This window comes from Mesorhizobium australafricanum (assembly GCF_033977265.1).
Classification (GTDB): domain Bacteria; phylum Pseudomonadota; class Alphaproteobacteria; order Rhizobiales; family Rhizobiaceae; genus Mesorhizobium; species Mesorhizobium australafricanum.
In genome coordinates this window covers 57,672-113,266 of the sequence record NZ_JAVIIT010000016.1, presented here as the reverse complement: position 1 = coordinate 113,266, position 55,595 = coordinate 57,672, and the positions used below count along the sequence as shown (strand labels likewise).

Annotated in this window: 56 protein-coding genes and 1 tRNA gene (2 of these 57 cut by a window edge); 32 read left to right on the top strand and 25 right to left on the bottom strand. The window is 62.1% G+C overall.

Annotation, left to right across the window (positions count from 1 at the left end):
* The 3 genes from gor to rpiA form a co-directional block, all read right to left on the bottom strand.
* Positions 1–970, bottom strand: the 5' portion of a protein-coding gene (gene gor / locus RFM98_RS25380; RefSeq protein WP_320311359.1) for a glutathione-disulfide reductase. 419 nt of this gene lie to the left of the window's left edge; 970 of the gene's 1,389 nt are visible here — the first part of the coding sequence; it begins with the start codon at positions 968–970; its stop codon lies beyond the left edge, outside the window.
* Positions 971–1,087: 117 nt separating this feature from the next.
* The gene (locus RFM98_RS25375) at positions 1,088–1,687 is read right to left on the bottom strand and encodes a DUF2059 domain-containing protein (protein WP_320311358.1); all 600 of its coding nucleotides are present in this window, start codon (positions 1,685–1,687) and stop codon (positions 1,088–1,090) included.
* Positions 1,674–2,405, bottom strand: a complete 732-nt coding sequence (gene rpiA, locus RFM98_RS25370) for a ribose-5-phosphate isomerase RpiA (RefSeq protein ID WP_320311357.1) — start codon at positions 2,403–2,405, stop codon at positions 1,674–1,676. The genes RFM98_RS25375 and rpiA overlap by 14 nt, the downstream gene beginning before the upstream one ends.
* 154 nt (positions 2,406–2,559) lie before the next feature.
* Between rpiA and RFM98_RS25365 the strand changes: the two genes are divergently transcribed.
* From RFM98_RS25365 to RFM98_RS25355, 3 genes are all read left to right on the top strand, one after another.
* The gene (locus RFM98_RS25365; RefSeq protein WP_320311356.1) at positions 2,560–3,240 is read left to right on the top strand and encodes a phosphoglycolate phosphatase; all 681 of its coding nucleotides are present in this window, start codon (positions 2,560–2,562) and stop codon (positions 3,238–3,240) included.
* 128 nt (positions 3,241–3,368) lie between these two features.
* Positions 3,369–3,443: transfer RNA gene (locus tag RFM98_RS25360), tRNA-Val, on the top strand.
* A 125-nt stretch (positions 3,444–3,568) separates the two neighbouring features.
* Positions 3,569–4,240: a hypothetical protein gene (locus tag RFM98_RS25355; RefSeq protein ID WP_320311355.1), complete on the top strand. Its 672-nt coding sequence runs from the start codon at positions 3,569–3,571 to the stop codon at positions 4,238–4,240.
* Between the two features lie 146 nt (positions 4,241–4,386).
* On the opposite strand, the gene RFM98_RS25350 is transcribed toward RFM98_RS25355, so the two are convergent.
* Positions 4,387–5,373: a DUF4062 domain-containing protein gene (locus RFM98_RS25350; RefSeq protein WP_320311354.1), complete on the bottom strand. Its 987-nt coding sequence runs from the start codon at positions 5,371–5,373 to the stop codon at positions 4,387–4,389.
* A 92-nt stretch (positions 5,374–5,465) separates the two neighbouring features.
* On the opposite strand from RFM98_RS25350, the gene RFM98_RS25345 reads away from it, so the two are divergent.
* The gene (locus RFM98_RS25345) at positions 5,466–5,627 is read left to right on the top strand and encodes a hypothetical protein (protein ID WP_320311353.1); all 162 of its coding nucleotides are present in this window, start codon (positions 5,466–5,468) and stop codon (positions 5,625–5,627) included.
* Between the two features lie 31 nt (positions 5,628–5,658).
* Here the strand turns inward: RFM98_RS25345 and RFM98_RS25340 are convergent, their stop codons facing one another.
* The 3 genes from RFM98_RS25340 to RFM98_RS25330 all read right to left on the bottom strand — a co-directional run bounded on the left by RFM98_RS25340 (position 5,659) and on the right by RFM98_RS25330 (position 11,129).
* Complete coding sequence (locus RFM98_RS25340) at positions 5,659–5,829, bottom strand: hypothetical protein (RefSeq protein ID WP_320311352.1); 171 nt, start codon at positions 5,827–5,829, stop codon at positions 5,659–5,661.
* Between the two features lie 109 nt (positions 5,830–5,938).
* Complete coding sequence (locus RFM98_RS25335; RefSeq protein ID WP_320311351.1) at positions 5,939–7,462, bottom strand: MBL fold metallo-hydrolase; 1,524 nt, start codon at positions 7,460–7,462, stop codon at positions 5,939–5,941.
* Positions 7,455–11,129 (bottom strand): S8 family serine peptidase, encoded by a 3,675-nt coding sequence (locus RFM98_RS25330; protein WP_320311350.1) that lies wholly within the window; start codon positions 11,127–11,129, stop codon positions 7,455–7,457. Before RFM98_RS25330 ends, RFM98_RS25335 begins: the two co-directional genes overlap by 8 nt.
* A 594-nt stretch (positions 11,130–11,723) precedes the next feature.
* On the opposite strand from RFM98_RS25330, the gene RFM98_RS25325 reads away from it, so the two are divergent.
* Positions 11,724–12,407 carry a Crp/Fnr family transcriptional regulator gene (locus tag RFM98_RS25325; protein ID WP_320311373.1) on the top strand — a complete coding sequence of 228 codons (684 nt, stop codon included), beginning with the start codon at positions 11,724–11,726 and terminating at the stop codon, positions 12,405–12,407.
* A gap of 123 nt (positions 12,408–12,530) precedes the next feature.
* Here RFM98_RS25325 and RFM98_RS25320 read toward each other — a convergent pair whose 3' ends face one another.
* Together RFM98_RS25320 and RFM98_RS25315 are read right to left on the bottom strand one after the other, a co-directional pair.
* Positions 12,531–16,826: a cytochrome P450 gene (locus RFM98_RS25320; RefSeq protein WP_320311349.1), complete on the bottom strand. Its 4,296-nt coding sequence runs from the start codon at positions 16,824–16,826 to the stop codon at positions 12,531–12,533.
* 119 nt (positions 16,827–16,945) lie between these two features.
* Positions 16,946–18,727 carry an adenylate/guanylate cyclase domain-containing protein gene (locus tag RFM98_RS25315; RefSeq protein ID WP_320311348.1) on the bottom strand — a complete coding sequence of 594 codons (1,782 nt, stop codon included), beginning with the start codon at positions 18,725–18,727 and terminating at the stop codon, positions 16,946–16,948.
* A gap of 430 nt (positions 18,728–19,157) precedes the next feature.
* On the opposite strand from RFM98_RS25315, the gene RFM98_RS25310 reads away from it, so the two are divergent.
* Positions 19,158–19,415, top strand: coding sequence for a PepSY domain-containing protein (locus RFM98_RS25310; RefSeq protein WP_320311347.1), 258 nt, complete (start codon positions 19,158–19,160; stop codon positions 19,413–19,415).
* Positions 19,416–19,578: 163 nt separating this feature from the next.
* Positions 19,579–20,049 (top strand): hypothetical protein, encoded by a 471-nt coding sequence (locus RFM98_RS25305; RefSeq protein ID WP_320311346.1) that lies wholly within the window; start codon positions 19,579–19,581, stop codon positions 20,047–20,049.
* On the opposite strand, the gene RFM98_RS25300 is transcribed toward RFM98_RS25305, so the two are convergent.
* Positions 20,041–21,927 (bottom strand): L,D-transpeptidase family protein, encoded by a 1,887-nt coding sequence (locus tag RFM98_RS25300; RefSeq protein ID WP_320311345.1) that lies wholly within the window; start codon positions 21,925–21,927, stop codon positions 20,041–20,043. The genes RFM98_RS25305 and RFM98_RS25300 overlap by 9 nt on opposite strands.
* A gap of 306 nt (positions 21,928–22,233) precedes the next feature.
* On the opposite strand from RFM98_RS25300, the gene RFM98_RS25295 reads away from it, so the two are divergent.
* Entirely contained in the window at positions 22,234–22,635 is a 402-nt protein-coding gene (locus RFM98_RS25295; RefSeq protein WP_140672925.1) for a rhodanese-like domain-containing protein, read from the top strand.
* A gap of 7 nt (positions 22,636–22,642) precedes the next feature.
* Here RFM98_RS25295 and RFM98_RS25290 read toward each other — a convergent pair whose 3' ends face one another.
* Entirely contained in the window at positions 22,643–23,551 is a 909-nt protein-coding gene (locus RFM98_RS25290; RefSeq protein ID WP_320311344.1) for an alpha/beta hydrolase, read from the bottom strand.
* 47 nt (positions 23,552–23,598) lie between these two features.
* Here RFM98_RS25290 and RFM98_RS25285 point away from each other — a divergent pair, with 47 nt between their 5' ends.
* Complete coding sequence (locus tag RFM98_RS25285) at positions 23,599–24,051, top strand: MarR family winged helix-turn-helix transcriptional regulator (RefSeq protein ID WP_027169363.1); 453 nt, start codon at positions 23,599–23,601, stop codon at positions 24,049–24,051.
* Between the two features lie 62 nt (positions 24,052–24,113).
* Here the strand turns inward: RFM98_RS25285 and RFM98_RS25280 are convergent, their stop codons facing one another.
* Positions 24,114–24,725 (bottom strand): pyridoxamine 5'-phosphate oxidase family protein, encoded by a 612-nt coding sequence (locus RFM98_RS25280; protein WP_320311343.1) that lies wholly within the window; start codon positions 24,723–24,725, stop codon positions 24,114–24,116.
* Positions 24,726–24,818: 93 nt separating this feature from the next.
* Positions 24,819–25,172, bottom strand: coding sequence for a gamma-butyrobetaine hydroxylase family protein (locus RFM98_RS25275; protein WP_320311342.1), 354 nt, complete (start codon positions 25,170–25,172; stop codon positions 24,819–24,821).
* A gap of 198 nt (positions 25,173–25,370) precedes the next feature.
* On the opposite strand from RFM98_RS25275, the gene moaA reads away from it, so the two are divergent.
* From moaA to RFM98_RS25215, 12 genes are all read left to right on the top strand, one after another.
* Positions 25,371–26,384, top strand: a complete 1,014-nt coding sequence (gene moaA / locus RFM98_RS25270) for a GTP 3',8-cyclase MoaA (RefSeq protein WP_320311372.1) — start codon at positions 25,371–25,373, stop codon at positions 26,382–26,384.
* Between the two features lie 53 nt (positions 26,385–26,437).
* Positions 26,438–26,932: a hypothetical protein gene (locus RFM98_RS25265; protein ID WP_320311341.1), complete on the top strand. Its 495-nt coding sequence runs from the start codon at positions 26,438–26,440 to the stop codon at positions 26,930–26,932.
* 112 nt (positions 26,933–27,044) lie between these two features.
* Positions 27,045–27,401 carry a hypothetical protein gene (locus RFM98_RS25260; RefSeq protein WP_320311340.1) on the top strand — a complete coding sequence of 119 codons (357 nt, stop codon included), beginning with the start codon at positions 27,045–27,047 and terminating at the stop codon, positions 27,399–27,401.
* Between the two features lie 124 nt (positions 27,402–27,525).
* Positions 27,526–28,446, top strand: a complete 921-nt coding sequence (locus tag RFM98_RS25255) for a DMT family transporter (RefSeq protein WP_320311339.1) — start codon at positions 27,526–27,528, stop codon at positions 28,444–28,446.
* 5 nt (positions 28,447–28,451) lie between these two features.
* Positions 28,452–29,084 (top strand): molybdenum cofactor guanylyltransferase MobA, encoded by a 633-nt coding sequence (mobA, locus tag RFM98_RS25250; RefSeq protein WP_320311338.1) that lies wholly within the window; start codon positions 28,452–28,454, stop codon positions 29,082–29,084.
* The gene (mobB, locus tag RFM98_RS25245) at positions 29,081–29,596 is read left to right on the top strand and encodes a molybdopterin-guanine dinucleotide biosynthesis protein B (protein ID WP_320311337.1); all 516 of its coding nucleotides are present in this window, start codon (positions 29,081–29,083) and stop codon (positions 29,594–29,596) included. The genes mobA and mobB overlap by 4 nt, the downstream gene beginning before the upstream one ends.
* Before the next feature lie 152 nt (positions 29,597–29,748).
* Positions 29,749–30,534, top strand: coding sequence for an ABC transporter substrate-binding protein (locus RFM98_RS25240; RefSeq protein ID WP_217570844.1), 786 nt, complete (start codon positions 29,749–29,751; stop codon positions 30,532–30,534).
* Between the two features lie 77 nt (positions 30,535–30,611).
* Positions 30,612–31,328 carry an ABC transporter permease gene (locus RFM98_RS25235; protein ID WP_320311336.1) on the top strand — a complete coding sequence of 239 codons (717 nt, stop codon included), beginning with the start codon at positions 30,612–30,614 and terminating at the stop codon, positions 31,326–31,328.
* Positions 31,325–32,149, top strand: coding sequence for an ABC transporter permease (locus RFM98_RS25230; RefSeq protein ID WP_320311335.1), 825 nt, complete (start codon positions 31,325–31,327; stop codon positions 32,147–32,149). Before RFM98_RS25235 ends, RFM98_RS25230 begins: the two co-directional genes overlap by 4 nt.
* Before the next feature lie 113 nt (positions 32,150–32,262).
* Positions 32,263–33,132 (top strand): NAD(P)-dependent oxidoreductase, encoded by an 870-nt coding sequence (locus RFM98_RS25225; protein WP_320311334.1) that lies wholly within the window; start codon positions 32,263–32,265, stop codon positions 33,130–33,132.
* Between the two features lie 6 nt (positions 33,133–33,138).
* Complete coding sequence (locus tag RFM98_RS25220; protein WP_320311333.1) at positions 33,139–33,843, top strand: DNA alkylation repair protein; 705 nt, start codon at positions 33,139–33,141, stop codon at positions 33,841–33,843.
* Complete coding sequence (locus tag RFM98_RS25215) at positions 33,803–34,381, top strand: GNAT family N-acetyltransferase (RefSeq protein ID WP_320311332.1); 579 nt, start codon at positions 33,803–33,805, stop codon at positions 34,379–34,381. The genes RFM98_RS25220 and RFM98_RS25215 overlap by 41 nt, the downstream gene beginning before the upstream one ends.
* 65 nt (positions 34,382–34,446) lie before the next feature.
* Here RFM98_RS25215 and RFM98_RS25210 read toward each other — a convergent pair whose 3' ends face one another.
* Complete coding sequence (locus RFM98_RS25210; RefSeq protein ID WP_320311331.1) at positions 34,447–35,799, bottom strand: DUF7986 domain-containing protein; 1,353 nt, start codon at positions 35,797–35,799, stop codon at positions 34,447–34,449.
* Between the two features lie 249 nt (positions 35,800–36,048).
* On the opposite strand from RFM98_RS25210, the gene RFM98_RS25205 reads away from it, so the two are divergent.
* The gene (locus RFM98_RS25205) at positions 36,049–36,615 is read left to right on the top strand and encodes a DUF3299 domain-containing protein (protein WP_320311330.1); all 567 of its coding nucleotides are present in this window, start codon (positions 36,049–36,051) and stop codon (positions 36,613–36,615) included.
* A gap of 43 nt (positions 36,616–36,658) precedes the next feature.
* Here RFM98_RS25205 and RFM98_RS25200 read toward each other — a convergent pair whose 3' ends face one another.
* From RFM98_RS25200 to RFM98_RS25185, 4 genes are all read right to left on the bottom strand, one after another.
* Positions 36,659–37,150: an Lrp/AsnC family transcriptional regulator gene (locus tag RFM98_RS25200; RefSeq protein ID WP_006205209.1), complete on the bottom strand. Its 492-nt coding sequence runs from the start codon at positions 37,148–37,150 to the stop codon at positions 36,659–36,661.
* 107 nt (positions 37,151–37,257) lie between these two features.
* Entirely contained in the window at positions 37,258–37,875 is a 618-nt protein-coding gene (locus RFM98_RS25195; protein WP_320311329.1) for a uracil-DNA glycosylase family protein, read from the bottom strand.
* A 28-nt stretch (positions 37,876–37,903) separates the two neighbouring features.
* Positions 37,904–38,515 (bottom strand): glutathione S-transferase, encoded by a 612-nt coding sequence (locus RFM98_RS25190; protein WP_320311328.1) that lies wholly within the window; start codon positions 38,513–38,515, stop codon positions 37,904–37,906.
* 63 nt (positions 38,516–38,578) lie between these two features.
* Complete coding sequence (locus RFM98_RS25185; RefSeq protein WP_320311327.1) at positions 38,579–39,202, bottom strand: thermonuclease family protein; 624 nt, start codon at positions 39,200–39,202, stop codon at positions 38,579–38,581.
* 76 nt (positions 39,203–39,278) lie between these two features.
* Here RFM98_RS25185 and RFM98_RS25180 point away from each other — a divergent pair, with 76 nt between their 5' ends.
* Positions 39,279–40,802 (top strand): sensor histidine kinase, encoded by a 1,524-nt coding sequence (locus RFM98_RS25180; protein ID WP_320311326.1) that lies wholly within the window; start codon positions 39,279–39,281, stop codon positions 40,800–40,802.
* A 17-nt stretch (positions 40,803–40,819) separates the two neighbouring features.
* Here RFM98_RS25180 and RFM98_RS25175 read toward each other — a convergent pair whose 3' ends face one another.
* Complete coding sequence (locus tag RFM98_RS25175) at positions 40,820–41,815, bottom strand: nicotinate-nucleotide--dimethylbenzimidazole phosphoribosyltransferase (RefSeq protein WP_320311325.1); 996 nt, start codon at positions 41,813–41,815, stop codon at positions 40,820–40,822.
* A gap of 165 nt (positions 41,816–41,980) precedes the next feature.
* Here RFM98_RS25175 and RFM98_RS25170 point away from each other — a divergent pair, with 165 nt between their 5' ends.
* Together RFM98_RS25170 and RFM98_RS25165 are read left to right on the top strand one after the other, a co-directional pair.
* A complete protein-coding gene (locus RFM98_RS25170) occupies positions 41,981–42,211 on the top strand; it encodes a DUF1289 domain-containing protein (protein ID WP_320216018.1) in 231 nt (76 codons plus the stop codon).
* Between the two features lie 10 nt (positions 42,212–42,221).
* The gene (locus RFM98_RS25165; protein ID WP_320311324.1) at positions 42,222–42,926 is read left to right on the top strand and encodes a TIGR02281 family clan AA aspartic protease; all 705 of its coding nucleotides are present in this window, start codon (positions 42,222–42,224) and stop codon (positions 42,924–42,926) included.
* Between the two features lie 21 nt (positions 42,927–42,947).
* Here the strand turns inward: RFM98_RS25165 and dusA are convergent, their stop codons facing one another.
* Positions 42,948–43,946, bottom strand: a complete 999-nt coding sequence (gene dusA / locus RFM98_RS25160; RefSeq protein ID WP_320311323.1) for a tRNA dihydrouridine(20/20a) synthase DusA — start codon at positions 43,944–43,946, stop codon at positions 42,948–42,950.
* 115 nt (positions 43,947–44,061) lie between these two features.
* Between dusA and RFM98_RS25155 the strand changes: the two genes are divergently transcribed.
* Positions 44,062–45,123 (top strand): tyrosine-type recombinase/integrase, encoded by a 1,062-nt coding sequence (locus tag RFM98_RS25155; protein ID WP_320311322.1) that lies wholly within the window; start codon positions 44,062–44,064, stop codon positions 45,121–45,123.
* Between the two features lie 160 nt (positions 45,124–45,283).
* Here the strand turns inward: RFM98_RS25155 and RFM98_RS25150 are convergent, their stop codons facing one another.
* Complete coding sequence (locus tag RFM98_RS25150) at positions 45,284–46,759, bottom strand: DUF8370 family protein (RefSeq protein ID WP_320311321.1); 1,476 nt, start codon at positions 46,757–46,759, stop codon at positions 45,284–45,286.
* An 83-nt stretch (positions 46,760–46,842) separates the two neighbouring features.
* On the bottom strand, positions 46,843–47,175 hold the full coding sequence (locus RFM98_RS31435) for a DUF4113 domain-containing protein (RefSeq protein ID WP_430682346.1): 333 nt from the start codon (positions 47,173–47,175) through the stop codon (positions 46,843–46,845).
* Positions 47,176–47,250: 75 nt separating this feature from the next.
* On the opposite strand from RFM98_RS31435, the gene RFM98_RS25145 reads away from it, so the two are divergent.
* The 4 genes from RFM98_RS25145 to hxsA are packed head-to-tail and all read left to right on the top strand — an operon-like array spanning position 47,251 to position 50,535.
* Positions 47,251–47,514: a hypothetical protein gene (locus RFM98_RS25145; protein WP_320311320.1), complete on the top strand. Its 264-nt coding sequence runs from the start codon at positions 47,251–47,253 to the stop codon at positions 47,512–47,514.
* Positions 47,511–48,920 (top strand): His-Xaa-Ser system radical SAM maturase HxsB, encoded by a 1,410-nt coding sequence (gene hxsB, locus RFM98_RS25140; RefSeq protein ID WP_320311319.1) that lies wholly within the window; start codon positions 47,511–47,513, stop codon positions 48,918–48,920. Before RFM98_RS25145 ends, hxsB begins: the two co-directional genes overlap by 4 nt.
* Entirely contained in the window at positions 48,917–50,017 is a 1,101-nt protein-coding gene (hxsC, locus tag RFM98_RS25135; RefSeq protein WP_320311318.1) for a His-Xaa-Ser system radical SAM maturase HxsC, read from the top strand. Before hxsB ends, hxsC begins: the two co-directional genes overlap by 4 nt.
* Complete coding sequence (gene hxsA / locus RFM98_RS25130) at positions 50,014–50,535, top strand: His-Xaa-Ser repeat protein HxsA (RefSeq protein WP_320311317.1); 522 nt, start codon at positions 50,014–50,016, stop codon at positions 50,533–50,535. Before hxsC ends, hxsA begins: the two co-directional genes overlap by 4 nt.
* Positions 50,536–50,700: 165 nt before the next feature.
* Here hxsA and RFM98_RS25125 read toward each other — a convergent pair whose 3' ends face one another.
* The 3 genes from RFM98_RS25125 to traA form a co-directional block, all read right to left on the bottom strand.
* Positions 50,701–51,261 (bottom strand): hypothetical protein, encoded by a 561-nt coding sequence (locus tag RFM98_RS25125; RefSeq protein ID WP_320311316.1) that lies wholly within the window; start codon positions 51,259–51,261, stop codon positions 50,701–50,703.
* Positions 51,262–51,617: 356 nt separating this feature from the next.
* Positions 51,618–51,821 carry a helix-turn-helix transcriptional regulator gene (locus RFM98_RS25115; protein ID WP_320311371.1) on the bottom strand — a complete coding sequence of 68 codons (204 nt, stop codon included), beginning with the start codon at positions 51,819–51,821 and terminating at the stop codon, positions 51,618–51,620.
* Positions 51,822–51,938: 117 nt separating this feature from the next.
* Positions 51,939–54,986, bottom strand: a complete 3,048-nt coding sequence (gene traA, locus RFM98_RS25110; protein WP_320311314.1) for a Ti-type conjugative transfer relaxase TraA — start codon at positions 54,984–54,986, stop codon at positions 51,939–51,941.
* A gap of 172 nt (positions 54,987–55,158) precedes the next feature.
* On the opposite strand from traA, the gene RFM98_RS25105 reads away from it, so the two are divergent.
* Both RFM98_RS25105 and RFM98_RS25100 read left to right on the top strand, forming a co-directional pair.
* Complete coding sequence (locus RFM98_RS25105) at positions 55,159–55,485, top strand: conjugal transfer protein TraD (protein WP_320311313.1); 327 nt, start codon at positions 55,159–55,161, stop codon at positions 55,483–55,485.
* Position 55,486: 1 nt separating this feature from the next.
* A protein-coding gene (locus RFM98_RS25100; RefSeq protein ID WP_320311370.1) for a conjugal transfer protein TraD crosses the window boundary here: on the top strand, positions 55,487–55,595 show its 5' end (the start). The gene runs 140 nt beyond the window's last position; 109 of the gene's 249 nt are visible here — the first part of the coding sequence; the start codon lies at positions 55,487–55,489; the stop codon falls past the right edge of the window.

Sequence of the window (55,595 nt, the reverse complement as noted above, 5' to 3'; positions counted from 1 at the left end):
AGCACATCGCCTCGTGGATGGCGACCGGCGTCAGCTGCACGCGATGGGTGACGTCGCCGATCGCCCAGATATTGTCGAGGTTGGTGCGCGAATATTGGTCGACCACGATCGCGCCCGTCTTGCCGAGTTCCACGCCGACGCCTTCGAGCCCCATATTCTCCGTGTTGGGGATGCGACCGATCGCGAGCATGACCTGGTCTACCGTCAGCGTCTGGCCGGAGGACAACAGCACATCCAGCCTGCCTTCCGGGTTCTTGCGCACCCACTCGGAAACCGCCGGACAAAGGATCCTGATCCCCTTCTTCTCCATCGTCTCGTGCAGCGAGCGGCGCAGGTCCATGTCGAAGCGGCTGAGGATCTCCTGGCCGCGGTAAACAAGTGTGGTCTCCACGCCCAAGCCATGGAAAATGTTGGCGAATTCGACGGCGATGTACCCGCCACCCTCGATCATGATCGCCTTTGGCAATTCCTTGAGATCGAAAGCCTCATTGGAGAAGATGCAATATTCATGGCCGCTCAGCGCCGGATGAGCCGCCGGCCGACCACCGGTGGCGATCAGGATCTGGTCGGCGCTGACAGTGCGATCCTCGGCAACCAGATAAACGGAATGCCGGTCGACCAGCACGGCGCGCGAGTGAAACGTCTCGCCGCCGGAGCCCTCGACATTCCTCTTGTAGATCGCTTCGAGCCGCGCGATTTCCTTGTCCTTGTTGGCGACCAGCGTCTGCCAGTCGAAGCTCGCTTCGGGCACCGTCCAACCATAGCCGGCGGCGTCGGCGAAATGCTCGGGAAATTGCGAGGCATAGACATAGAGCTTCTTCGGCACGCAGCCGCGGATGACACAGGTGCCGCCGAAGCGGTACTCCTCCGCAACAGCGACGCGCTTGCCGAGAGCCGCCGCCACCCGGGCGGCTCTTACGCCACCGGAGCCGCCACCGATGACGAACAGATCATAGTCATAACCGGCCATCGCGATAGGCTCCTGCGGATGAAAAAGATGGGTCACAGGTAGGCTGCAAAGCGGCAAAAGAAAAGCCCGGGCAAACCCGGGCTTCGTGGTCCAGCGGCCATCGGCCGGTCGATGGGATCAGTTCTGCGAACCGTCCGCCGGGGCCGAATTGTCGGCAGGAGCAGAACCATCGGCGGGCGCGGTGGCGTCCGGAGCCGGCGCTGCCGGCGCCGCGGCCTTGGCGGCGGCCGCAAGGGTCTCTCCAACCTGCTGCGCGAGATCGCGGGCAACGCCGTTCTGCCAGATGTCGGCGGCCTTAACGAGGTCGCGCGTCACTGCGGGGCCATTGTCCAGCAGCTTCTTGCCGGCATCGGAGCTGTAGAAGGCCGCGATATCGTTGAGGTCTTTCTCGGAGAACACCTTGGCATAGGCAAGCGCGGCTTCCTTTTCGAGGTCGGCGCGCCGCGAAGCAAGGCCGAGCGCCTTCTCGGTCACGGTCTTGCCGATCAGTTCCTGCATGTCGGGATTCTTCTGGATCAGCTGCTGCTCGAGCGCTGCGGCCGCCTGCGGCAGGATGTTGTCGAAGGGGTCGGTCGCGTGGATCGCGATCACCGCGGCGCGCGCGGCCTTGAGGTGCGATTCGCTCACATCCTGCGCAAACGCCGGCGAGGACAGCGCAAGGACGGCCGAGGCCGCCAGAAACATCGAAAGGCGACGAACCCGTTTATGCAACATCATGGTCGGTAGAACTCCCTGGTTTTCGGGCGGCATGGACGGTTTGGATGCCGTCGCCGCCGGCGATGATGGCCGCTGACGCCAGCCCGATGAATAGACCGTGCTCGACGACGCCTGGAATGGCGAAGAGAGCATTCGAAAGCGCTCTTGTATCCGGAATGCGGCCAAAAGATGCATCGAGGATAAAGTGGCCGCCGTCTGTAACAAATGGCTGCCCCCCCGTCATCCTCAATGTCACCGGGCCGGCGAGGCCGAGGCTTGACGCCGCCGCGCCGATCGCGATCTCGGTGGCGCGCAGGCCGAATTTGTTGACCTCGATCGGCAATGGGAACCGGCCGAGAGTCCCGACCATCTTGGACTTGTCGGCAATGACGATCATGCGCTCGGACGCCGCCGCGACGATCTTTTCGCGCAAGAGCGCGCCGCCGCCGCCCTTGATCAGCGTCAGCGCCGGGTCGACCTCGTCGGCGCCGTCGACGGTGAGGTCGAGCTCAGGCGTTTCCTCCAGCGTCGACAACGGCACGCCAAGCTCGCGGCAGAGCGCCGCGGTGCGCTCGGATGTGGGCACGCCGATGACCTTGAGGCCGGTCGCGACCTTCTCGGCCAACAGCCGGACGAACTCGTCGGCGGTCGTGCCGGTGCCGATGCCGAGCCGCATGCCGCTGCTGACATGGGCGAGCGCCGCCCGCGCGGCCTCGACCTTCAACTGCCTTGCATCCATAGCCGCTCTTGTCCCGGTTTCGCTGGTGTGGCGCGCCTCCTAGCATTTTTGCCTGTCGCGTCAAAGGCTCTGCCTGTGGACCGATCGAGGCTGCTTGCTTGACCACCGCGCAGCTTGTATCGGCTGCGGCACATCAACCGCTGCAGGACAGGCCATGACCCAACCGATCATCGTGTTCGACCTCGACGGAACGTTGGTCGACACGGCACCCGACCTGCTCGACAGCCTCAATCACAGCCTGGCGGCAAGCGATCTTGCCGCCGTCGACGAGGCAGGCTTCCGGCGCTTCGTCGGCCATGGCGGCCGCGTCATGATCGAACGCGCGCATGCCGCGCAGAACAAGGCGCTGGTGGCGCAAGAACACGACCGGCTGCTGAAACTGTTCCTCGACCATTACACGCTGAACATTCCCGGCAAGTCTCGCCCTTATCCTGGCGTCGTTGCCGCGCTCGATCGTTTTCAGGCCGCCGGCTACCTGATGGCGGTCTGCACCAACAAATACGAAGCCAATTCCGTGGCGCTGATCGGCGCGCTCGGCCTGTCAAATTACTTTGGCGCGATCTGCGGCCAGGACACGTTTGCCTTCCGCAAGCCCGACCCGCGCCATCTGACCGAGACGATCAGGCTGGCCGGCGGCGATCCGGAAAACGCCTTGATGGTCGGCGATTCGCAGACCGACATCGACACCGCAAAGGCCGCCGGCATTCCAGTCGTCGCGGTCGATTTCGGCTACACCGACCGCCATGTGCGCGAATTCGAGCCCACCATGGTGGTCTCGCATTTCGACACGCTGACGCCGGACCTTGCCGAGAGGCTGATCGCTGCGGCGCGCTGAGCGACCGCCCGGATCAGGCCGCCAAGAAATCCGCAAACCGATCCGCGGGATAAGGTTGGCACATCGCCTTGACTTCGCGCACCCGCCTCCCTTATATCGCGGCTCGCTTCGGCCTTCGGGCCCAGGGCGGGCGATTAGCTCAGCGGGAGAGCACACCCTTCACACGGGTGGGGTCGCAGGTTCAATCCCTGCATCGCCCACCATCTACTTTCGCGAATTGGTTAGATGATTTGGCTTCAGTGGAATCGTGAAAGCTGGCGCTGGCGCGTAACTGGCGCGCAGCCGGTTTCATTCGGGTGAACAGCATAGAGAAAGCTGGGAGATCTGTATGGGCCGCGTCAAGGAAATGTGGATGGAGGAACAGCAGGCCGCCGCTGACGACTCCGACTACGAGTACTGGCATTATCTAAGAAACTATGTCCCGGACGAGCCAGCTCTGCGATACACACATTCAGGTCAGCAACTTGATGAACTCGCTGAAGATGCACGCCATCTCGATAGCTACCCAGCATTCCACCGAATGATGCTTGTGCAGCGCGTTGCCATGGTTGAGGCATACCTCGCCGACCGTCTCATTACGCTTGTGACGAATTTCCCAGACGTTGCGAAGAAATTGGTTCTTGGTCACCAGCCTCTCAAGGGGCAGTCATTCCCACTTGAAGCCATCGTTGGCAATCCAGGGCTAGTGACCGAAAAAATTGCCTCTTATCTCAAGAGCCTGATGTACCATGAGTTGGAGCTGGTTGCGAAGCTTTACAGGGTCGCGTTGGACGTTGAGATTTTCACAGACCCGGCCTCCGAAAGGGTGATGAAAGACGCCATGGTGAACCGCCACCACTGTGTTCACCGCGATGGAAAAGACAACACCGGCAAGGTTCTCACCACAATCGACGCTGCTTATGTCGCAAGAGCGCGGGAGAGCTTTATTCTAATGGTCGAACACATCGAGCAACAATGCGAGCCATTGATTAGGCAACTCCCTCGTGACCGTTCGGCCTAGCGCAAAATCTGGGCCGGATGGACTCGACGCTCCGGGCGACAAGGGAAACGCCTGGACTGGTCGAGACGCCACGCCGAAGTGGGCTGGCCGCGTAGAGGCTGAGGGCGGGTCAAGGGATGACCTGAAGGTCTGACCGCATCGATGAATCAACTATCCGATGGCACACCCTCAGGGGATGCTTTTGTGCGCGACTTCCACTCGGTCGCATACATTAGGAACTGCGTCCCCCTGTCAGACAGTTTGTAGCCGATAATCGGTTTTGCGGTGCTGTCGAAATAGGTTTTCGTATCTAGCAATCCGTGTTTCACGTATTCGTTCATCACCAATTCGACCTCGTAATCTTCGAGCTGGTAATTCTCAAAGTCTCGAAAATGCTCAACGAGGTCATCCGTGTCGGGATCTCGTACCAAAACGGAGTCCAAGTCTAAAAACAGATCCAGGAGAGCCTTAACTTCGTTATCCTCGGCCCAGGAAAGGACGCTTTCGATGCTGCTCTCTTCCAAGCGCCGGATACGCCATACATAGTCGTTGGGAATAATCAGTTTGTCGTCCGCCGTTAATTCCTCAACCCTCTCCTGCAACGAACGCCGCTCCTCGGAAAGCTTAGCCAATTCATCTAAAACGTTGGAAGACGGAACTTTGTCGGCGCGTATCCAGCCTGTCCGTGGTTTTGTGCGAAAAAGCTCATTTAGGGCCAGCTGAACCTTGGCACCGAGATCATCGGCACCTCGCCAGTATTTAACCGTCTTCTTCTCGCAAAGCTGGCGAAATTTCTCAACCTTCGCCTTTTTCTTGTATTCCACCTTATCCGACGGCCAGGTTTTCCGCGTATTGCCGTCCAAAAGCAGCCCAGCCACCGGAACGTGCTTTTTCACGGCATACTCATATTCCATCTGGGTGTAGCTTTTGCCGTGCAGTTCCGAGCCGTACCGTTCGGCAACCACCACCAGATAGTAATCACTCTCGTCAATCCGGCGCTTGATGTAGTCCCATTGACTGTCGTCGCTGGCTTGGAACGCTTCCATCCCAACGGGGATGTGGCCCATGTTCAAAATGGCCTCGATAACTGATCTGCGCTCGTCCTCAAGATCGACGAAAGTCGAGCTGACAAAGATCTGATATTTTACGTCCATCAAAGCCTCCGACGCCGGAGTTTAGCCTACCCGATTCGGCCAAACATACGTCTCCCCAGGCGGGGCTGCATAAGAATTGCGCGGTCGATGCGATGGCCGCCGCAGCTGCTGCGAACGGCGGCACAGCTGACATCAATCCAGTTGAAGATCATGGGTTTATGTACACTCGAGACCTTGCTGATCCCGATGGTCATGCCGTGGGCGCGATGTGGATGGACGTTTCCGCAATGCCTGCGGGCGACAAGGCGGACTGACCGACCCAACAGCAGCTTGTTTAAGAACGCTTTAGATCAGCCCCCGGCTCACATTCATGCGCGTCACGGCCGTCACCAGGATGGCGCCGGTCATGAAGTAGAGCGTGGCGATGATGTGGCCTTGATGGAAATGCAGCCCGGCAAACAGCAGGGCCGTGACCACGGCAAGGAAGGCGATGACGCGTGAGAATGCATCGGGCATGGGGCGGCGACCTACGGAGTAAGTTGAACGGCCGCCCTCATTCGGCCGATTGCTCCATAGATCGGTTTTCGATTTTTCGCAATCGGCCCGGTGGCGAGATTCGCGATGCTCAGACCAGATCGACCTCGACCCAGAGCCCGCCCGGTCCTCGGGCAGCATCGCGCGGCACGCTGCGCACGGCCAGGATCGAACCGGACGGCGCGGCAAAGGCGGGCTTGCCGTTCTTGTCGGCCAGCCACGCATCATCGGCGCGGATGACGCGGCCCTTGGTCTTTGTCTCGAGCGCGGTCAGGATGCCGTCATAGGGCATCTCGCCCCAGTGCACTTTCACCGCGTCGACCTTGTTGGTCGGGATGAAGGCCGACAGGTCGGCGCTCGTCAGCAGATCAAAACCCTGTTTCTGCGGCGTGGCGTTCTGGCTGCCGTGATGGGCGACCTTGAGATAGACGGTGCGGGCCAGAAGATCGGCAGATGTGACGGTGCCCTGCCCCACCGGCCATTTCAGGTCCTTCCAGCTCAGCCAGTTGCCGATCTGGGCGTCACCCGGGAAAAGCAACACCCGGCCGCTGTCGATGAATTCGAAGGCAAGCACCAGGCTGGTGTTGTTGACGCCGCGATCGAGCTGCAAGGCAAGGTCGGCGGCGATCCCCATCCAGTCGGCGTCGATGCGCCGCCAGGACTGGTCGCGGTCTTCCATGGACGCCGCGGCCGAAACCGGCCCCGAATAATGCTTGCGGACATAGGTGCCGACGTCGATGGCCGGGTCACTGCCCTTGTCGCCGGTGAGCGCCGCGGAAAGCGGCGTGCCGACATTGCGTTCGAACGGACTGAGTTCATCGACATAATTGGCGTCGGCCGCGTCGTTCATCTTGAGGCCGCTCGTCAGCGCCCGCGCGAACGGGCCGCCACTGGCCAGCGGGAACATCTCGCTCGCCTTCTCCTCCAGCCGCAGCGCCGCCTTGTCGCGCGGCGGGCCTAACACGTAGACGCGAAGGTTGGGCAGCCCGTCGATCGACACTGGCGGCCCGCCAGGTTCGAAATAGGTCGGTGATGGTTTTCGCGAAAGCTTCGCCGCCGCGTCGCGGGCCGAGCGCACCCGCTCGCCGGCGGCGCCGAACTGGAAGCCCAGCACGGACTGCAGGCCGTCGCGGACGCCGGCCATGTAGGAGCTGAGCCCCTGCATCCCGTCGAGCTTCTGGCCCACGCCTTGCAGCGCGGCGAGCGCCTGGCTCTTGAACTTATCGAGTTCCGCAGCCTCGGTGTCGGCGGGATTCTCGGTCCATGCCATCCAGACATCGGCGACGACAAAGTCCTTGAAAAGGTCCTTTGCGGTCAGAAACCCGGAGACATGGTCCCAGTGTTCGTGGGTGACGACAAGAATGTCGATCTTGCCCCCGGTCTCTTTCCTCAGGTCGGTGACGATGTCGCCGACCAGCGTCGGGCCGCCCGTGATCGAAACATGGATGCCGCAATCGATCAGCATGCGGAAAGGCGTTCCGTCAGGCTTGCTGAACGTGAGCAAATGGCAATCGCCGATGCCCTGGCAATAATGCCGCACTGTGACGCCCGCAGCCTGCGCTACCCCGGCGGCCGCTTTTGCCGGCCTTGTCCTCGTCGCCGGCTTTCTAGACATGGTCGTCGTCTCCATCGCTGGCATGCAGCAAGGCAAAGGGCTCCGACACTTCGCCGCCGAAATAGAGTGCCCTGAGCGGCGACAGATAGTTGGCCGCCATCGTCCCAGCCTGACGCTTCTGCCGGTCCGCGCTGCCGGTATTCTTGATGATCGAGTAGCGGATCTCCTCGAAACCCTCGCGCGGGTCGATGATGATCGTGGCGCCGCCGCGGAACCAGAAGAAGCCGTCGCCCTTGGTCATGCCTTGCGGCATCGCCGTACCGTCGAACGAGACCGGAATGCGCTGCTGGATGACCGCTATGACCTCGACGCGAAACGAGCCGTCCGGCTCGACGCGGCGCGTCGGGCGCACGCTGTAGATGTCGAAGGTCGTCTCGCCTTTCTTGGGCGCATGCATGACCGTGCCGTCCTCATTATAGCGCGGCAGATCCGGCAGCAGGCCGAATTGCTTGTAGAGGTCCGGATCGGCGGCGAAGGTTTTGTGCATCGCCTTCCACAGCGCGTAGCGGTTCTTGTCGTTGAGCACGAAAATCTCGGCCCGCTTCAATTTCTGGTTCCAGCCGAGGTCGATCTTGCTGAGCAGCCCCTTGAGCCAGACCGGCGACGGGTCCTCCGGCGCGCTCCAGGCGAGCGTCTCTTCCGAGATGGTGCGAACGTCGCGCGGCAAGAGCTTCCATTTGCGAAACGATTCCAGGAAGGCCAAGCGGTAATGGAGCGGGTCGTCGGGATAAGCGTCGCGGTCGGCGGTGATCAGCGCGCGCAGATATTCGCCGAAGGTGATATCGACGGCCGGGCAATAGTCGAGCGCGCGGATGCACATGGTCAGCATCTGCCTGGCGGTCTTGGCGACCTCGTCGGTCAGGCGCTCGACCAGGCTCGGATGCAGGGTTCCTGCCGGGAGGATACCGGAGCCGCCTGTGGCAAGCTGGATCAGGTCGTCGGTCCGCCGGTCGGCGATCGCCAGGAAGGCCTGGTAAACGGCGAAGACCAGGATCGAGCCGCGGTCATGGGCCTCGAAGGTCTTGTCGTAGTCGATATCGGCCATGCCGGCGCCGCCATATTCGCGCAACGGCCCGGCCCTGCCGCTGCCTTCGCCGAACTGCCTGGCGATGCCGGAAAGCAGCGAGGCGGCCGACAATTCGCCCCTCGCCTTGCCGATTTCGAAGCTGACCAGTTCCTTCAGCGTAAAATGCTGGAACAGCGCGACGATGTCGGCGAAGGCCTCGTGGAATGCCGGTACATCGGGGTTGGACGCCTCCTGGAAGCGGCGATGCAGCCCGTCGAGCAGCGCATGCGACATCTCATGCGCGACGATATCGCTGGACAGGCACGAAAACACCGTCGTCCCTGGCGTGGTGACGTCGCCCTCATTGCTGGTCGCCGGGAAATAGCCGAACAGCAGCGCCTTCTTTTCCGGGCTGTAATAGGCATTCTCGGCGCGCAACGCATGCGGATAGATGCGCAGGCGCGGCACATAATGCGCCTTCACCGTCATGTCGCCGCTGCGGCCGGGAGCCTCGGCATAGTGCGGCGCCCACAATGCCCGTCGGCCAAGCGAACGCTCGAAATGGCCGATCGTGGTCATGGCGACCGCGTAGACCATCTGCTGGTGGAATTTCGGATTGCCCTCCGAAGGCGGCAGGCCGTCCTGCGCCAAAAGCACTTTGTCGTTGAGATCGACCGGGTCGTAGACGCGGTCGGACGCAGGGTCGACATCGACCACTTCGAGATATTCGCCGATCGGGCCCGGCAGCAACGGCCTGTCGGTCGCCGGCTCGTCATCCCACGGCACTGCAAGCGTCGCCTGGTAGACCGAAACCGAATCCAGCCGCTTGGCGACCGATGGGTCGAGCGCGTAGATGCGCAGGCGCCGTTGCGGCGGCGGCAGCGGGCGCGGCTTGCGCCTGATGGCCGGCGCAGGGCCAATGACCGGCGCGGCAACGGCCGCGACGACACCCGGCCGGCCGAGCCACCCTTCCAGAAAGGCCTTGAGCGGCTTCGACGGTTTGCCCTGGTCGAGCGCCGCTTCGAGGTAGCGGTTGCGTGCCGCGGCCGAAACCTTGCCCGGATCGCCATCCGGGTCGGCGATCGCCTGTTCGATTGCCACCGTGCCTTGCGCCATCTGCGTCAGTTCCAGCGCAAACATCATTCGCTGCCGAAGCGTCGCCGGAGGTGGCGCCGCCAACGAGTTCCCTCCCGTCAGCAAGTCCAGCCAGCTCCATGTGTAGGTGGCGGGCGCGAGCTTCGTCAGACTGTTCGCCGCCGGCGGCAGGAAATCCAGCGCGTCGAAGGCCCGCAACACGCCTTGCCCGATCTTCTCCTTTGTCTCCGTCGCATTCATCTTGGCTGTCGATTTCAAGGCCTTGGCGAACAAGGCCTTGCGTACCGCCTCGATGCGCATCCACGGCTGAGGATAATTCTTCACCACGTCCCAATGCTCGGCCAGCCAGAGAGCGGCCGCGGCCGCGGCCTGCGGCGTCGCGGCCGACGTGCCGCTGCCGTCCATGTCGACGATCTTGCGACAGTCGATCTCGGCCCAGGGCACGTTCGGCGTGTAGGCTCCAATCGCCGTGTCCATCTTCGAAGGCGGCCCGTAATTGCCCTGCATCGTGCCGAAGGCGAGCCCGGCATAGGCGCGCCCGTCGCCCATCACGCCGCAGGCGGCCAGCACCCGGTTGTAGCGCGCGGGATAGACGATGCTGCGTGGCGTGATGGTGAAATTGTTGCCGGCCGCCGTGACCATGACGACGCCGTGGTCGTAGGCAAGGTTGACGGCGTCGACCAGAGCCAGCGAGGCGAGACCGCCCATGCTCATCGACAATACCTGCGCGCCCTGCTGGCGTGCGTAGTCGATGCCTTGCACCATGGTGCCGGTGGTCAGCCGCACCACCCAGTCGGCGATGCGCACCGGCAGTATCTTCGCCATTGGCGCGCCGCCGACGTAATCGTTGAAGCCCGGCCAGTGCGGCGAGGTGCCGTCGAGCTTGTTGCCGGCAAGCAGGCTGAGCGTACCGGTGCCATGGCCACGGTTGCTGGTCAGCGTGCCGGCCGGAGCGTGGTCGGTCGCATTGTTCGGCCCGGTCCCGTCGTCGACGAAATTGCGCTGCTGCGCAGCAAGAAGCCCGGACGGAATGGTTTGATGGCCCGGATCGAAACCGGTATCGAGATGGGCGATGGTGATGTTGGCCTGCTTGGCGCCCACCTTGTTGCGCGCCGCCGCGAGCTGGCTGAAGTCCGGTGCGGCATTCCAGGCGACCCTACCCGGTACCGTTGCCTGCCCACCGCTCGGATCCTGTTCGTCGAAGGTGCATGCCGGAGCAGCACTTGCCGCCATGCCGCGATCGCCGCCGCTGTCCTTGTAATCCCATTGCTGCAGGATATCGGGTTCGATCGCGAGCACTTCCGCGCCCGCGGCCGCCAGGGCCGGGTTCTGGGCGACAACGTCGTGGGCGTGATCCCAGGGATTGTCTGAATCGGCGGCGTCCGTCGCCAACCGCAGCCAGGTGGCGCCGCGATCCGCGGCCGCGGCCGGACTTGCGGCGGCGCCAGGCGGGAGAGTGAGTATCGGTTCGGCTTCGATCCCGCCAATCCGGGGCGGCCCGCCTCGCACCGAGAGCCTCGCGCCGTCGCCACGAACCTTTACAAGGAGTCCCTTCGCGGCTGCCATGGCGTGCCCTCCCCCAACGGGAACCATGGCGCCGACCGTCCGCTGCAGTCAAGCCAAGGTTCCCGCCATACTTCGATTGATCTCTTTGCCGATCAGGCAATCATGCCGTCTTCAAAGCAAAGATTGGTCGAGGCATGAAGCATACATTTCAAAAATTACAATCGCTCTGCCCGACACCCATATCTGTGAGCGTCTTCACATACGCCAAACAGGGTTTGCGCGCAGATATTGCAACGGAGGCAGCAACGGCTTGAGCTGATTACAGTGTCCGAAGACTGCTTCCGGACTGCAATGGATGCGGTTTCTCAAGAAGGAATTTTGATCACCTAGCCATTTTCAGATTTGCTGTCTGCGCGCTGGGTACCTCCCACCCAAGCGCGCGGACGGCGTTCTCGAAGGATCGGCCCGTGCCCGCCAGTGCGCCCGGTCTCCTGATAGTTTGCCGGCTTAGCCATTTTCGACGCGACAGGCGTGACGTTCGAATTTCCGTCAGCCACCCGCCGAACTCGGTCAGCCACCACAGAAGGAGACGACACTTTGATCGAGCACGCACTTGTCCTACAATTTCCGCTTAACGAGAGGCGGAATCGTATCATGGCTACAAACGGCGCGGACGACAGGAACCTGCCGCGCCTGGCGCGCATCGACCCGCGCCAGTTCGACCTGCTGTTCGGCGGCTGCAAACTGGAGCGCTATGCCGCCGGCCAGCACCTGTTTGTCCAGGAGGATGCCTCCGACCGCATCTATGGCGTGATAAGCGGCACCGTCGAGATTTCGATCTATTCGCCCGGCGGGCAGAAGCTGGTCGCCAATATCGAGCTGTCGCGCAGCCTTGTCGGCGAGATCGGGGCGCTGGACGGGCGGCCGCGCACGGCAACCGCCATCTGCCTGACGGCGTGCGAGCTGGTGTCGCTGAGCCGGACACAACTCTTTGACCGCATTGAGAAAAACCCGCCTCTTGCGCGCGCGATGATCGAATTGCTGTGCACGCGGCTGCGCTGGGTCAGCGGCGAGCTGGGCGACCAGGCCTTTTTCGGCATCGAGGCCCGGCTGGCGAAGCGGCTGGTGTTCCTGAGCGGCGTCATGGCCGACTCCGCCGGCTGGATTCCGATTTCACAATCGGAGCTCGGCGAATTCCTCGGCGCGACGCGCGAATCGGTCAACAAGACGCTCAACGACTGGCGCAGCCGGCAGATGATCGCCATCAAGCGCGGCGGGCTGCGCATCATCAACACCGCTGCGCTGAACCAGATCGCCGATTCGCAGGACGACGACTGAGCAATCAAGCTCGGCGACTTCGCCGTAGCTGTCTCGGCGACTTCGCCGTAGCGTCCTCGGCGACTCCGCCGTGGCCTTCGGTCGCTTCGCCGCGAAACGATGAACTGCCCTGAGCGCCCTCGATCAGAGCCGCGAGATCAGATAGCGCAACGCCGAGCGGCTCGGCATGAAGAAATAGCCGCCACCTTTCGTGGTGACGAACTGCGGCACATCCTTGAGCACAGTGACCTTCTCCCACGACGGGATGGTGAAGTGGCTGCAGCCTTCGCGCGAGCCGATTGTCGGATCCTTCTCACCGACAAGGCCCTCGAATGACGTCGACGAGACCCAGGTCTGCTGGACAAATTCGTACTGACGCTCAATGTCGGCGTTGAGGCACATGAAGAGCAATCCCTTCTCGACCTTCCCGCCCCTGTCCTTCTTTTCATAGGTACGGCCCACACGCAGCATGCGGTGACGCTTGCCGATCTGGATCTGGGTCTCGCGATCCTCGCCTAGTGAATCGCGCGGATTGGACCGGCGTATGTGCGCGCCAAGCGGACAGGCGTGGCCCTGAGAATCCTCGGCACCGAGCGCAAAGTCATTGTCGGCGGCACGTCCGGGATGATCGGGATTGCGCACCAGCGAACTGCCGTTCTGCCAGCGGCCGAGCATCTTGGCGGCAACCCATTCTCGAGTGATGGCGTCATTGCCGGTTTCGCTCGCCGCCCGTGCGGCGGCCTCTTCGCAGTATTTGTTGAAGATGCCGACATGCTGCTCGAATTGGCGCACGACAAGAAATGAGCCGTTGCGGCCGAAGTCCCGCGGCGGCGGAGGCAGGCCGGGAATCAGTCGGCTGCGGCGCACCTGCGACAGGATCCTGTTCTGATCGCGTGTGGCACTCACCGAGGGCGAGGCCGGATAGAAGCCATGCTCGTCGCGATAACCGAACAGGAACTCGCCGGGCTCGACCAGATGCATGGGCGCGGCAACCTTGTTGGCCCGCGCCGTCCCCCGCACGATCGGCTGCGATATGCCGTCAGCAAATCCGAAATGCTCATAGGCCGGCTGACGCCTTTGCTTGCCGTGGTGCTCGGCGGCCTCAGCTGCTTTTGCTTCCGGTTCGCCCGGTTCGCGGTTCACAATGAGCGGCAGTTCGGCGGCGACGGTCATTCCGGCCTCTGCCGTCTTTTTCTTCACGGCGGCGACCTCGTTCTTCAGGATGGCTGGCGTCTTTGCGTAGCACACGACAACTGCGTCGACCGGCTTGCGCTGCGAGCCCCACTCCCATCCGTCGCTGCCCGTGTCGTCCAGAATTCGCCCACGCTCGGGATTGCCCATGCCGTGGCGGAAGGCGATCGGGAATGTATCCAGCGGATCGTCATCAATGCCCTCGTCGAGCCCCAGCTGCCGCAAACCACCAGGGCCGAAGGCCACTGTCATGGCTCGGCTGACCGGCTTGCCATCGCCGAAACTGGTCTGTTCGATGACGAAGGCCAGCCAAGCCTTGCGTTTGGCTCGAGGAAGTTTCTCCGGCACTTGGATTGCCATCATATGGCCATAGCCAAGCGGGCCGAACGGGCCAAAGAAGATGGACTGTATCTCGCCGGTTTCCAGCTGCTGTTCGAGAGGCGGCGGAAAGGCTGAACTGACATTGGCCAGAATCGAGGTGGTCTTTTGAACGGCGGTTCTTTCCGTCATCGGCCGCGGCAGCGAACCGAACAGGCTTAACCAGTCGCGCGCCTCGTTGCCGGTTGCGGAAGCGATGCCGCGCCTGATGCGCGAATTGTTCCGGATGCGAACGGTGTTGAGGTCGCGGTAGGCCGAATACCAGAAGAGCGTCGGCACTTGCTGGCGGCGCGCCCAGCGCTTGAACCGGTCGCCGTCGCGCGCGCCATCGAGGAACAGCCAGCGCGTGCGCGGATAGCCGACGGCGTTGCTCCACACACCGGTCAGGCCGGCGGATGCCTTGGCGATGAAGTCCTCCAGATAGCTTTCCCAGCTCCCGCCATAGTTGGAGAAGAACATCAGCTTGTTGGTGCCGGGCAGCACTACCCATCTGGCGAAATGGATGGTGTTGATGGTGTTGAGAAAGCCCGGCTTGAACACTTTTTGCGCCGAGATCGAGATCAGGTAAAAAGAGAGCCTGAGCGCCGACCGCCTCAAGATACCGGGCTTCATCGTCGAGATTGCGGTCAGATTGTTTTGCGCTCCATGGTCCTCCCTGGCGAGGATTTCCTTCAGCACGGATATCTGAATCGAGTTGGTCTCCGGCCGGTCACTGTCTTCAAGGCGTCGCAGCGCCCAGAAGCAGAGCCCCAACAGCAAACCTACGGACGACAAAATGCCAAGCGCGCTCAAAATCAGCGAGGCGCCAACGATAAAAATGGCGCGGAAGGCCCACCAAGGCGGATCATTGAACACCGTCACATAGGTCAGCCATGCGAAAAAGAGCCAGACGGCCAAGACACCCACAAACACGGCTGGCGTGAACAGCGTCGAGGTGAAGGCATACCGCCATTTGCCCGGCGGTTTCTCGAGCAGGCTTTCGGCCGGCTCGAACGCCCAGGCGAATTTTCCCAGCGAACGGACATGCTCGCGGGCTTCGGCGAGCACCGCCGGAGCGTTGCCGGTACCTTTTCGAGGCCGTTCGACGATACCGCGCACAGCTTCGGCAAGCTCATGCTCGGCAAGGATACGGCGCACGGAATGTCCCGGCGTCCCCGAGAAAACCAGCCCGGCGGTACTGCCGAAGGAAGGCGATATCTCGATGTGGCGCTTCTTCAGGAAGTCCTCCAGCGAGCCGCCGACAGGCAGGCCGCACACGTCCCTGAAGATCGGCCGCAGCCGGTCACCGATCGATTGCGCCACGGCGGCAATGACATCGTCGGTGCTGCCGTCGCCGGAGATCTCGAACACCAGCGCACCGGTCTCGATCCCCGATTTCTCGTCCTTGCCGGTGGGAGCGACGGCCAGGCTGGTGAAATGAATGGTCCCGACCTTGTCGAGCGCGGCGCGGAGCTCGCCAATCGCCGGATTGCCGAGGCCGGCGACTTTGTCGCGCACGGCATCAAGCGGCATCGGGCAGGTGATCGGGCAGACTACCGTCACCATCGACTGGTCGGCGGTGCGGCAAAGCGGCGAGCGTTCGAAATCGACCTTGAGGCCTGCCGGATAGGCGCCGACATTGACCATCTTGCCGGCCCCGCCCCGCGCGCGGGCCAGCTTCGGTTTGCTGAACAGGGCGCGGACGCATTCGCCGATCTGGATGCGGGCGATCTCAGCGCCGATGCACAGATGTATGCCGTGACCGAACACCATGTAGTCGCGATACGGGCGCGACGTATCGAACTCGTTCGGCCGCTGCACGATCTCCGGATCGAACATCGCCGAAAGCGTGGCCGGCATCACCACCGTTCCGGCCTTGACCAGGCGCTCGCGGCGGGTGCCCTTGCCGATCACCGCGTCACGCCTTGTATAGCGCCAAGGGCCGATCCAGATCGGCTTGAAGCGCATGGCTTCCATGATCGCCCGGTCGAGCTTCCCGGTATCGCCGGCCACGATTGCCTCATCCACGGCCTGCCGCGCATCGGTTCGCGACAGGATCACATCCAGGCAATTGCTACCGGCGAGCACATTGGTCGGCACGAAGCCGGCGACCATGCCGAGCATGATCGAATGGATGTCGGGCAGCGACAGGCGTCCCTGGTCCATCAGTGCGACGAGACGGGCCAGCGGCCGGTCGTCCTCGCCTGCCCTTTCCCTGACCGCGGCGATCGAGCGGTCTATGACCTTGATCAGCCGGTCTCCGGCGACCACGGCAAGCTGGCGCGTGGCGGGATTTGCCGTCGGATCGGAAAAGAACAGCGCGCTGAGCGCGATCGACCAGTCGGCGAACTCGCTTTCGTCATCGATCTCGAGACCGAAATAATCGCGGCAGATGCGCACCGGCACGATCTTCATCAAGCCGGCGATGGCATCGAAGCCGGGGCTGGCGCGGGTCATGATGTCGCGCGAATGGCGCTCGGCGATCGGCCTGACGGTGGCTTCGACTTCCGCCGGTGGAAAGGCGCTCAGCACAGCCGATTTCATCTGCCGGTATGCGGCGCCGTCCTGCATGCCGAGAATGAAATTCGAGCCCCGGGCCAGTTCGGCCATTTCCGGCCCGTAGGGCGTCTCGAACTCGTCGCCGCGCTCCAATATGTCGCGAACATCCGCGCCCTTGGTGACGAGCAGGAAATTGCCAAAGCCGAGATTCGGCCAGAAACGGCGCAGCAGCGCCAGCAGCCAGCGCGGATCGCCGAAAAGGACGCCGGCGATGCGCGAAGCAATGCCGCCCTTGGAACGCAGCCGGTCGATGTCGAACGGCGGCATCTCGGCAACGGGACGCTGGTTCTTCTGGGCGGCCCTGACAGCAGCGAAGTACTTCAATGTGATCATGCGCGTTCAAGCCCCCCGGCTGTCCACGTCAATGCGATGCCGGCATATTTCTGGCCTAGGTTTGCATCGGTCCGGCGTATGTGAATTCGTTCACAGTCATTTGTTGTCGGCCCCGGCAATCATGCAGCTGACTTGGCTCGATCGAAATTGGCGATCAGAAAATTGTTCTTGGCCGGGTCGACGAACGGTATCCAGCGTATCCTCTGCTCGGAAAAATCGGGATGCCTGGTCGTGAAGATGGCGAGCTCCCGCGCCGCCTCGTCGCGCCGGCCGCTTCTGATCAGGGCGCCTATCTTCAGGAACCTGGCGTAAAAGTAACTTGGCGACAGGTTGAGCGAGCGCTCGGCGGTGGCGATCGCGGCCGGCCAGTCCTCGACGAAGCAATAGGCGGCGGCCAGTTCCCCCAGATTGTGGAATCGATAGAGGTCGAACGGGCTCAACCGCTCGGTATCGAGGAAGAACGGTATCGCGCCAGTCGCATCGCCAAGCAGCAGATACGCGCTGCCCATGGCCGAGCGGGCGAAGGCGAAGCTCGGATTGATGTGGATCGCCTCGGTGAGGTGCTCGGCCGCCAAAGCCGGAAGGCCGCGCATGATGTCGGCGGCGCCGAGATAAGCATGCGGACGCGCATCGAGGCTGTCCATCAGAAGCGCCTTGCGCGCAAGAGTCTCGACTTTTTCCAGGTCGTCGCTATCGCCGAAACGCAGCCACGCCCGCCAGAAGTACCACCATGCCAACTCGTTGAGCACGGCACTCGAGTTCGGATCGTCCCGGTAGGCTCTGTCGAAGAAGTCGAGGGCAATTTCGGTATCGCGACGCGTGCGCCGGTTCATGTGCCAGCGGCCGCGCCTGACCAGTTGCCAGGTTTCGAGGCTCTCCCAAGGCACCTGGAAGGTTCGCGCCTGCTCGGCGCGATCGACCTCCTTGTCGAGGATGGAAACGATCTCGCTGCCGATCTGGTCGCGCAGGCTGAAGATATCGACAAGGTCGCGGTCGAAGCGCTGCGACCAGACCAGGCGCCCGTTCGACGTGTCGGTGAGCGACGCGTTGAGACGGATATGCGCGTCATAACGCGCCAACGTGCCGCTGACGATGTAGCGCGCGCCAAGCGCGTTGCCGATGAGCCTTGTGCCCAGGCTGTCGTCGCGAAACTGAAAGCTTGAACCCTTGGCGATGACCGAAAGCCAGCGCGTGTTGGAAAGGCCGTAGATGATGTCCTCGGCAATACCGTCCGCCATATAGCCGACGTCGGGTTCGCTTCCGTCGCCCTGGAACGGCAGCACCGCGATTGCCGGGGGACCCTTGGCGACCGGTCTGTAGTGGCCGGGCGCGGTGGGGATAGAAACGAAGGAAGTCGCCGCGGCAGGCCCGTTGCCGCCGCGGCCGGCGATCAGGACCTGCACCGGCAGGGCGATGTTCTTCAGGCTGAACTCGCCGAGATCGGTGAAGACCGCCGCTGTCTTGTCCTTCACGTGGTGCCATGTCGTCGCCGAGATGGCGACGCCGTCATGCGGTGCGAATTCCTGAAGCCGGGCGGCGATGTTCACGTCGTCGCCGTAAAGACGGCCTTCGCGGACAATGACGTCGCCGGTGTTGATCCCGGCGCGAAACGGCATGCGCATGTCTTCGGCGACCGCGGCATTCAACGCCACGATCCGCGCCTGGAAATCGAACGCCGCCCGCAAGGCTTCGATCGGATTGCCGAATTCGGCCATGATGCTGTCGCCGGCATCGCCGAACGTGCGCCCGCCGAATGCGCCGCAACTGTCGGCGATGATGTCGCGCCTCTCCTCGAAGGCGGCGACAGCCAACTCGTCGTCGATGCCCATCAGCCTCGAGAACCCTACGGCGTCGATTGAAATGATTGTCGCAAGCTGACGGGTATAATTCCGTTCAGCCATGATCGAGCCCCCAGTCCCCCGCTTCCGTCCAAACAGGCGACCTGTGCTCGAAAACACGTCGCCGCCCGCCGACGGAACTCCTCGGCAGGCCAGCGCGCCGTTGCCACCCTGTTATGGCGGGGACTCTATCAGTATCTTGCCGAAAGCTCTACTACGAACAGCTAATATGACGAATTCTCGATCCGGCGCATGGTTAGTCATTCGTTACATTAAGAGGCACATCCGCATCGCAATATTACCTATTGAAATCGCCCGCTCTTTTGCCCCAAGCGATGCTGAATTGATTAGCGACAGGCGAAGGTCGACTGCCTCAAGGCAAATGCCTCAAAATGCGTTGTTCTTACGCAGCGGAACAAACCTGCCTGCGTGCGAGTTTCTCACCGCACCCGGGCCGATACGAGATTTGGCCAACATGATATTGAGGGCTCTCATGCGCACTTTCGTTTTCGCAACCGGTATCGCGGCCTTCCTTGCCGGTGGACCAGCCTTGGCGGCAGACGAGCAGGTACTGCCGCCGCAAAATGCCAAGAAACTCTCGGAAATCATCGCCAAGGTCGAGCATCGCAACGACTTCCGCTATGTCAAGGAGGTCGATTGGGACAGCGACGGCTATACCGTCACCTACTACACGACGGACAAGGCCAAAGTCCAAATCACCTACGATCCCGTGACCGGCGAACCCAAATAGTCCGCAAGGCCTGCATCCGGCATACTACGCCGTCGACCTCGCCGCCAAAGGCACGTAGGCCCTGCCCGACTCCGAGCATCTGAGGACGCGCCGGGGGCCCTTGCATCGTCACAACTTTGGTGGCTGACTGCCCGCCATGATTGCGGGCACGGGAGTGCATGGCATGATGGGCTACGTCCTGAAGCGCATCCTGATGGTGCTGGTCGGCTATCTGGTCGCGGTGCTGGTCGGGTTGATCGCAGTGGTGGTGATCTACGCGATATTGAGCTCACTGCCCAACGCGCCGGGTTACTTCGAGCTCATGGAATTCACGCCCGTCGCCGTGCTGGTGGTGCCACCGCTCGGCATGTTTGTCTACTTCCTGACGATCATCCTGACGGTGATGCAGACGCTGGTCTTCGCGCTGATCGCCGAGTTCTTTTCGTTGCGAAGCTTTTGGCTGCACATGCTGTTCGGCGCTGCTGCTGCGGCCGCCGGTTTCATGCTGATCTGGCCCGACGCCGCCGACGATCCGGAACGCTGGGCCGACATGGGCATCATCGCCGGCGCCGGCCTCGTGGCCGGCCTGATCTACTGGCTGATCGCCGGGCGCGATGCCGGCTTCCGCCGGCCGCTTGTCAACCGCTTAGCTTGACGGCGTGCGCACAGCCTCAGTCGCGTCGAGCGCCTGCATCAGCTTGGAATCGCGGCCATAGACGTCGTCGAAATACTCGACTTTGCCGGACATGTCCGGCCATGCGGTGAAATAGGCGACATAGACCGGGATGACGCGCGTGACATTCTCGGTCGAATGCCCGTGCTTCAGCTTCTCGGCTATGTCGTCGACGGAGGTGCCAAGCACCGCGGCAGCCATGCCGCGCGGATCCTGCAGCCGAACGCAGCCATGGCTGAGCGCCCGCATGTCGCGCGCGAAGAACGACTTCTGCGGCGTGTCATGCATGTAGATGGCATGCTTGTTGGGGAAGAGGATCTTCAATTCGCCCAGCGCGTTGGCCTCGCTCGGCTGCTGGCGCACGCTAAAGGGGATGTTGGCACCATATGCACCCCAATCGACCGCCGAGGACGGGATCTTCTTGCCGCGCGAATCCGTCACCTCGTAGCCGGCACGGTCGAGGTAGCCGGGATCGCTGCGCAGCCTGGGCAGCATCTCGTTGACGATGATCGACTGCGGCACGCCCCAATAGGGATGGAAGTCGACCTGTTTGATCTGGTTGTAGAAGAAGGCGGTCTGGTTGGTGACCCGGCCGATGACGGCGCGGGTCTTCAGCTTCTCCTCGCCATTGTCGATATAGCTGGCGGTGAAGGCGGGCTGGTTGATGAAGACACGCGGGCTGCCGAGATCGGACGGCATCCAGCGCAGTTCCTCGAGCGCCACCTTGACCTTTTCGATCCTGTCGGCCTTCGACGCGCCGGCCAGCGAAGCAACCGTGCGCGGGCCGATGACGCCATCCCCCTTCATGCCGGCGCGCTGCTGCACTGCCTTGATCACCGGCACAAGGTCCGGCTCGTAGAGCTCGCTCTTGCCCAGCCGGGCCAGCACTTCGCCATAGCTGCCGCCCATCGCATCGTCGAGATTGCGCGAAATCAGCGTCAGCAATTTAGGCAGTTCCGGGCTGCTCTCACCGGGCTTGAGCAGCAGCTTCGGATCGACGACGATCTCGTTTTCCTCGCTGGCCTCGAGCGCTTCCAACTCGACGCGCAGCGCCTGGTACTCGGCGTTCTGCGGATGCCGCGATTCGAGGTAGGTGCGGACCTCCTGGGTGTGCGCCAGCGTCTTCAGCGCGCCCTCGAGATCGAGAGGCTTGGCCGGGAAATCGTAATAGCCGGTCATCCGGTTGGGATCGACGCGACCGCTCTGGGCATCATGGGCATAGCGCAGCACGCGCGCCGACAGCGCCATCTCGAAGCGAACCAGCTCCTTGGTCCGCTCTTCCGGCGTGGCGGAAGTCGCGGTTGCCGGAACATCGACGGAATAATCCGCCGGCGCCAGGCCGTAACTCGCCGCCTCGCCCAAGACCCGCACCGCATCCTGCGCCCTGCTGTTGGGAGCATTGTCGCTTACCCAGATGAAATCCGGATTGGCCGAATAATAGGCAATCAGCGCCTTGGCGATGTCGGGCTCGGCGAACAGCTCGTAATCGCTCAAACCCGCAACCGCATCGCGGAACGCCGTGCTCGTCACGGACGGCACGAAGGCCGCATCCTGCGCCGTCGCCGGCGGCGTTGCCGGCAACAGTGACTTGAAGTCGACGCGAACAAGCTTGTCGGCCCTATAGGTGTTGTAGGTCGGACTGCTGATCCTGACGCCGCCACCACCCTCTCCGTCTGGCGCTGCCGGCCGTATCTTGCGTGGGTTCGGCGGCGGCGGAAATTCGCCCTGCGGATTGTGCCGGATGCCGCCGCCGAACAGCATGTCGAACAGCCCTTGCGCGCTTGCCGGCTGCTGCCCGAAGGCAAGCGTAGCCGCAATCGCGATCGGCATGACAGCTTTTTTGTTCCCGAGAATTCTCATGCTTCACCCGCACCGGTTGTGACCGGTTCCCGTTCCGCGCCGCTGGACGGTCCCGCCCTCCGCATGGCGGATGTATGACGTGACTATACTGATTCATACCGTTTTCGTTAAGCTTCCATAAATTTTCGAAGCCGTGTGGCCGAACGGTTTCACTTCATTGTGAGACCCGAGGCAGCGATTGCTCCGGCCTCGAAAACAATCAGACGTTGGCGATGGCCGGCGCCCTCGGCTGACCCCCGTGACAAACGCAGGGCTTTGTGATCGAAATTTCGGCGGCCGCAACAAGCGTGGCCGGGAGGGTTTGCCGTGAAGAAGGGTTATCGCCAGTTGCTCGACGAGGCGAATGCCGAGATCGAGGTCGTGTCGCCGGAGGAGGCAGCCGGGCTGCTGGAGGATGACGACACCATCTTCGTCGATCTGCGCGACCCGCGCGAGGTCGAGCGCGATGGCAAGATCCCGGGTGCCAAGCATGTGACGCGCGGCATGTTGGAATTCTGGATCGATCCCGAAAGCCCCTACCACAAGCCGTTCTTCGCTAGCGGAAAGACCTTCGTCTTCTTCTGCGCCGGCGGCTGGCGCTCGGCGCTTGCCACCAAGACGGCGCAGGACATGGGACTGACGCCGGTCAAGCACATCCTCGGCGGTTACACGGCCTGGAAAGCGGCAGGCCTGCCGATCGAGCCCGGCCAGAAGAAAAAGGCAGACTGATCGTTGATCAATGCAGGATCGATTCCTGCTGCCCGGTCACAAAGCCCACTGCGCGCGCAACGACATCCCTGTCTCCGAGGATACGGCGGTGGCCGAGCCCATCGGCCCAGTGCAGGTGGACATGCCGACCGGCGCCCGCATAGCGCTTGGCATGGTCGGCATGGACCTCGCGATCGTCCGGCGCGTGGATGATCAGCGTCGGCACGGGTGCCGCGGCAAGCTGGCGGTCGCCGGTGAATTCGCTGAGCGGCCGGCCCGACAGATGTTTCACCCGATCCGCCATGGCCACCCTGGAACGCGGCCCGACATTCATCATGCGGCTGAAATCGTCGAAGATTGCCGGCAGCGAGCTCGGCGCCGCAATCAGCACCAGCTTTTGCGCCTTGAGCGGCGGCATGCCCTTGACCGATGCCGCAACGGCATTGGCGGCAATCGCGCCGCCGAAGGAGTGGCCGACGACGGCGGCAAACGGACCGAACCATTCGCCGGCGACCCGCGCGGCGTCCACGGCATTCACCATGTTGAGATGGCGGCCGAGCGAATGGCCATGCCCGGGCAGGTCGAGCGAGACGACCTTGTAGCCTGCGTTGCGAAACCCTTCGATCAGGGCGCGCATATACTCGGTGCGCGAGCGCCAGCCATGGATGACGAGCACGGTGCCGAGCGATTCCGTGCCCGGCTCGGGCCGAAACTCATGCACTGCGACGCAATCTCTCTTCGTCTTGAGCCTGTGATGGCGCGCCTCGGCCATGAAGGCTGAGGCACGTTCGACGGCGCGGCGTTCGCCATCGCTCAAGGCCTTGACGTTCGGCGTGCGGCAAAACAATTCGAACGCGGCGCGGCCGCTGAGACGCGGCGCAACATGCTCGGCCGCGCCAAAAACGCCCCGGATGACCTTCATTCCAAATGATGCCATATTGGCAGTCCATCCATTCGTTCAAGCATGAACATAATAGTTCAAACATGAACATTAAGCAAGAGCTGCCCTGGGACAATCCTCGCTTCCGCAACTGGGTTGCGGTGGCGCGCGCCTGCCATGTGCTGGAGCGCACGCTGGCGGTGAAGCTTGCCCCACTCGACCTCAAGCCGGCGCAGCTCGACGTGCTGATGAACCTTTACCGCCATCCCGGCATGTCGCAGCACGACCTGGCCCGCAAGCTCTTGGTCGGCCGCTCCAACATCACGATGCTGTTGCCGCAGCTCGAGGCGCGCGGCCTGCTGCGCCGCGAGGGCGACGAGAAGGACAAGCGTGTGCTGCGGCTGAACCTCACCGAGGCAGGCGAAGCGCTGCTGATGAAGGCGTTGAAGGTTCACATGGCGCTGATCGAGAAGGCGATGAGCCAGTCGACGCCGGAACAGTGCGACATGATCGGCGAGCAGATGCGCAAGATCGCCGATGTCCTGAAGGAAGCCTGAGCACCCGAAGCGCAGGGACCCGCCATTTGCAGGCCGCCCTCACCGAAATATCGGTGCACCTGTCACCACATCGTCTTCTTGGCCCGCTCCGGCCATTCCTTGTCGTAAGTTTCCGCGTCGATATTCTTGCGGCTGGTGATCTCGAGGATCTGGCCGGGCGTCGGCAGCGATTTCGGATCGACATGCCTGGCCGGGTTCCAAAGCTCGGAGCGCACGATGGCGCGGGCGCACTGGAAATAGACCGTGTCGACATCGATGACGGTAACCGAGCGAGCCGGCTTGCCGTCGACCATGAACGACGCGCAAAGCCCGGCATCGGTTGTGATATGCGCGCGGCCGTTGACGCGCAGCGTGGTGCCCGAGCCCGGCACAAGAAAGAGCAGCCCGACGCGCGGATCGCGAATGATGTTCTTCAGTGAATCGGCGCGGTTGTTGCCGCGTCTGTCCGGCATCATCAACGTCTTCTCATCGACGATGCGCACGAAGCCGCCGAGATCGCCGCGCGGCGAGCAGTCGAGCCCCTCCGGTCCGCTGGTCGCCAGCGCCACGAAGGGCGAGGCTTCGATGAAGGCGGCATATTCGGGAATCACATGGTCGAGCTCCTTGACGACCGAGGCCTCGCCCGGCAGCCCATAGAGGGCCTCGAGCTGTTCGACGGATGTGATGAGCGACATTCTCTCGTTCTCCGGACCTTTGCCGGCGCTACGCCACGCCCATGACGTTTTGACGACAGCCGGCCGCCTGTATCGAAACTTCCTGCAACCAGGCTAGCGATCCCGGCTCAGCCCCTTCTCGGCCAGCTCGGCAAGATAGGCGCTCCAGCGCTCGTCTTTTTCGTGGCCTAGCGTATGCAGATAGTTCCAGGTGAAGATGCCGGTGTCGTGGAAATCGTCGAAGGTGATGCGCACCGCGTAGTTGCCGACCGGTTCGATCTTGAGGATCGCGACATTGCGCTTGCCCGGAACCGTCACCCGTTGCTCCGGCGAATGGCCCTGCACTTCCGCCGAAGGCGAGGCCACGCGCAGGAGCTCCGCCGGCAATTCGAACGGCTGATGACCGGGAAAGGTCACGGTAAGCAGCTTGCGGTCCTTCGAGACCCTGAGTTCCTTCGGCGCGGTCATGATTTGTCCTGCTTTGGTTGCCCCCTTCCCTACGCCGCTTCGCACGATCCGGATAGATTGGAAGCAGCCGACACGCGATGTCGGTCGGGGAATGTTACCAAAGATCAAGACCTTCTATCTTGAATGCGGCATTGGATCGTATCACATAGCTGTATATAACGACGCAGCTCAGGCCACGGGAAACGCTTGCAAATGGACATGATCGACCCCTTCGGTCGTAACATGATCGACCCCTTCGGTCGCACCATCAGCTATCTGCGCGTGTCGGTCACCGACCGCTGCGATTTCCGCTGTACCTATTGCATGGCCGAGGACATGACCTTCCTGCCGAAGAAGGATCTGCTGTCGCTCGAGGAGCTTGACCGGCTCTGCACCGTTTTCATCGAAAAAGGCGTGAAGAAGCTGCGGCTGACCGGCGGCGAGCCGCTGGTGCGCAAGAACATCATGCATCTGGTGCGCCAACTGTCGCGGCATCTCCAGAGCGGCGCGCTGGAAGAACTGACGCTGACCACCAACGGCTCGCAGCTTTCGCGCTTCGCCGCCGAGCTCGCCGACTGCGGCGTCAAGCGCATCAACGTCTCGCTCGACACGCTCGACGCCGGGAAATTCCACCAGATCACGCGCTGGGGCAATCTCGGCAAGGTGATGGAAGGCATCGATGCCGCGCAAAAGGCCGGGCTGAAGATCAAGCTCAACGCCGTGGCGCTGCGCGACTTCAACGATGCCGAGATCCCCGAGCTGATGCGCTGGGCGCATGGCCGCGGCATGGACCTCACCGTCATCGAGACGATGCCGATGGGCGAGATCGAGGCCGACCGCACCGACCAGTATTTGCCGCTGTCGCTGCTGCGCGCCTCGCTGGAGCGCCAGTTCACGCTCGCCGATATCCCCTACAAGACCGGCGGCCCTGCCCGCTATGTCCATGTCGCCGAGACCGGCGGCCGGCTCGGCTTCATCACGCCGATGACCCATAATTTCTGTGAAAGCTGCAACCGCGTGCGGCTGACCTGCACCGGCACGCTCTATATGTGCCTTGGCCAGGAGGATGCCGCCGACCTCCGGGCGCCGTTGCGCGCCTCCGAAGGTAACGAGTTGCTCGACGCGGCAATCGACGAAGCCATCGGCCGCAAGCCGAAGGGCCATGATTTCATCATCGACCGGCGCACCAGCCGCCCCTCGGTGTCGCGGCATATGAGCGTCACCGGCGGCTGATTTTTTCTCTGGCTTGGTGCATGATCGAACCTGGTCATTGGCCAAGGGGAATCATGCCAAATCTTCATCGCATCGGTTGGTCGTCGCTGGCCGCACTCCTCCCCCTCTCGATCATCATGACGACAACGGCAACCGCCAAGCCGTTCACTTATGTGAATGCGCGCTTCGGCCAGTCATGCACATTCCCCGATGAAATCTTCAACAATCCCATGCCCGAGCCGGAAAATGGCGATGGACAGCAATGGCTTAGTGCCGACGGCGCCAGCCTGACCTGCTCCGGCATCAACAACATCGACAACGACACCCCGCGGGGTTTCGTCGACGGCGAGAAAGCGAGCACCGAGCCGGGCTACAAGGTCACTTACAGCAAGACAGGCAGGAACTGGGCGGTGCTGTCCGGCACCAAGGACGGCAAGATCTTTTATGAACGCCGCCTGTTCGGCAAGGATGACGTCATCCGCACAGTCTTCGTCGAGTATCCCCCCTCGCTCAAGGCGAAATACGATCCGCTGGTCGGCGCCATCACCAAGAGCCTGCGTGGCCCTTGAGGCAGCCGGCCACGCTGAAAATAAAGCGCTTGCGCCGCCTTCGCCCGATTTACCGCCAGCCTTTTCCAGCCTAGCGTCTCAGCGCAATTTTTCGCTCTTAGGGGGAGTGCACATGCGCATATTCATGCTTTCACTTGCAATGCTTGGGGTTGCTGCCATGCCGGCGGCGGCTCAGTCGATCGGCGGCACCTATACGGTCGCCGGCACCAATTTCGACGGTTCGAAATATGGCGGCGAGGCGACCATCACGTTGACCAGCGACACGACCTGCACGATCCATTGGGAAACCGGCGGCTCGACCTCGGACGGTATCTGCATGCGCAACGACAATGCGTTTTCCGCTGGTTACGCGATGGGCAAGGAGATCGGCCTCGTCGTCTACAAGATCGAGAAGGACGGTTCCCTGCACGGGCTGTGGACCATCGCCGGCCAGAACGGCAACGGCACCGAAGTGCTGACGCCGAAGTAAGCCTTCGAAATTTTTGCAAATCGATCTCATGGGTCACGCGGAAATTCGTGGCCCATTTCTTTGCCGTTGCTGTTTTCCGGTTGCCTGCTACAGGCTTGATTTGAAATAAATCCGGAAACGCCTTTTGCCTCTCTCGCCAAATCTGCGCGGCGCGCTGTTCATGATCGTGGCCATGGTCGGCTTCACAATGAACGACGCGATCACCAAATTCTCCTCCGAATCGATGAACATGGCGCAGGTCATGCTGGTGCGCGGCGCCTTCGCCTCCCTCTTCGTCGGCCTGCTTGCCCGGCGGCGCGGCGCGCTTGCCAATCCGGCAGCAATGCTGCAGCCGATGGTGGCTGCGCGGGTGGCGGGCGAAGCCGGCGCAACGGTGTCGTTCCTGATCGCGCTTGCGCATTTGCCGATCGCCAACGTGTCCGCCGTGCTGCAGGCGCTGCCGCTGGCGGTGACGATGGGCGCGGCACTGTTCTTCGGCGAAGGTGTCGGCTGGCGACGCTGGGTTGCCATTGCCGTCGGCTTTGCCGGCGTGCTGATCATCGTGCGGCCGGGTTTCGAAGGGTTCAGCGTCTATTCGCTGCTGGCATTGACCAGCGTCGCCTGCTGCGCGGTGCGCGACCTCGCCACCAAGCGTATCCCGCAGGCGATCCCGACCATGCTGGTGTCGACCGCGACAGCGCTTGCCATGACGGTCCTGGGCGCACTGCTTTTGTCGCCGATGGGCGGCTGGACGGCGATGAGCGGCAAGGCGACCGCGCTGCTGGCGCTGGCGGCGGTGCTGGTGCTGATCGGCTATCAGTTCATCATCATGGCGATGCGCTCGGGCGACATCTCCTTCATCGCGCCATTCCGCTACACCGCGCTTCTGTGGTCGATCCTGCTCGGCCTCGTCATTTTCGGCGACATCCCCGATCCGCCGATGATCGTCGGCGCCGCCATCATCATCGGCTCCGGCCTCTACGCGCTCTATCGCGAGCGCGTCGTGGGTCGCAGACAGCCTGCGGCGGAAAGCGCTGGACCCGATATGGCGCCGGACGGCATATAGGCGCGATGGATCGGACTGTTGCGGGGATCATTCTGGCGGGAGGCCAGTCGCGCCGGATGGGCGGCGGGGACAAACCTCTGCTTTCTTTGGGTAAAGTCCGGCTGCTCGATCATGTTGCCGCCCGATTGAAGCCGCAAGTCGCGATCTTGGGGCTCAACGCGAACGGCGATCCGGCAAGATTTGCCGCCATGGAGCTGCCGGTGCTCAAAGATACCGTGCCGGGCTATGCCGGCCCGCTTGTGGGGATTCTGACCGGTCTCGAATGGGCGACAAAGCAAACGGGCTGCCAGTGGCTGGTGAGCGCCGCCGGCGACACGCCATTCTTTCCCGACGACCTCGTCGAGCGCCTGGTTGCGGCAGCCCACGACCGTCCGGGCGCGATCGCCGTCGCCAGTTCGGACGGCAGATGGCACCCGACCTTCGCGCTCTGGCCGCTCGGCCAGCGCGAGCCCTTGCGTCATTTCCTGGTCGACGAGGACAACCGACGGGTTTCCGCTTTCATCGAGCGCCACGGCTATGTCGCGGTGGAGTTCCCCATGATCGAGGCCGGCGGCCAAAGGATCGACCCGTTCTTCAACGTCAATACGCCGGACGACCTTGCGGAGGCGGAGCGTCTGTTGCAAAGCCTCTGGCCATGAGACGCGTATTCGGCATCACCGGCTGGAAGAACTCCGGCAAGACGACCTTGACGGAAAAGCTGGTCACCGAACTGGTGGCGCGCGGCTGGACGGTTTCGACGGTCAAGCACGCCCACCATGATTTCGACATCGACAAGCCGGGCGCCGACAGTTTTCGCCACCGGCAGGCGGGCGCGACGGAGGTCGCGATCGTCTCCGACCGGCGCTGGGCGCTGATGCACGAATTGCGCGGCGAGGACGAGCCGACGCTGGACGATATACTGGCGCGCCTGGCGCCCTGCGATATCGTGCTGGTCGAGGGCTACAAGCGCGAAGCGCACAAGAAAATCGAGGCAAGGCGGCTCGAGGCCAAGGACCGGACGCCGCTTTCGGCCAACGATCCCAATATCATCGCCGTCGCCGCCGATTTCACGGTCGAAGACGAAAAGCTGCCCGTTTTCGATCTGGACGACACGAAATCGATAGCCGACTTTGTCGAGCGCAGCACAGGTCTCGTGGCTCAAACCAAGTAACGCTGCGGCAGGCGGTGATTGTCGTCTGCCGTTGATTTGCAGTTGCTTTTTTCTCGCAAAGAGTGGGAGTATCCGCTCCAGCGGGCAGTCAAGAAACGGCCGCCCACAAGAGCCGCACGGGACAGCGGCCATGACAATATGAGAGGATTATCATGCGTATTGCACTGCGTATCGCGCTTGCCGCTTCGGCCGCGCTGCTGACACTTGGCGTCGCCCAGGCTCAGGAAAAGACCCTGAGGATCGGCACCGAAGGCGCGTATCCGCCCTTCAACAACCTGACTTCGGACGGCCAGTTGGTCGGCTTCGATATTGATATCGCCAAGGCCCTCTGCGACGAGATGAAGGTGAAGTGCACCTTCGTCGCGCAGGATTGGGACGGCATCATCCCGGCGCTGCAGGCCGGCAAGTTCGACGCTATCGTCGCCTCGATGTCGATCACGCCTGAGCGCCAGGAAAAGGTCGACTTCAGCCACAAATACTACAACACGCCGTCGGCGATCGCCGTGCCGAAGGATTCGCCGCTCAAGGGCGTGACCAAGGAAGACCTCGCCGGCAAGAACATCGGCGTCGCCACCACGACCACGCACTACAATTATGCCTCGAAGACCTATACGGACAGCACCATCAAGGGCTATCCGAGCAGCCCCGAGGAACAGGCCGACCTCGCCAATGGCCGCCTCGACGCGATCGAGGACGATATCGTCGTGCTGCAGCAGTGGCTGGATTCGCCGGACGGCGCTTGCTGCAAGATCCTCGGTCAGCCCTCGCCGCAGCCGGTCGAGATCTTCGGACCGGGCGCCGGCATTGCCGTGCGCAAGGGTGAGACCGATCTGGTCAACAAGCTGAACGACGCGATCGACGCCATCCGCAAGAACGGAAAGTACAAGGAAATCAACGACAAGTACTTCAAGTTCGACGTCTACGGCGCCGAATCCTGATCGATAGCCAAGGGCGGCGAGGCACCCCTCGCCGCCCTTAAATCCTTCCGGGATCGCCACGGAGACACCACCCGTCAATGCCGGCCCAAAGCATTTGGACACTTCTCAGCTGGGGACCGGAAGGCTGGAGTGACGACATTGCGTCTGGCGTTCTGGTCACCATCGCGCTGGCGCTGGCCACATTGCCGATTGGCCTGGTGATCGGTTTTTTCGTCGCCTTCGCCAAGCAGCATGAAGAGCCTTCGCTGCGGCTCGCCGGCAACATCTACACCACCGTCTTTCGCGGCCTGCCGGAACTGGTGACGCTGTTCCTGTTCTTCTTCGGCATGCCGCTTCTGCTGCAATATGTCGTGCGGCTGTTCAATCCGGACGCGACGATCGACGTCAACAGCTTCATCGCCGGCATGATCGTGCTGTCGCTGATCTTTTCCTCCTACGCCAGCGAGGTCTTCCTCTCGGCGTTCCGTGCCATTCCGAAAGGCCAGTATGAGGGCGGCTACGCCATTGGCCTGTCGAAATGGCAGACGATGCGGCTGGTGATACTGCCGCAGCTGATACGCATCGCTTTTCCCGGCCTTGAGAACTGCTGGCTGAGCCTGCTCAAGGACACCTCGCTGGTCTCGGTCGTCAATCTCGCGGAGACCTTGCGCCAATCCGGCGTCGCGGCGCGCGTCACCAAGCATTCCTTCCTGTTCTACAGCGTCGCGGCGCTGATCTTCCTGGCGCTAGCCGTCCTGTCATCGATCGCCACGGGCTACATCCTGCGCCACCTCGGACGGAGGGAAGCGCGATGAGCGTCAGCCAGGCTATCGCGATCGAGAAGCCGCCTCCGCAAACGCGCGGCTGGTCGCGAGCCCGCATCCTCGGTTACGCGCTGGTCGGCATCTGGGTGCTGCTCGGCGCCGGCATCGTTGCCTACCTGATCTATGCGTGGAACGCCGAGTTCTTCGCCAGATACGCTCCGGCTTATCTGCAGGGGTTGGGAACCACCCTGTCGCTGGTGAGTATCTCAATGGTTCTCGGCGCCATCTTCTCGCTGCCGGTGGCCTATGGCCGCATGTCGAAGAACAGGGCCCTCTCCGGGCTTGCCTATTGCTACGTCTATTTCTTCCGTGGCACGCCGCTGCTCGTGCAGACCTACTTGGTCTATTACGGCGTCGGCTCGTTCCGGCCCGAGCTCGAAACGGTCGGGCTGTGGTGGTTCTTCCGCGAGGCCTTCTATTGCGGTGTCTTTGCCTTCTCGCTCAACACGGCCGCCTATCAGGCCGAAATCCTGCGCGGCGCCATCGAAAGCGTGGCGCGCGGCCAATGGGAAGGTGCTGCCTCGCTTGGCCTGCACACATTGCAGACGCTGCGCAAAGTGGTCCTGCCCCAGGCGATCATCGTTGCGCTCAGGCCCTACGGCAACGAGCTCATCCTGATGATCAAGGCCTCGGCAATCGTCGCGATCATCACCGTCTATGACCTGATGGGCAACGCCAAGCTCGCCTACGCAAAGTCGTTCGACATCCAGGCCTATATCTGGGTGGCGATCGTCTATCTGGTTATGGTCGAAATCCTGCGCCACGGCGTTGAATGGATCGAGCGCCGCATCACCGTCCACCTGCATCGCTAGATTGAGCCGTCAAGGTCTGTGCCAGTCGATGCGGCTTGCGGCGCCTTGACGAATTCGCTGCATGGCCTAGACGTTCCGGCACTGAAATCTCTGTTTTGTTGGAAGGCAGGCTTATGGCATCGGTTGCATTTCTCGGTCTTGGCGTCATGGGCTATCCGATGGCGGGGCACCTCAGGAACAAGGGCGGTCATGACGTCACCGTCTATAATCGCAGCAAGGCAAAGGCCGAGCAGTGGGTGGCGCAGCATGGCGGCGCACTGGCGCTGACGCCGGCCGAAGCGGCCGAGGGCAAGGACTTCGTCTTCTCCTGCGTCGGCAATGACGATGACCTGCGCTCGGTGACCACCGGCGCGAACGGCGCCTTCGCCGCTATGAAGAAGGGCGCCGTCTTCATCGACAACACCACCGCCTCGGCCGAGGTCGCGCGCGAGCTTGACGAAGCCGCGCGCAAAGCGGGCTTCTTCTTCCTCGACGCGCCGGTGTCAGGCGGCCAGGCCGGCGCCGAGAACGGCGTGCTGACCGTCATGGTCGGCGGCGACGAGGCCGCCTTCGACAAGGCGAGGCCGGTCATCGACGCCTATGCCCGCATGGTCGGCCTGATGGGATCGGCAGGCGCCGGCCAACTGACGAAAATGATCAACCAGATCGCCATTGCCGGCCTTGTCCAGGGGCTGGCCGAGGGCATCCATTTCGGCAAGAAGGCCGGCCTCGACATCGAGAAGGTGATCGAGGTGATCTCCAAGGGCGCCGCCGGTTCCTGGCAGATGGAAAACCGCCACAAGACGATGAATGCCGGCAAATATGATTTCGGCTTCGCCGTCGACTGGATGCGCAAGGACCTCGGCATCTGCCTGGCGGAGGCCAACCGCAACGGCGCCAAGCTGCCGGTCACGGCACTTGTCGACCAGTTCTACAAGGATGTGCAGGAGATGGGCGGCAAGCGGTGGGACACCTCCTCGCTGCTGGCGCGCCTGGAAAAATAGACAGCGATGGCCCTTCCCGATCCGAGCTGGAGCGTCGATGACATCGTCGCCCACCTGCGCTCGATCGGCACTGCGGAAAACCGGGCAGGCATGGCGCGCTTCGGCATCAACACCGCGAGCGCGCTCGGCGTCGGCAATTCCGAATTGCGGCCGCTGGCGCGCAAGCTGAAGAAGAACCACCAGCGGTCGCTTCTGCTATGGGACAGCGGTGTCCGTGAAGCGCGGCTGATGGCCGCCTTCACCGGCGAGCCGAAGAAGGTCGACATCGGTCAATGCCGGCGCTGGGCCGCGGATTTCGACAGCTGGGAGATCGTCGACACCGTTGCCGACCTGTTTGCCGAAACGCAGTTCTGGCGCGAACTGATCGACGAGTTCGCCGAAGACGAACGCGAATTCGTTCGCCGCACCGCCTTTGCCATGCTGGCCTGGAGCGCGGTGCATCTGAAGAAAGAGCCGGACGCGACCTTCCTTGCCTATCTGCCGCTGATCGAGAAACATGCAGGCGATCCGCGCAATTTCGTCCGCAAGGCGGTCAATTGGGCGCTGCGGCAGATCGGCAAGCGTTCGATGAGCTTGCACGCCCCTGCCCTTGCGCTGGCCGAGAAGCTGGCGGCATCGTCGGACAGGACGGCGCGCTGGATCGGCAAGGATGCGGTGAAGGAACTGACGGATGCCAAACAGCTTGCAAGGCTCGCAGCCGCAAAAGCCTGACCTTGCCGGCATCCGCTTTGTCGAGGTGACGCAAAAAACGCGTGGCCGTTTCGAAACCCTGTTCGAGCAGCCGGGCGCGCCGAAATATTGCTGGTGCATGGCATGGCGCCATTCCAGCCGCGAGCACATCCAGAACGATGAGAAGAAGCGCATGATGACGGCGCTCATCGATGTCGGCACCCCGGTCGGCATCATCGCCGAGCTCGATGGCAAGGCGGTCGGCTGGTGCTCGGTCGCGCCGCGCGAAACCTATCGACGACTTTCTAAGCAGCAGGACGATAGTGAAACCGGCATCTGGTCGATCGCCTGCTTCTATGTCCCAAGGGCATGGCGCGGCGGCGGGTTGGCCTCCGCCCTGCTCGATGCCGCGATCGACCATGCCTTCGACAGGGGCGCGGGCATCGTCGAGGCCTATCCCGTCGACGAGGCCGCACCGAGCTATCGCTTCATGGGTTTTCGCGACATGTTCGTCGCGCGCGGCTTCCGTGAGGTCGGCACCGCCGGCACGCGCCGGCATGTGATGCGGCTCATGCGCTAACCAGCGGGTGATTTGGACGTCTATCCGCCCCTAACGCGGCCTGCTGAGTAAGGATATTCCAGCTACTATCGCCGTAGGTCATGAACCCCGAGTTCTTTCCACATCCACTCGACGCTGTAGCTGGCCATGGGATGAGTTGGATCAGGTTGCTTGGCGGTCTGGTTTTCGAGATATTTCAGCCAATCGACAAGTTTTTGGCGACCGGCCGTGGTTTTGGCGGCCTGACGCGGCGTCTTGTTTCCCAACATTTTTACCGGCTGATCGAGAGTTTCCAGATAATGCCGATTCAAGTACTCGTGGACTGTCTGTTCAGCGATTTCCGGCGTGATGGTCGATCGCGATGTTTCGGCACCGCTGCCCGGCTCCTCGGCCATCATCTGTTCGACAGTCCTGATCTCGGTTAGTGGAGTTCGGACAAGATCGCCAAGGGTCTGCTGGATCAGCGCCGTTCCTCTTGTCGCCCGCGCGGCGGAATTGGCCGACAGATGCAAGAAACGGCCCTTCAACTCGATGTTGCCAAGCACGGGCGAACCGTTGTCCATCGTAGTGTCCATAGCAGGAGCGGCCACCGCATTTGTTTTGGAGCCACCTTTCGGCGTTTCCTCCAGCCAGTTCCAGAATTTCGCGTCTGCTTGCGAGAAGGCTGGGATATTGTTCAACCGGATGGCGATATCCTCCTGTCTCGCGCCGGTCTCCAGCGGAAAACGAACGTTGTGGAATACGATTTCGTCACCGTCGGTGTTCTGTAGCTTCGGCCCCGCTACCCTTCCAAGGGTATCGAACAACCAAGAGAGCGTGAACATGGATGCTGCCGCCTGCAGCTCTTCGTCTTTGACGGCAGGTAGCTTTTTTGCATTTCTTTTGCCGAACAGGCCCTTGAGCCCATCGAACAATGTTTCTGAGGCCTGCGGGGTAAAGGGCAAGACACCGCCGGACATGATGTTTTTTCCCATCACGGGCACGATCCGTGCGGCAAGCCTGTCCCATTGCTTCAAAGTCTTTGTGGCACTGCCCTCGCTGACGGTGATCGGCTCGCTGTCGCGGATAAGATCGCGCGCCACAAAAGACGTCCCCGGGATGACGTTACTTACCTCATATAAACTCATGACCGAGGTGCTCAGCGCTGCCATATACGCCCTTGATTGCGCGCTTTCCTTCCAGCCACGGCGCTTCAGATATGCGTCAACGATGTTGGTGGGTTCGCCCTCGAAATCTTGCGTCAGGAAATCCTCGAACGCGCAACCCCAGAGGGTGTTCGCCCAGTGGTCGCCGAGGAGTTCAGCAAGGTCTTCAAACTCCGCTTCGCCTTCGTCGAGGATCGGCCCGAAGTGTTCATCGAAAACCCCTTCGAAGCATTCGAGCCATTCGTCGCGGCCGAGAAATTTCATCAGTCCGCTGAGGTCGTGGCTGGCTGGCATGGAACTTCTCCAAGTTCTTGCGGGCCGGGCATCGAGGGACGCGCGGCGTTCGCTGCCATTATTCGTCGGCCTATTTTCGGTGCCAGTCCCCGGCAAGGCAAGGCGTGGACAACGATTTCCCAATATTTCTCCGCTCGACTTTCCGCGGGAGCTTTTCCGCGGCACCGACCGGATCCATCGGCCAAAAATGCTTCAAAGATCACGGCAGTTTTACTCGCTCGCAGTCGCGGACCGGCCAGAATGGCAGCAATGAACAAGGCTCTCAACATTGGCACGATCATCGCTGCGGTACTTGGCTTTGCCGCCAGTCAAGCCTCGGCGGAAACGGCGCATATCCTTTGGAAGGATCTGCGGCCCGCCGCGCAAGCCGTTGCCGAGGACGCGAACCTGCCGATGATCGCGGCAAAATTGCCCGACCATGGCGAGACGCTGTCGCTCAACCTGCAGGGCAGGACCATACAATTAGCCGGCTATTCATTGCCCGTCGATCGCGACGGCGACCTCGTCTACCAGTTCCTGCTGGTGCCATGGACCGGGGCCTGCAGCCACATGCCGACGCCGCCGCCGAACCAGATCGTGCTGGTGACGCCGGCGCATCCGTACAGGATGTCCCAGGCATATGAGCCGGTCGCGGTCACCGGCGTGCTGAAACCCGGCATGGAGAAGAGCCAGCTCTTCATCCTCGACGGCGTGTCGATCGTCCAGTCGGGCTACACGGTGCGCAAGGCCGAGGTAGTACGCGTCGACAGCGTGCCGGACGCTGTCACGCTCCCGGTCAACTCGCCGTGGAATTTTCTCAACAAAAAGAAGAACTAAGCTCGCCGCTCCAATCAAATGCGGAAGGCGGCGAGCGCGACGATCACGCCGCGTTGGCGCCCGATTCCTTGTCCAGCACCATGTAGTCGAGCGGGATTTCGGTCGTATACTTGATCTGCTCCATGGCGAAGGATGACGACACGTCGCGGATCTCGATCTTGGCGATCAGCCGCTTGTAGAAGGCATCGTAGGCGGCGATGTCGGGGACCACCACGCGCAGCAGGTAGTCGACGTCGCCGCTCATGCGGTAGAACTCGACCACCTCCGGGAATTCCTGGATGACCTCGGAAAAACGCCGCAGCCATTCATGGCTGTGCGAATTGGTGCGGATCGACACGAAGACGGTGACACGCACATTGACCTTCTCGTGGTCGAGGATGGCCACTCGCCGCTTGATGACGCCCTCCTCCTCCAGCTTCTGGATACGCCGCCAGCACGGCGTGGTCGACAGGCCGACCTTCTTGGCGACATCGGCGACCGCAAGTGTCGCGTCCTCCTGCAGGAGGCGGAGAATTTTTCTGTCGAGGCGATCCATGGGAAGCTCCAGGGGAATAGTTTCGCTATAATCCCTTTTATCGGAGCCTTTAACAAGAAAGAAATTCTGCCGATGGCGGCAAAAGCGAGTGATTTCTTGCAGGATGCCTAATCGATGCGATAGCGGATTTCCGACCTCAGGAAGGGCAGCAAATCCATTTCAAACCAGGGATTCTTCTTCAGCCAGCCGGTGTTTCGCCAGGATGGATGCGGCAGCGGCAGCACTTTCGGGACGGTCGGTCCATCCCATATGGCGCGCCAATTCCTGACTGTTTCAGTCAGCGACGGCAGCCGCGCCGTGCCCATATGCCAGGCCTGCGCGTAACCGCCGATGGTCAGCACCAGATCGATCCGGGGCATCAGCGCCATCAATGGAGCGCGCCAAGCCGGCGCGCATTCGCGACGCGGCGGCAGGTCGCTACCCTTGGCGTCCTGGCCGGGAAAACAAAAGCCCATCGGGACGATGGCGAATTTCTGGGCGTTGTAGAATTCTTGCGCGCTGACGCCGAGCCAGTTCCTGAGCCGATCTCCCGAAGCATCGGTGAACGGAATGCCCGACAAATGCACCTTGGTTCCCGGCGCCTGTCCGGCAAGCAGGATCCGCGCGGTGGACGATGGCTGCAGGACTGGCCTTGGCTCATGTGGCAAAGGCTGGCCGAGCGGCTGGTCGACGCAGATGCGGCAGGCCCGCACCCTCGCGGTGAGGCGCTCCAATGCTTCGCTCATATCCGGCGGACTATCCAATTGCTGTCGCTCAGGCCGTTGCGCTCGGCCGGCTTGCAAGCGCCGCGTACCAGCGCAGCACGTTCGTGCACTCCTCCGGCACCTTGATGCGGGCAGGCTTCATGAAATCGATGGCGATCATCCCGGTGATGTCGGCGACCGAGTAGGCGTCGCCGGCGGCGAATTCGCGCTGCGCCAATTCATTGTCGAGGAGGTGCAGGAATTCGATTGCCTTCGGCTTGTTGGCCTCGCCCCATTCCGGAATTTGCGGCACTTCCCACTCTTTCATCGCCGGATGGATATGCCGGAACGCGGCGGCGACGCTGACCATGAGGCTCAGTTCCAGGCGTCTTTGCCACATCTCGACTTTTGCTTTGCCAAGCGCGCCCTTGCCGAACAGCGCGGGTTCGGGGTGCAACTCCTCGAAATAGCGGCAAATGGCGATCGATTCGGTGATGACGGTGCCGTCGTCGAGCTCGAGCACCGGCAGCCGCCGCAGCGGATTGCGCTGCGCCACCTGCTCGCCTCGATGCTCCAGCGCGCCCATATCGACCGGCACAAGCGGGACCGTCAGCCCCTTTTCGGCCAGGAAGACGCGCACGCGCCTGGGATTGGGCGCTCGGCCGCCATCGAACAGGTTCATTCCATCCTCCCGGTTTCCCATCCTTCCTGCGTCTTGGCCGATCATAGGGCGCGGGTCCGACCATCACCAGAAGCGAAAAAATTCGCGCACCGCATCGCCCAATGAGGCCAGCGTGCCGTGCTTTCGCTCGACCGGCGCATCGTGATGGCTGTCGCGCCAGTCCCGCGGCTCCTCGAAGGTGCCTGCCCAGATGCCGACCTTCGCCGCTCTCGCCACCGCTTCGTCGGTCTCGAAGTCGCCGAAGGCAACCGCCCATCCTGCCTGCACCTGAGCACGGCTGAGGTCGGTGTCGCCTGCCCTGCAATCGCCGAGCAGGCGGCCGTAGCGGTCACGCTGCCAGCCGCTGCAGGAAACAGGCCTGCCGGCGATCAGCCGCACCAGCGACTGTCGCGCCAGCTTGCCGCAGGCATAGTCGGCGCCGGCTTTCCGGCAAGTCTGCTGATACTCGGGAGCATCGATACCGCGCATGCGGATGCGCTCGGCTCCGAGCGTGATCGAATCGCCGTCATTGACGATCGCGATGCCTTGCTCCTTGCGCGTCTCGAAGCGGTCGAGGCGCGCCGCCACCAGGATCAGCAGCCCTAGCAGCACGATGGCCAGTCCATAGTCCAGCAGCTTGCGCCAGAGGCTTAGCGGCGGACTTGCCGCATAGCGCCGACGCGGTCCTCGCGGCCCGAAACGGCTCATATGGCAAACAGTCTCTTAATCATTCGAACGTAGCTTAACGAACTGACAGTCGCTGCGCGCAGAAATTGAAGTCTGTATGCCTTTGCAACGCTCGAACACAGCGGATAAATTTATTGTGGACCGCCGTAAACCGCACCGCAACAGCGATGTGGCGCGTGCGGTGCGCAAGACGCGCGACCGCCTTTCGCAACAGGCGGGCAGCCTCGACTTCGACCGTGAACTCCTGAAACTGCATGCGCACGCCATGGTGGTCAGCGCGATCGCGATCCCACTGCTCGTGCTTGCCGTGGCGGCCATCGGCCGGCTCGCGGGCCTGGACAACCAAATCGTCATCTGGGCCTTGTCGACACTGCTTTGCTACACGATCGTCGCTTTCATGGCCCGGCGCGTGGAGCGGACGGAAGCAGCCGAACTCGACCCGGTGCAGACGCGTCGCGACTTCCTGATCGGCCATTTCCTGTGCGGCCTTGGCTGGGCGTGGTTCGCCTGGATCGGCTGCGACGCATGCCAGATCGACCAGTTCCATGTGGCCAAGGCCATGGTGATGCTGATCGCCATGGCGACGACCGCCGTGATGGCCTCTTCGCTTGGCGGCGCGCTGTTGGCGACCTTTGCCATTCCCGTTGCCGTTTATGTCTACACCATTATGCGCCTGTGGACGCCGATCGAAGCCACGATGGCGGCGCTCCTCATCGCGGCACTTCCTTTCTTCGGCTACGTCGCGCGTCATCTCAACCGGGCCTCGTTGATGCTGCTCTCGTTCCGTTCGGAGAAGGACGCGCTGATTGCCGAGGTGGAGACGGCAAAATCGATGTCGGACGAGGCAAGGCGGCGCGCCGAGGACGCCAATCTGGCGAAATCGCGCTTTCTCGCGTCGATGAGCCACGAGCTCAGGACCCCGCTCAACGCCATCCTCGGCTTCTCCGAAGTGATGGCCAATGAAGTGCTGGGCCCGATGAACAATCCGACCTACCGCGACTATGCCCATGACGTGCATGAGTCCGGCCAGCACCTGCTCGACCTGATCAACGAAATCCTCGACCTCTCGCGCATCGAGGCCGGCCGCTACCAGCTCAACGAGGAGCCGGTGGTGCTGCTGACGATCGTCGAGGACTGCTGCCACATGATGGAGCTGCGCGCCCGCAACAAGGACATCCGCATCATCCAGGAGTTCGAGGAAACCCTGCCGCGGCTCTTCGCCGACGAGCGCGCCGTCAGGCAGATCACGCTCAACCTCCTGTCCAATTCGATCAAGTTCACGCCCTCCGGCGGTGAAGTGCGCGTGCGCGTCGGCTGGACGGCGGGCGGCGGCCAGTACATTTCGATCAAGGACAACGGCCCGGGCATTCCGGAAGAGGAAATCCCGGTGGTACTTTCGGCCTTCGGCCAGGGCTCGATCGCCATCAAGAGCGCCGAACAGGGAACCGGCCTCGGCCTGCCGATCGTGCAGGGCCTGCTCGCTATGCATGGCGGCGAGTTCGAGCTTCACTCCAAGCTGCGTGAAGGCACTGAAGCGATCGCCATCTTCCCGCTGAGCCGGGTGATGGAGGAACTGCCGGCCCTGCCGACCAAGGCGGTCGCCACGCGCGGGCGCCGCTGAAGCAATTTCCGTCGGTTCTAAAGCCGGACAGCCACCGCCATGCCGGAACTGGTCAACGCCGCGGCCTTGACGATACCGGCGGCGAGAGCGGCCCCTACGCCTTCGCCATGGCTGATCCCAAAACCGAGCAGCGGCCGCAGTCCGAGCGCTTCGGCCGCCTTGGCGTGGCCAGGTTCGGGCGACAGGCTTGCAAGCAGGCAATGATCGAGCGTGCCCGGATTGGCCGCATGCAGAACGGCAGCTGCCGCGGTCGCCGCGAGCCCGTCGAGCAAGACAGGGATCTTCTCCATGCGCGCCGCAAGAATGGCGCCGCAGATCGCCGCAAACTCGCGTCCGCCGACCCGCCGCAAGGCCTCGAGCGGATCGCCCAGACCCGAGCCATGAAACGCCAGCGCCCGGTCCACGACCTCGGCCTTGCGCGCCATCATCGCGGGATCGGCGCCCGACCCCGGCCCGACCCAGTCGCCTCCCTCGCCGCCGAACAGCGCGGCGCACAAGGCAGCGGCGATCGTTGAATTGCCGACCCCGAGATCGCCCAGGCACAGAAGATCGGCGCCGCCGGCGACCGCCTCCATGCCGAAGGCCATGGTTGCGGCGCAGCCGCGCTCGTCGAGCGCGGCTTCCTCGGTGATGTCGCCCGTGGGAATGTCCAATGCGAGGTCGAAGACTTTCAGGCCGAGATCGTTGGCGATGCAGACCTGGTTGATCGCGGCCCCGCCGGCAGCGCAGAGCTCGACTTCATTGGCGGTCGCCGCCACCGGCCGCGGCGAAATGCCGTGCCTGACGGCGCCGTGATTGCCGGCGAAGATCGCCACCAGCGGCCGGTTGATCGCCGGCGGCGCTCGCCCGCTCCAGGCAGCAGCCCAGGCCGCAATGTCCTCGATCCGCCCCAGCGATTCTTTCGGCTTGTCTGCTTTGGCAAAAACCGCGCGGACACGAGCCTCCGCCGCGTGATCGGCGGGCGGCAACGCCGCCAGAAGGCTTCGGAAATCGTCGAAAGGCGTTGCGGTCATTTATGTCGGTCGCGGTTCGTTGCGGAAGTCGCAAGCGGCATAGCCGCCTTCTCCAGCCGGCACAACCGCCTGATGATGCCGCGAAAGCGTTGCCTTGCGGCGCATTGCGGAGGGCTTGCATTGCTCCGGCGGTTGCACCATGTGGAATAAAGGCAAGAGAACAGCATGACCGCCATCGAATCTCCCTGCATCCTGGTCTGTTCGATCGATATGAAAACCGGCTTCTGCTTTGGTTGCGGCCGCACGCGCGACGAGATTTCCGGCTGGCTCACGATGACCCCGGAAACGCGCCGGACGGTGATGGCCGAATTGCCGGCACGGCTCGAAACGGTCGAGCGGCGGCCGCGCCGCGAAACCCGGCGTACCCGCATGGCGCGCGAGCGCGGCGTTTTGTGAGAAAGAACCGATGAACCGGCTGTTCTGGATCGTGATGGCGGTGATCGGCGTCGGGGTCGTGCTGCTCGTGCTCAACAACTCGTCCGGCCGCACCTTCGGCATGAACAACAACGATTTCGGCCGGCTGATCTGGGTCGGCGTGCTGGTGACCGTGATTGGTGCGAGCCTGCTCCGCTCGGGACGGCCGATGGGCGACATGGCGCGCAACCTCGGCGTCTGGGCCGCATTCGTGCTCATGCTGATCGCCGGCTACCAATATCGCTACGAGTTGCAGGACGTGGCGAGCCGCGTGACCGCCGGCCTTGTCCCAGGCAGCCCACTGGCCCTGGGCGTGGAGAATGGCCGCCCGACCGTCACGCTCGACAAAGCCGGCAACGGCCATTTCGAAGCCCGCATCCTGGTCAACGGCACGCCGGTGCGGGCCGTGGTCGACACCGGCGCGACCAGCACCGTGCTGACGTCCGAAGATGCGCAAGCGGCGGGTTTCAACCCGGCGGCGCTCAGCTACAGCGTGGACGTCTCCACCGCCAACGGCATGGCGCGCGCGGCAACCGTCAGGACCGACGAAGTGGCGATCGGCGGCATCGTGCGCAAGGATATGCCGGTGATGGTCGCCGCGCCTGGCATGCTGGAGCAAAGCCTGCTCGGCATGAACTTCATCAGCTCATTGTCGGGCTTCGACGTGCGCGGCGACCGCATGATCTTGCGGGACTAAAGCGACGCGCTTAACCGAAAGTCAGGCCGCCTCGGCGTCCGCCGCCCCGAAATCGATTGCCGCAAACGCGGTCTTCAGCACCTCCGCCCCGGCTCCGGGTTTGTTGGCATCGGTGGAAAGTATCTGCCTGAAGCGGCGCGCGCCGGGCAAGCCGTGGAACAGTCCGACCATATGACGGGTAATGTGGCCGAGCCGCCCGCCCCGTTCGATATGGCGCGCGGCATAGCCAGCCATGGCGTCAATCAGCGCCGCGTAATCGAAGGCGGCGTTTGCCCCGCCATAGAAGGCTGCATCGACGCCGGCGAGGATGCCGGGCGTATGATAGGCCGCGCGGCCGAGCATCGCGCCGTCGACATGACCGAGATGCGCCGACGCCTCGCCGAGCGATTGAATGCCGCCGTTGATGCCGATGAATTCGCTCGGCTTTCTGGCCTTCAACCGGTAGACGCGCGCATAGTCGAGCGGCGGAATATCGCGGTTCTCCTTGGGGCTCAGCCCTTCCAGCCAGGCCTTGCGGGCATGCACCCAGAGCGCGTCGGCGCCCGCGGCGAACACGCCGTCGGCGAGGATGTCGAGAGCAGGCTCGGGGTCCTGATCGTCGACGCCGATGCGGCATTTGACGGTGACGGGGATTTTCACCGAAACTTTCATCGCCGCGACGCACTCGGCGACCAGAGCCGGCGTCTTCATCAGGCAGGCGCCGAACGTTCCCGACTGGACGCGGTCGGACGGGCAGCCGACATTGAGGTTGATCTCGTCATAGCCGAAGGCCTCGCCGATCCGCGCTGCCTCGGCGAGCTTCGACGGATCCGATCCGCCAAGCTGCAGCGCCACCGGATGCTCGACATCGTCAAAACCGAGCAACCGTTCGCGCGCGCCATGGATGACCGCATCCGCCACAACCATCTCGGTGTATAGCAGCGCGCGGCGCGTCAGCCGGCGATGGAAGAACCGGCAATGCCTGTCCGTCCAGTCCATCATGGGCGCCACGGCCAGTCTATGGTCTTGATTTTTCAGCATTTTTTGTTTAACATCAAATCCTTAGAACCTGCCGAGTGCACACAAATTTACGCCAGAATACGACCCTTTTCGCCACGTTTCGATCTCTCACTGCACACTGAGCGCACACGAAAAAATGGCCACGTACACAAAGCTCTCATCCGGCTCCTGGCGTGTCCAAGTTCGTCGCAAGGGTCGCTACGTCAGCGAGACCTTCCTGCGCCGAGACGACGCACGACGCTGGGCAACTGAAACCGAACGCCAAGTCGACCGCGGTGAGACGCCGACCAAGTCCCGCATTGCTCGCCTTAAAACCTTCGGCGAACTTATCGACCTCCATATCGACGACATGTGCGATGTAGGCAAGTCCCCTCGCCGCTCCAAGGCTGCGGCCCTCGATATGCTTCAAAGACACTTGGGGAAGTGCAACGTTGCAGCGCTTGATCGCGAGCGGCTCATTCGCTTTGGTCGCGAGCGCGCCGCCCAAGGCGCCGGACCGATGACTCTTGGCATCGACATCGGCTTTATAAAGCTCATACTGACTCATGCCGCTGCGGTGCACGGCCTGCCCGTCAAAGTCGAACCGGTTGATTTGGCGCGTGTCGCTCTAAAAAGGCTTGGCCTCGTTGGGAAAGGCCATCAGCGCGATAGGCGACCGACCCAAGACGAACTCGACAGGCTCATCGCTCACTTCGATGCAAACGTTCGCCAAATAGCACCGGTTGGCCAGATCATACGCTTCGCAGTCGCAACCGCGATGCGCCAAGAAGAGATTTGCCACGCGCGGTGGTCCGATATGGATGCTCGCACGCGCATGCTGCTCATCCGTGACCGCAAAGACCCCCGTAACAAGGACGGCAACAATCAACGCATACCGTTATTCGGGGCAACTGGGTACGATGCGTGGGCCATTGTTGAGGAGCGGTTGGCAAAGCGAAGCAATGACGATGATCGCATTTTCCCGTTCAACCACAAGTCGGTCGGCACCGCCTTCCGTCGAGGTTGCGGTGACCTAGATATCCGCGACCTTCATTTTCACGATTTGCGGCACGAAGGGACGAGCCGGCTTTTCGAGGCTGGGTTCACCATTGAACAGGTAGCGCTGGTCACAGGGCACAAGGATTGGAAGATGCTGCGACGCTACACGCATCTAAAGCCCGAGATGCTTCATACTATCCACAAGGCGAAGGCTGCATAGTTGAGGCGGGAGGGCCGGAAGCATTAGTCGAGCTGCCCGTTGCGTTGTGTTCGCACAACTAGGGTCGGGCTTCGAAGGAGCAGCGGCTTTGGCCTTGGCGAGGTTCGCTTCTGCTGCCGCAAACTGCTTCAGCGCTTCCATGATAGGGCTGGCCATGAGGTTACGCTTTCGATCCAGACGGCTTGTTGTCTGCCCTCGCGTCTATCAAGACGACGTCCTTGTGGCCCGTCAGCTTCAGTTCGTCCAGTATTGCGTCAACCCTCATCTTCTCATCCAGGCTGAAGTAGATGATGGCCTTGATCCCCCCCTTGGCGTCGCTGGCCGCCTGGTAGATCGGCAGTTGCTTCTCTAGGTTGCGTTTGAGCGAGGTGTTCTTGGCAAGTTTCATCTCAATAAGAGTCTTGTCGAAGGCGCCCCGTGTGATCTTGTAGTCGACCGGCCCTCGGCCGTCGTTGGCCTCGGCGCCGACATCGGATGGCGACCCGAACCAGACCAGCCTTGCCAACACGTGAAGGTCACTCTCCCGCTGGATAGCCTTGCCAGAGTGCCAGAAGATGCGGTGCCCGCCCTTGTTCTCGATAACGTCCTTCAGGTAAGCCAGACGCTGATGGGTCTCTTCGTACGTGCTTCCCGCGATCGCATAGAATGGCGTATAGTTAGCGAGATCCATCTGCAGGAGGCGGACCTGCTCCTCAAAAATCTGGCGTGTGAGCAGCACGCGCTCGGTGCTGATGTCGACAGCCTCATCACCACTCTGCTCTTTTGTTTTGATGTAGTAGTCGACCAAGGCCGGGAATTTGATGATGGTCTTGACTGCTGCTTCGTCACGCTCTTGCTGGCTGGGCTCTCTGTCTTCATGCTTGGCCATGACCCTCTCAAAATAGGCAAAGACCTGTCCCCGAAGCTCGCTGTCGGGGATTGCGGTCGGTATGTTTTCGAAGTCCCGGATCATGTCGGTTCGGTTAATCCAGTTCTCGTCGCGGGTAAGGATGTCCTTCGGGGTAAGTAGGACGTAGTCCTGATCGCGCGCGAGCCAAGGCAGTTCGTACTGCCGGCGCTCCCATGCGCTGGTCTCGTAGTTGAAGCGCGCCTTGTCTACCCACACTTTCCTGCGCAGAGAGGCGTCAATGTGCACCAAGGCAAAGGCCTGCGTATAGCCGCACAGGAAGTCCTTGATGAGGTTGGTGGTGAAGTCGCTGATGTTGTCTCGCCCGACGCCATTCTGGACGAGGCAGACCTTCTCAACGTGGCTTCCCTTTGTGATCTTTTCCTCACCGAAGTCTGCGAAGAGGTCGGCAAGGTTACGGCTGAGCGCGTTCGCGAAGCCTTCCCCCAGCCCGGACCCACCGTTGCCGACAAGCGAGAAACCCAGCCAGTTCTGCCGCACCTCAGAGAAGAAAAACCACGCCGCAATAAGATCCTTGTTGATTCTGCCGGCAATGACCGCGTCGCGAAGGAACTTGATGTACTTCAGAATGTCAGCATGCAGGGCCTGGTAGCGCGCGTCCGGGCTGTGGAATAGCAGGAAGGGGTCGATAAACAGGGGCAGATCATTGATGATCGAGATATTGAATGCCCCGTAGTCGTCAACCTGGTCACGAACTACGCCGAAATACTCGTTGAAATATGTTGCCATTTAACTCCCCCGGGCATGTCGTGGAAAACATACGCTTTATTCTCAGTATTACCATCGTATCGGGACGGTGGCGATGCTGGCCACTACGCCGCCAGCTTTGGCAGTTCCTCCCAATGGGTTGTGAAACTCGGCGATTTACGCTCGAACTTGGTCGCCCATGGCCGCTTCACCCCCATTGCAGCGGGGTAAAGGGCCCCTCGCCCGAACCTGGCATTCACCTGAGCGGTCGCCGCTCGTCCTGGTCCATCGTTGCCAGCATCGAGGTCTACGCCTTCGCGACCGGTACCAGCTCGGTCAGCATGATGCCGGCTTTGGCGTAACGATGACCGTCTCGCCAGGCCGCCGCGGCGGCTTTGGTCGCTGCTGCATCCGCCTTGGTTCAGCCCACCGCCACAAAATTCCGTGCGGAAAACCATATCCGACGAATAATTGGACATATATTTCAGTTGCGATTTTGCCTATGATGAGTTGGGGTTAGGGGTGTGTGAATAGTGGGCGATACTCTCCTTCAACTGGCAGTCGAAATTCCACAAACGTTTCAGCAATTTGTGGACGGCGCGCTTTTACGTCTTCAGGCTCAGCATCCGCACTTGCGGTTTACGGCAACCGAAAGTGGAGTTGAAGTGCAGGGAGTTGCAGCTGCGGCGGCCGACGAGATCAGGAGACAGGTCTCCTATGCCGTCTATCGAGAAAAGGTTTACGCCGAGACCCTGCCCCTGCGGCAGAACTTGATCAATGCAGTCACCGCCAGATGACCGTATGGCCCTTGAAATTCAGGGAAGTGGGCGCGGAACGGATGATCTTCGCCGATGACGCCGGCGGGTACTTCTTCGCAGACCGGCCATTTCTGGACCGATACGCTGCCGGCTCTCTTTGCGAGGCCGACGAGGTGTTTCTGCGCGCGAATGGCCACTCGTTTCAGGAGCAGGGTGATCCTGACTGGATGGGATTTGCCTATCGCTGGACAGCACGTCAGGCCAGGCAACGGACCCTCGACTATCTTATTCTAGTGCCGACGCTGCGCTGCAATCTGACCTGCGATTACTGCCAGGTCTCGCGGGCGCCCGAATCCGCGGCAGGCTTCGACTGGACCGAAGCCACGCTTGACCACGTCCTGCAGCTTATTTCCGCGATGAAGGGACCGCGCGTCAAAATCGAGTTCCAGGGCGGTGAGCCCCTTTTGCGCATCGATATCCTCGAGCGGGTCCGGACCTTCGCCCGGGAACGGTTCCCGGGCAGCCAGTTCGTTGTGTGCACCAATCTCCAACGGCTCGAGGAGCGCGAATGGGCCTTTCTGGAGGCGGAAGACACCTTTCTCAGCACGTCATTGGACGGCGACCCGGCAACACATGAGCGCCAGCGAACTCACACCCCAGCCCTGACCAAAGCCTTTCTCGGCAACCTCAAAGACGCGGTCCAGCGTTTGGGACCCGGCAGAGTCTCGGCGCTGCCCACAATCGACATTGACCGCCCGCCGGACTTTGATGCGCTGGTCGACAGTTTTGAACTGTATGGAATGCAGTCCATCTATCTCCGCCCCATCAACCATCAGGGGTTTGCGCGCAGGCGTAGGGGAGACCCAAACGCCGTTGCCAGATGGAACAGCTTTCATGCGGCCTTTATCGACTATCTGATTGAGCGTAACCATCGCACCGGGCGCTATGTCGAAGAATACTATTTCAGCCAGAGCCTTAGGCGGTTTGTGAGATCGGGCGTCGACGAGCATGTTGACCTGCGCAACCCAAATTTTTTCGCCTCCGACTATCTTGTCGTCGACCACGATGGCCGGCTGTATCCGACCGACGAGGCCCGGATGCTCTCGCGCATCGGTCGCGTCGATCTGTCGGTCGGCGATGTCGCGGCCGGACTCGACCACCAGAAGGTGCAGCTCCTTAACCAGGCGTCACTCAACAACTTCGATCCGGACTGCATTCATTGCGTCTATCAGCCATTCTGCGGAACCGATGTGGTCGACGACCTCTCGCGGACCGGTCGCGTGGATGGACCGCGCAGTGAGACTTGGTTCTGCGGGCGCCACATGGCGCTGTTTGACAAGATCGTCGAGGTCATCCAGCGCAGCGATGAGCCGGCGCGTGCGTCGGTGGCCAGGTGGGCTCGGGTGCCGTCCTGGGGAGATCACATGTTCCCGCGGCTCGCATGATCCCGCTGAGGCTGAAAGTCGACACCGACGCGACGGAGCCATACGTCGCCCGGCTCCGTTCATTCGAGGGGACGTCTCCACGCCCTGATGTGCTTCATCCCCACGATGTGACGCTGGATTTTGTTGATGGTGAGGCGTCTCACTACTCGGGCGCAACCGGCTCCTTGCGCGTCTTTGGGGTAGATCCGTCCGAACTGGACGGGGACACAATGCTGGTGGTGCCGACCCGCAAGACAGCGCACCGTTTGATAAGGGCAAGCTCGCGTCACAACACGCTTCTGGTGACCGAGCGTTGCGACCAGATCTGTGTGATGTGCTCCCAGCCGCCCAAGAAGCACCACGTTGACATGTTTCCGCTGTTCGAGACCGCGGTGCTGCTGGCGCCGGAACACTCGACCATCGGGCTTTCGGGCGGTGAGCCCACGCTTTACAAAGCCAAGCTGTTCGAGTTCCTGCGCCGGACGATGGCAGCAAGACCGGACGTCCACTTCCATATCCTCACCAACGGCCAGCATTTCGACCGCTCCGATCTTCCGGTTCTCAGAGACCTGGACTTGACCCGAGTTCTGTGGGGGATACCGGTCTATTCGAGCGACAGCGCGGTCCACGATGACATCGTCGGCAAACCCGGCGCCTTCGAGCAGCTCAGGCCGAACCTTGCCCTCTTGTGCCAGGTTGGAGCCAGGATAGAGCTTCGCACGGTGCTGACGAAACCCAACGCGCCGGGATTGCTGGACCTTGCAAAGTTGGTGACCACCGCCCTGCCCTTTGTCGAAGTCTGGGCCATCATGCAGCTCGAGAACATCGGCTACGGCCGGAAGAACTGGAGTACCCTGTTCTTCGACAGTTCGACTGGCTTTGATCAGATAGCCAGGGCGCTGGATATCGCTGTGGCACGCGGCGTTCGAACCAAGCTCTACAATTTCCCGCTCTGCACGGTCCCGCGCGCCTACCAGTCTTATGCTCCTTCGACGATCTCGGACTGGAAGCGGTCTTACGTCGAGGAATGTGCTGCCTGCAGTCTGCGCCAGGAGTGCGGCGGCTTTTTCGAATGGCACCCCAAAACGCACGGTTACGGGAGGTTTGGAATCGCATGACGAAACGGATATTTGCCATCCCCTCGTTGCTCGCCGCAGGCTTCATGCCGGCCGAGAGCATCGCTTTGCCGTCCGTCCCTCCGCCAGACGGCGGCAAAGCGAAATCGCTGTTCGATATCTTCAAGCTCGACCACAAATACATCCTGGCCGGCCACAGTAGCCATAGTAGCCATAGCTCCCACAGCAGCCATCGCTCGTCCGCTGGCGGAACCTACTACGTCCCCCCGGCGCCGGCGGCTCCGGTGTACCAGGCGCCCTCCACCACTTACCAACAGCCGGCCCCAGTTGCTCCGGCGCCTCTGGCCACTCTTCCCGGCAATTCCAACAAATTCAAAGACATAGTATTGCAGGTTCAATTCGCGATGTTGGCATACGGTTACTACAATGGCGAGTTGGACGGGAAAATGAGCCCCGAAATGCGGGACGGCCTCACCAGGCTCCAGGCTGATTACAACCTGAAAATCACGGGGACGATCACGCCGGAAACGCTGACTGCATTGAAGATCGTAGCCAACTAGCGACCGATCCCTCTGAGGTGCCATTCCCGGCCGATCATGTTGCCATACTGATGTTCACGGCTGGCCGCCCAAATGAAGCGGCTCGGGATCGCTAAAGGGATGTCAATTTTGGAGGAACCACAACCGATGGCGCCCTGCCGTCAGTGCAGCCTTTCGATCCCAGAGTCAGCCTACACGAATGTTAGCGCCCTGCATTCGCAGACCGACGAGGTCGGCCGCCACCTCTTTGTAACGCCTACAGTCCGCCTGAACGACGAACCGCTCAGGCCGTCCAAGCGGCAGGCTCCCGGCGATTTTCTTCAAGTCGGCAAGGGCCGAAGCGATATGCGGCCAGGGAAAGTCTGTTGGATCGTCGATGTCGCGGTCAGCACCAGCGATGATTTCGAGCTTGGCGACGACGCCGAGAAGTGATCGCGCCTGCACGTGGGGGATTTTGTCTTGAAGCTTCAAGGCAGCAGTCGTGGCCTCGACTTCTGCCTGACAGGCGATCGAATAGCTGACCTTCGTCTCCATCGCGTCAGGGGCGGCAGCGTCGAGAACGCGCCGCTCTAGGCGTTGTTGAAGTCGGCAAAGGACCCGCGAGACATGCTGTGCTCGCAACCAGCCTTGGAGCAGCGCAAGTACCGGGTCCGCACCGTCCAAACGATCGTCCGCGCGCGCCCTCTGCTGTTGCCCTGGCCCGTGCGTGACGGAAGGCAAAGTCGTGCTATTGTCGGAATCAGCCATGATCCGAGCTCCTCAACAGCTTTGGCGTGGCCAGGCCGGATTGGTGTTGCATCACCCTTCCGGCCGCCAAGTGAAACCGAGACTACACACAGTGCATTACCTAAGCAACCAAAATCACCATAAAATGGTGATTTTATGAATCCGGTGCAGTGCCGTATGGCTCGGGCTGCATTAGGATGGGGTGTTTTAGACCTCTCAAAAGAAGCCAAAATATCCACCCAGACGATTGTTCGTTTCGAAAGAGGCGAGACGTTGAAGCAATCGACTGTGGATCTGATAAGAAGCACGTTCGAACGCGCTGGCATTGAATTCATTCCGGAGAATGGCCGTGGCCCTGGCGTTCGTTTGTCTCGCAATCAGAACTGACTTTCTTTTCGCCATCCAACGGGATTGCCGACCCATCGATTGACATCGGATTCGCGCCAGCCCGCCCCGTTTATGCTGATCTTGATCTGGGCCGGGAACGTGCCTTCGGCAATCTTGCGATAGAGGGTCGAGCGGGACAGGCCAGTCCGGTCAAGGACGGTTCTGAGACGTATAATGCGATCCTGCTCGGGCATGCTTGTCATTGGTTGTTGCTGACCTCTGCTGGGACAGAGGGCACACCTATGCTGGACGCAATTAGACTTGGCGCCTCATCCGCCTGTGGCGTGGAAACGGCGGCAAATCGGACGTGTTCAAATCCCAATGCCACGGCCCCTGCCGATGCCATAGCTGAATGCGAGTTCCGCCCCGAGTCGGTGGCCGGAATTGACGTGAATACCAAGCTCGCGCTTGCGGTTGGCAAGCAGGGATTCAAGTTGCGGATCGCGTTCGAGGCTTTTGGCCATGTCGGACATCGCCGAGCGCGTTGACTTGTAGCCGGACATATCGCCGGCCTGATATTGGACCCGGCTCGTCCGATCGAGTTTTTGCCAACGTTCCACAAAACGGTCCGCGCGGCGGCCCGGATCTTTGTCCAGTCCGGTGCGGATTTCGGTTTCAAGCTGGAGCGCCAGCACGATGCGGTTGACGCGGCCCGCCCCCGCTTCATGGACCAGCTCGGGACTCTTGACGTAGGCTGCTTCGGCATCGCGCCAGCCATGCGACCGAACCTTCTCGAAAGCGACGCGGGCATTTCTCAATTCGCGCATCTGCTCCGGACTGCCCTCCCCGTCCGCATTTCCGCTGCGCACGATCGCGTCGATCGCGCGCGCGTGGCGCACAAGCGCCTTCGTGCGAGCGCTGCGCAACGCTCCTTCTGGGTCCGCCGGTACATCCGTATCGCGCTGCGCTCCCCTGACCGAAGCATCACTTTCAGGCGCAGCGCCGCCATTTGCGATTTGCGCCCCGACATTTTCCCTTCCCGGCCTAAGCCCACGGTCTTGGCCGGGCTCGACGTCTACGGGCGAGCGGAATCCGTCCAGCAGGCCATCGATCCGGTCGCGCAGCTTCTCAGGAACGACGCGGCGCACGATCTCGACAACACGCTGCCGGAAGCTGATGCCGCGGCGCTTGGCATAGTGCTGCGCCGGGTCGATCTGGTCGTAGTCAGACGCCATGTCCTTGGCGCGGTCGCGTGACAACGTCCGGACGAGTCGGTCTCGAGTGGCAAAGTCATCGCCGCCGTAATGCAGGTCCATCCAGTCGCGATGCCGCGACAGGGCAACGTAGCTGCCGTGCGCATCCATGCCTGGCGTCGCCAGCACATGGGTGCGGTCGACCGTCATGCCCTGCGCCTTATGGATGGTCGCGGCATAGCCGTGGTCGATGTGGGCATAGTCCTTCAGGTCAAAGCGCACAGACCTGCCGTCGTCGGTTTGAACCGTCATCATCTGGACGCTGACCTCTTCGATCACGCCGAGCGTGCCGTTCTTGACGCCAAGCGACCGCTCGTTGCGCAGGAACATGACCCGGTCGCCGCGGGCAAAATTCCTTGCACCGCGTTCAACATCCACGTGAGCTTCGTCGCCGAGATCTCCAGCCGCGCGCATGCGCTCGCGCGCTGCCTTGTTGAGCGCGCGCACTTCGTCGTTCGTGTGGGTAAGAATGATCCGGCTCGCCTCAGGCTCTGCCTGCCTGTCGCGATCCCAGCGCTCGACGAGATCGCTGCGCGCCTCATCGCGCGAGGCAACCTGATGAACCATGCCTTGCGCGTCATACGCGCCGATCGCAGCGCCAATCCTGCCGGTTGCCAGATCGCGCGTGGCGTCACGCTGCCAGTCCTCCCGCTGCCGGCGCACCTCGCCGATCTCGACGGCGCCGTGGCGTTCGTGGATCGAACGGAATGCAGCACCTGCCTCGATCGCCTGTAACTGCTGCGGATCGCCGACAAGGACGACTTTTGCGCCAGCGTCCGCGGCATGGGAGAGCACGCGCTCCAACTGGCGCGTGCCGATCAAGCCGGCTTCGTCGATGACGAGTACATCACGCGCGGTGAGCCGATCGCGGCCCTGTCCCCAGCTATGTTCCATGCTGGCGATGGTTCGAGACGAGATGCCTGATCCGCTTTCGAGATTTTCGGCCGCAATGCCGGAAAGTGCCGCACCTCGAACCTCGTAGCCTGCTGCTGCCCATGCCTGACGCGCGACGCCGAGCATGGCGCTCTTGCCGGTGCCGGCAAAACCGACGACGACACCAAGGCCGCGGCCATCAGTGATGTGATCCAATGCATCGGTCTGCTCGCCTGAAAGGGCAAGCCCGCCTTGTGTTGCATGCGCCAAAGCCGTTGCACGATCCCGGTCACTCACCGCATGATGTCCCTCCCCGGCCATGCGTTCTGCCGCAAGCTGCAGGCGCTGCTCGGTCTCGATCATTTGCCGGGTGGTGAAGCGGTCTTCGCCGCGACCATCCTTGCCAAGTTCGACAAGGTCGGGCGCTTTGCTGATGGCTCCCATCACCGCGTCGAACTGTTGCATTCCATCGCTGTGGCGATGCGCGAACTTTGCGATGTCCTTTTGGGTGAAGGTAGATTGCTGATGCGTGATGGCATCCAGCGCCACAGATGGATCGGCGATGATGCGCGCACCATTGTTGCGTGCGATCTCGCGATGCAGTTCGGCGCGATCTGCTTCAGTATCGCCAGCGTCAAGGCCACTGCCCTCAATGCGTTGAGCCGGTGCACCAATCTGCGTTTGCGGCTCGAGCGCAATGCCCTGCGCCTCCAGACTGCGATGATCGATGCGGGCGTCGATGTCGAGTTCGGCAAGGCGCTCATTGGCAAGCTCCGCCCATCGCTTGCGCCAGCGCTCGACCAGTTCGGTGCTGTTCCAGTCGCGCACTTTCGGACCAAAGCCGTTCTCGTCCACTGAGCGCATGGTGAGCATGACATGGGCATGTGGTTTCGGACTGCCATCCTCTGCCCTGTCCCAATGCACATTGAGATCCGCGACCATGCCTCGGCTGACAAATTCCGCCTCGACGAAGTCGCGCGCCAGCTCGATGCCTTGCGCCTGGCTCAGTTCGCGCGGCAGGGCGAACTCCACCTCGCGGGCAAGCTGCGCATCCTTCCTCACCTCGAGCGCCTCGACATCGTTCCACAGCCGTTCGCGATCGCTCCAGGCGTCCGGCGCATTCTCCGGCAGCGTCACCTCGGAATGGACGACGCCGCGCTTGGCCGAGAAGTCGTGCGTGCGTTCGATGCGGTCGTCGCGCAGCCGCGAGGCCGAGCGGTAGGCAGCCGACGCCACAGCACTCGAACCTGCCTTGCGGCCAACGACCTTGACGTGAAGATGATAGATCGCCATCGCGACCAGATCATTTGCACGTCAAAGCGCACGTCGGCACGACGTATAAGCGCGCCCTCCCTCGAAAAATTCTCGGGATGGACCAGCCCGTCCCGAGCTGTCTCGGCAACCCTGAAGCCCTCCGGAAGACGCTCCCCTATCATTGCCACATCGACAACCGATGGAGACAGGCATGCGTAAACCACGAGACTTCGACGCGGAACTGCAGGCGCTGGAAGACAAGGCGCGGGAACTCAAAACGCGAAAGGTCCAGCAACTTGGCGAACTGGTGATCGCCACCGGCGCCAATCAACTCAACACCGACGAACTGGCCGGCGCGCTGGTCGCAATCGCTGAAACGAAAGATACAGCAAAGCGTGAGGCATGGGCCAAGCGTGGGGTGATGTTTTTCGAAAGCAGGTCTAGGAGAACTGCTGCGACAACTGGGCGAAACCTGCGTAGCGCTCCAGCGCAACCGGGCAGCACACAATCGGCGGCAAGCGGCAATGGCTCGCAATGACATGCGCACTTGGCAGCTCGAGCGCCGCAAGCGCACCCGACATCTGATCGAGCTCGGGGGGCTCGTCCTCAAGGCCGGCATCGTCGACCTGACCTACGACAACCGCGCCA

Coding starts and splice junctions, on each gene's coding strand:
- RFM98_RS25240 (WP_217570844.1), top strand. CDS start 29,749: ATGCGTATTGCACTGCGTATCGCGCTTGCCGCTTCGGCCGCGCTGCTG.
- RFM98_RS25225 (WP_320311334.1), top strand. CDS start 32,263: ATGGCATCGGTTGCATTTCTCGGTCTTGGCGTCATGGGCTATCCGATG.
- RFM98_RS25320 (WP_320311349.1), bottom strand. CDS start 16,826: ATGATCACATTGAAGTACTTCGCTGCTGTCAGGGCCGCCCAGAAGAAC.
- hxsC (WP_320311318.1), top strand. CDS start 48,917: ATGATCCCGCTGAGGCTGAAAGTCGACACCGACGCGACGGAGCCATAC.
- RFM98_RS25215 (WP_320311332.1), top strand. CDS start 33,803: ATGCCAAACAGCTTGCAAGGCTCGCAGCCGCAAAAGCCTGACCTTGCC.
- RFM98_RS25105 (WP_320311313.1), top strand. CDS start 55,159: ATGCGTAAACCACGAGACTTCGACGCGGAACTGCAGGCGCTGGAAGAC.
- RFM98_RS25330 (WP_320311350.1), bottom strand. CDS start 11,129: ATGGCAGCCGCGAAGGGACTCCTTGTAAAGGTTCGTGGCGACGGCGCG.
- RFM98_RS25235 (WP_320311336.1), top strand. CDS start 30,612: ATGCCGGCCCAAAGCATTTGGACACTTCTCAGCTGGGGACCGGAAGGC.
- RFM98_RS25290 (WP_320311344.1), bottom strand. CDS start 23,551: ATGGCATCATTTGGAATGAAGGTCATCCGGGGCGTTTTTGGCGCGGCC.
- RFM98_RS25175 (WP_320311325.1), bottom strand. CDS start 41,815: ATGACCGCAACGCCTTTCGACGATTTCCGAAGCCTTCTGGCGGCGTTG.
- dusA (WP_320311323.1), bottom strand. CDS start 43,946: ATGCTGAAAAATCAAGACCATAGACTGGCCGTGGCGCCCATGATGGAC.
- RFM98_RS25260 (WP_320311340.1), top strand. CDS start 27,045: ATGCGCATATTCATGCTTTCACTTGCAATGCTTGGGGTTGCTGCCATG.
- mobB (WP_320311337.1), top strand. CDS start 29,081: ATGAGACGCGTATTCGGCATCACCGGCTGGAAGAACTCCGGCAAGACG.
- RFM98_RS25190 (WP_320311328.1), bottom strand. CDS start 38,515: ATGAACCTGTTCGATGGCGGCCGAGCGCCCAATCCCAGGCGCGTGCGC.
- RFM98_RS25305 (WP_320311346.1), top strand. CDS start 19,579: ATGATGGGCTACGTCCTGAAGCGCATCCTGATGGTGCTGGTCGGCTAT.
- RFM98_RS25265 (WP_320311341.1), top strand. CDS start 26,438: ATGCCAAATCTTCATCGCATCGGTTGGTCGTCGCTGGCCGCACTCCTC.
- RFM98_RS25355 (WP_320311355.1), top strand. CDS start 3,569: ATGGGCCGCGTCAAGGAAATGTGGATGGAGGAACAGCAGGCCGCCGCT.
- RFM98_RS25375 (WP_320311358.1), bottom strand. CDS start 1,687: ATGATGTTGCATAAACGGGTTCGTCGCCTTTCGATGTTTCTGGCGGCC.
- RFM98_RS25185 (WP_320311327.1), bottom strand. CDS start 39,202: ATGAGCCGTTTCGGGCCGCGAGGACCGCGTCGGCGCTATGCGGCAAGT.
- RFM98_RS25170 (WP_320216018.1), top strand. CDS start 41,981: ATGACCGCCATCGAATCTCCCTGCATCCTGGTCTGTTCGATCGATATG.
- rpiA (WP_320311357.1), bottom strand. CDS start 2,405: ATGGATGCAAGGCAGTTGAAGGTCGAGGCCGCGCGGGCGGCGCTCGCC.
- RFM98_RS25280 (WP_320311343.1), bottom strand. CDS start 24,725: ATGTCGCTCATCACATCCGTCGAACAGCTCGAGGCCCTCTATGGGCTG.
- RFM98_RS25350 (WP_320311354.1), bottom strand. CDS start 5,373: ATGGACGTAAAATATCAGATCTTTGTCAGCTCGACTTTCGTCGATCTT.
- RFM98_RS25165 (WP_320311324.1), top strand. CDS start 42,222: ATGAACCGGCTGTTCTGGATCGTGATGGCGGTGATCGGCGTCGGGGTC.
- RFM98_RS25230 (WP_320311335.1), top strand. CDS start 31,325: ATGAGCGTCAGCCAGGCTATCGCGATCGAGAAGCCGCCTCCGCAAACG.
- RFM98_RS25200 (WP_006205209.1), bottom strand. CDS start 37,150: ATGGATCGCCTCGACAGAAAAATTCTCCGCCTCCTGCAGGAGGACGCG.
- RFM98_RS25205 (WP_320311330.1), top strand. CDS start 36,049: ATGAACAAGGCTCTCAACATTGGCACGATCATCGCTGCGGTACTTGGC.
- traA (WP_320311314.1), bottom strand. CDS start 54,986: ATGGCGATCTATCATCTTCACGTCAAGGTCGTTGGCCGCAAGGCAGGT.
- RFM98_RS25180 (WP_320311326.1), top strand. CDS start 39,279: ATGCCTTTGCAACGCTCGAACACAGCGGATAAATTTATTGTGGACCGC.
- RFM98_RS25345 (WP_320311353.1), top strand. CDS start 5,466: ATGGCCGCCGCAGCTGCTGCGAACGGCGGCACAGCTGACATCAATCCA.
- RFM98_RS25335 (WP_320311351.1), bottom strand. CDS start 7,462: ATGTCTAGAAAGCCGGCGACGAGGACAAGGCCGGCAAAAGCGGCCGCC.
- RFM98_RS25115 (WP_320311371.1), bottom strand. CDS start 51,821: ATGCCCGAGCAGGATCGCATTATACGTCTCAGAACCGTCCTTGACCGG.
- RFM98_RS25285 (WP_027169363.1), top strand. CDS start 23,599: ATGAACATTAAGCAAGAGCTGCCCTGGGACAATCCTCGCTTCCGCAAC.
- hxsB (WP_320311319.1), top strand. CDS start 47,511: ATGACCGTATGGCCCTTGAAATTCAGGGAAGTGGGCGCGGAACGGATG.
- moaA (WP_320311372.1), top strand. CDS start 25,371: ATGATCGACCCCTTCGGTCGTAACATGATCGACCCCTTCGGTCGCACC.
- RFM98_RS25310 (WP_320311347.1), top strand. CDS start 19,158: ATGCGCACTTTCGTTTTCGCAACCGGTATCGCGGCCTTCCTTGCCGGT.
- RFM98_RS25300 (WP_320311345.1), bottom strand. CDS start 21,927: ATGAGAATTCTCGGGAACAAAAAAGCTGTCATGCCGATCGCGATTGCG.
- RFM98_RS25210 (WP_320311331.1), bottom strand. CDS start 35,799: ATGCCAGCCAGCCACGACCTCAGCGGACTGATGAAATTTCTCGGCCGC.
- RFM98_RS25150 (WP_320311321.1), bottom strand. CDS start 46,759: ATGGCAACATATTTCAACGAGTATTTCGGCGTAGTTCGTGACCAGGTT.
- RFM98_RS25325 (WP_320311373.1), top strand. CDS start 11,724: ATGGCTACAAACGGCGCGGACGACAGGAACCTGCCGCGCCTGGCGCGC.
- hxsA (WP_320311317.1), top strand. CDS start 50,014: ATGACGAAACGGATATTTGCCATCCCCTCGTTGCTCGCCGCAGGCTTC.
- mobA (WP_320311338.1), top strand. CDS start 28,452: ATGGATCGGACTGTTGCGGGGATCATTCTGGCGGGAGGCCAGTCGCGC.
- RFM98_RS25125 (WP_320311316.1), bottom strand. CDS start 51,261: ATGGCTGATTCCGACAATAGCACGACTTTGCCTTCCGTCACGCACGGG.
- RFM98_RS25365 (WP_320311356.1), top strand. CDS start 2,560: ATGACCCAACCGATCATCGTGTTCGACCTCGACGGAACGTTGGTCGAC.
- RFM98_RS25195 (WP_320311329.1), bottom strand. CDS start 37,875: ATGAGCGAAGCATTGGAGCGCCTCACCGCGAGGGTGCGGGCCTGCCGC.
- RFM98_RS25315 (WP_320311348.1), bottom strand. CDS start 18,727: ATGGCTGAACGGAATTATACCCGTCAGCTTGCGACAATCATTTCAATC.
- RFM98_RS25275 (WP_320311342.1), bottom strand. CDS start 25,172: ATGACCGCGCCGAAGGAACTCAGGGTCTCGAAGGACCGCAAGCTGCTT.
- RFM98_RS25155 (WP_320311322.1), top strand. CDS start 44,062: ATGGCCACGTACACAAAGCTCTCATCCGGCTCCTGGCGTGTCCAAGTT.
- RFM98_RS25340 (WP_320311352.1), bottom strand. CDS start 5,829: ATGCCCGATGCATTCTCACGCGTCATCGCCTTCCTTGCCGTGGTCACG.
- RFM98_RS25220 (WP_320311333.1), top strand. CDS start 33,139: ATGGCCCTTCCCGATCCGAGCTGGAGCGTCGATGACATCGTCGCCCAC.
- RFM98_RS31435 (WP_430682346.1), bottom strand. CDS start 47,175: ATGGTTTTCCGCACGGAATTTTGTGGCGGTGGGCTGAACCAAGGCGGA.